Consider the following 55,556-nt stretch of genomic DNA (forward strand, 5'->3'; position numbering starts at 1 on the left):
CCTGGGTAACTGGATTGTTCGCAGCCGCCAGTTTTTTATCTCTGACAATGGCCAGACGCGAACCGAGCAGGTGGACGCCTACGCCCAGCGTGATATCGCGGCGTTGCAGTCGACTTTCCAGGCCGGGCAGATTTCCAGCAGAAACCCGATATTTGGCGGGGTGCAACTGGCTGGCTTGCAGTTTTTTCCGGATGGTCAACAACGCGTGGGTGGGGGCAGCAGCGAGGTAGTGGTTGAAGGGCTGGCCCAAAGCCAGTCACGGGTCGAGGTGCGTCAGTCGGGTGCATTGATCCATACCACGCTGGTGCCGGAGGGGCCGTTCAGGCTCACCGGATTACCGTTGCTCAACAGCACCAGCGACCTCGATGTGAGCGTGATTGACGTGCGGGGCGCAAAGCGCAGTTTTGTCGTACCCGCCGCGTCCTTTCGAGGTGGGGCTCCGGTTGCGCCGGGGTATTACTTTTCCGTCGGCAAGGTGCGTGACACGTCCTTCGACAGCCGGGAAGCGCCCGTTGTTGTCATGGGCAGCGGCACCTGGGGGCTGGGCCAGAACTCGTCACTGGGTTTCGGCTTGCTGAGTACCGACGAGTATCAGTCGGCAGGCGGCTCACTGAGCAGTGTGTTTTTCCATCAAATGACGGTGGGCATGCGCCACAACCTGTCCCGTGATGGCCAAGATGGCGTAGGGGGCGCACGCAGCACACTCTCTGTGGGCAGCCCGTTGTTCGCCAACCTCGACATGAACCTGAGCGCCTCTACGCAAAGCCGAGGCTACCGGGAGGTGCTGGACGCAGGCCAGGCGTCGCGTGGGTACGACTTCGATGCGCGTTTCAAGCGCCAGTACACGGCAGGGTTGAGCTGGGCGGACCCGTTTGTGGGTGGTTTTTCCATCAGTTTCACGCGTAGCTCGCAGTTTGACGGGCAGTCCGCCGATCACCTCTTTGCCTCATGGAACAATACGTTTAACGGTTTGGGTGTGGCGCTGATCGCCGACGCTCAGGTCGGTGGGGTCGCGCCTCGACGCCGTGACTCGGTTGCGGGTGGCCGACGCGACGGACGGCTGGACGAAGACGCCTCCCTCCGGCTGCAGGTGACCGTGCCCCTGGGCGGCAATCGCCGAGTCAGTTCTTACGTCAGTCGTCGAGGCGACCGACTGGATGCTGGCACTGCTCTCAGCGAGCGGGTCAACGACTATGTGAACTACGAGGTCGGTGTTGATAGAGACGTGAGCGAGCGTGAACAGAGCGTGCGCGGCCGTGTGGACGTACTGCCGCTTTATACCCGCGTGAGCTTGGGTGCCAGCCGTGATCCGTCGAGCACCAGTTATTCCGGGCAACTGCAAGGCGGCATTGTCGCCCATGAACACGGCGTGACGTTCTCGCCGTATGCAGTGCAGGACACGTTTGGCATCGTCTCGGTGGGCGATATTGCTACGGCCAAGGTCTCCACGGCCCAAGGGCCGGTATGGACGGATTTCAGCGGCCAGGCGGTGATCCCCGGGCTGCAGGCCTACGGCAATAACCATGTGCAAGTACAGACCCAGTCGCTGCCCAGGCGCGTCGATTTGAAGAACGGGACCAAGGTGCTCGCTGCCGGTCGTGGCTCAGTCAACATCCTCAACTTTGATGTGGTGAAAGTCCGTCGTCTGTTGCTTGAAGCCCTGGATGAACAGGGCCGGCCCTTGCCTCAAGGGGCCGCGGTGTTCGGCGAGGACAACAACTTTATGACCAGTGTGGTGGGTGACGGCATGATTTTTCTCAATAACATCAATGGGCCGCAAACGCTGAGGGTTTCATTGCCGGACTCGGCCGCCTGTGTGCTGCAAGTCAACCCTGAGCAAGAGTCTGGCGATGACCAACTTTTCGAAACCGCACCGGCGGTATGCCATGCTCGCTAAGCCGATGAGTGGCTCACATGTTCCCCGCCTCTGCCTGTTGTTGGTCGCCCTGATGGGCAGCCCTGCGCGTGCTGACGACTGCCGGATGACCTTGAGCGAGCCTCGGATCGACTACGGGGTGATGCGTCCTTCGCAAGCGTCGTCTGGCAGGGCGACATTGATGCTGGAGACGCAACGTACGCTGCACCTGAGCGTGCTCTGCGCGACTCCCACGGGGATGAGCCTGCGCTTCAGCGGTGCACCCGCTGATGCCCAAAGCTATCAGTTTGGCCGGCAAGGGCGTTTCACTTTGAGCCTGAGGCAGGCGCAGGTCGACGGCAGCCCGGTGTCGTGGCAACCCGATGAAACCGCCAGCGGGCGGCTGCTACCCGGTCGCACGTTGTTTGCCAATGCCGCCGGTGTGGCGGTGACGGGCCGCCGGTTGACGGCCCAGGTGGAGATTGAGGTTCAACTGCCGGCCGATGCCCTCGCGGTACGCCGGGAGATGCAACTGGAGGGCCATGGCCAATTCGAGCTGGTCAGTCCGGCTGCTCCGTAGAGCCGATGAAGTTGGCCAGTTCGGCGGTTTTCGGGTGCGCGAACAAGTGTTTGGGATCGCCGACTTCATGCACCTTGCCCTGGTGCATGAACACTAGCTTGTCGCCGACTTCGCGGGCAAAGCGCATCTCGTGAGTCACCATGATCAGGGTCATGCCGTCCTTGGCCAGTTGGCGCACCACGCTGAGCACTTCATTGACCAGTTCCGGGTCGAGGGCCGAGGTGATTTCATCGCACAGCAGCACCTTGGGCGACATCGCCAGTGCGCGGGCAATCGCCACGCGTTGCTGCTGGCCGCCGGACAAGCGATCGGGGAAGGCGTCGAATTTCTCCCCCAGCCCGACGCGCTCCAGCATTTGCTTGGCCAGCAGCGCAGCCTTGGCCTTGGGCACTTTTTGGACGACTTGCGGCGCGAGCATCACGTTTTCGCCGACGGTCAGGTGCGGGAACAGGTTGAACTGCTGAAACACCATGCCGACTTTCTGCCGCAGGCTGCGCAGGTCAGCGCGGGCGGCGTCGAGGTATTCGCCGTCGACTTCGATCACGCCGTCGTTGATCGATTCCAGGCCGTTGAGGGTGCGCAATAGTGTGGATTTACCCGAGCCGCTGCGCCCTATGATCGCCACCACCTGGCCTTCTTCAACGGTCAGGTCGATGCCCTTGAGTACGTGGTGATCGCCGTAATACTTATGCAGGGCGGAAATTCTAAGCAGAGGCATGCAGTCTCCTTTCCAGGTAGCGCGCACTGAGGGATAGGGGGTAGCAGAGCAGAAAGTAACCAAGCGCCACCAGGCCGTAGACCATGAAGGGCTCGAACGTGGCATTGGCGAGCATGCCGCCGGTCTTGGTCAGTTCGGTAAAGCCGATGATCGAGGTCACGGCGGTGCCTTTGACCACCTGCACTGAGAAGCCCACGGTGGGCGCCACGGCAATGCGCAGGGCCTGGGGCAGGATTACGTAGCGCAGTTGCTCAAGCGGGTTGAGCGCCAGGCTGGCCGACGCTTCCCATTGCCCGTGGGCGATGGAATCGACGCAGCCGCGCCAGATTTCAGCCAGGTAGGCGCTGGTAAACAAGGTCAGGGCGATTGCCGCCGCGAGCCAGGGCGAGATATCCACACCCAGCAGGGCAACGCCGAAAAACACCAGGAACAGCTGCATCAGCAGCGGCGTGCCCTGGAACAGTTCGATATAGGTGCGCGCAACGTTGCGCGGGAGCGCCTTACTGCTGATGCGCATCGTCATCACCAGCAAACCGATCACGCCGCCACCCACAAACGCCACCAGCGACAGCAACAGCGTCCATTGCAGGCCCGTGAGCAGGTTGCGCACGATGTCCCAGAAAGAGAAATCACTCATCGGCTGTTCCTCATCACCCACCTGCGGCCGATCCAGTTGAGCAACTGGCGAATCATCAACGCCATGCACAGGTACACCAAGGTGGTCAGGGCATAGGTTTCAAAAGCGCGGAAATTGCGCGACTGGATAAAGTTGGCGGCGAAGCTCAGCTCTTCAGTGGCGATCTGCGAGCAGACTGCCGAACCGAGCATCACGATGATGATCTGGCTGCTCAGGGCCGGCCACACCTTGCCCAGCGCCGGCAGCAGCACCACGTGGCGGAACGCTTCGAAGCGCGTCATCGCCAGCGCTGCGGCAGCTTCCAGCTGCCCGCGTGGAATCGCCTGGATGCCAGCGCGGATGATTTCCGTGGAGTAGGCGCCCAGGTTGATCACCATCGCCAGCACGGCGGCTTGCCACTCGGTGATCTTCAGTCCCAGGGACGGCAGGCCGAAGAAGATGAAGAACAACTGCACCAGGAACGGTGTGTTGCGGATCAACTCGACGTACACACCGAAGAACCACGCAAACGGCTGGAGCTTCCAGGCCCGCACCACCGCGCCGACTGTGCCCAACGCTACGCCGAGAATCGCGCCGATGGCTGTCAGTTCAAGAGTGAACAGCGCACCACGCAACAGCAGGTCGGTATTGGCCAGCACCGGCACAAAGTCGAATTGATAGGCCATGAATCAGCTCCGCTTTTAGAGATCGGCAGGCGATGGTTCTTTGAGCCACTGCATCGCGTTCTTTTCCAGGCTGCCATCGGCTTTGGCAGCGACCAGGATCTGGTTGACCTTCTCCAGCAGCGCCGGCTCGTTCTTGTTCACGCCCACGTACACTGGCGAGTCCTTGAGCTTCACTTTCAGTGCAGGCACGCGTTTCGGGTTGCGTTCGCTGATCGCCACCATCACCACGTTGCCGCTGGCGATCAGGTCTACCTGGCCGGCCAGGTAGGCGGCGATGGTCGAGTTGTTGTCTTCGAAGCGCTTGATGGTCGCCTCTTTGGGCGCGACGGCAGTCAGCTCGATGTCTTCGATAGCGCCACGGGTCACGCTGATGGTCTTGCCCTTGAGATCGTCCAGGGTACTGATGGCGGCATCAGGCGGGCCGAACACCGCCAGGTAGAACGGTGCGTAGGCCTTGGAGAAGTCGATGACCTTTTCGCGCTCGGCGTTTTTGCCCAGGCTGGAAATCACCAGGTCGACCTTGCCGGTGGTGAGGAACGGGATACGGTTGGTGCTGTTGACCGGGGTCAGTTCCAGCTTGACCTTGAGTTGATCGGCCAGCAGCTTGGCGGTGTCGATGTCCAGGCCGCGCGGCTTCATGTCGGGGCCGGCCGAGCCGAACGGCGGAAAGTCCTGGGGCACGGCGACCTTGAGGGTGCCACGGGCAACGATGTCGTCCAGACCGTTGGCATGGGCAGGTGCCTGGCTCAGTATCAGGCTGGCAAACAGTGCAGTAAGCAGGGCGCTGTAGCGCTTGGTCATGGCAACTCTCCGAGAAGGGCGAAGGAATTTTCTGGATTTGCTCAGTGCACAGCCCATGCCATTACCGCTGGAACTGTCTGCGAGGCCGGGATTTGTTGAGCTTCCGTGGTCTTACTGGTCTGAACAGTGAGCTGACGTTTCGCACCCTTTTCGAGCGCCGGTAAAACCCGGCGAGCCCCTTTGGGGCGTGGCTTGCCGCCCGACCCGAATAGCTTTACAACTAGCCGCTCAGTTGACTGGAACCTTGAGTTTTTTATGAATTCCATCGCCCAAGCCGTACCGGAAGCGGCCCTGCAGGCCATCCGCAAACTGATCAAGGAGCAAGGCTTCGGGCCGGGCGATGCTTTGCCGTCCCAGCGCGATCTTGCGCTGCAGTTGGGCGTAAGCCGGGCGTCGTTGCGCGAGGCGTTGTCGTCCCTGAGCGCCTTGGGCGTGGTGAGTGTGCAGCCGGGCAAGGGCGTGTTCGTACAGGCTGCCGACGAGTCGCCGGGGTTTGCCTGGCCGTTTGCGGCGCAGGCTACGCCGCTGGATATCTTCCAGTTGCGCTACGCTCTTGAAGGCTTTGCGGCGGGGTTGGCGGCGGTGACGCTGACCATCGATGAGCTGGATAGCCTGGAAGACAACGTCGAGGCCATGCGCAAGGTGCTCAAGGCCGGCGACTTCGAAGCGGCTGCCCGACTGGACTTCGAATTCCATCAGCGCATCCTGCTGGCCAGTGGTAATCAAGCGATGGTGAGTATTCTCAGCGCCAGTGCCGAAGTGTTCCTCGAGAGCCAGAAACTACCGTTCATCCGGCCGGAGCGGGCCATGGAAACCTGGCAGGAGCACCGCCGGATAGTGCGCGCCCTGGCCCGTCGCGGCAGTGCAGCGGCGCAGAAAACCATGCAGGAACACGTGCGCAATGCGGCGTTGCGCACGGGCATCGCTTTCGTGACTCCCGTAACACCCTGAGTGGGGCGATACCCAAACTCATGCGGCACCATAGCAAGACTCAATCAGAGGCGGCTTCCTGAACGCGGGAAGGGCGGCTATGATGGGCCACGTTTTTTTTGCTTACAATCCGGAGACATCCATGAGCAACGATCTTATCAAGCACGTCACCGACGCGACCTTTGAGGCCGAAGTACTCAAGGCTCAAGGCCCGGTGCTGGTTGACTACTGGGCTGAGTGGTGCGGCCCTTGCAAAATGATCGCTCCAGTCCTGGACGACATTGCAACCACTTACGAAGGCAAGCTGACCATTGCCAAGCTGAACATTGACGACAACCAGGAAACCCCGGCCAAGCACGGCGTGCGTGGTATTCCGACCCTGATGCTGTTCAAGAACGGCAACGTCGAAGCCACTAAAGTAGGCGCGCTGTCGAAGTCTCAGCTGCAAGCTTTCCTCGACGCGAACATCTAAGCGTCTTCAAAAAAGCCCCGCAAATCGCGGGGCTTTTTCGTGAAACAGGGCTAGACGCTCCGAAATTCAGGTGGTACATTCGGTCCCGCACTGGTTTCTCCACTGCCCCCTGCAAGCCGTCGCCGACGCATTCCTTTTCGATTAGTACGCGATCCTGTCGCCTTCTCTGCGGCGCGGCCTCATTAAGCCAAAAGCTTAATTTCCCCCCTCCATAAATGATTACGTCATTCCTATATGAATCTGACTGAACTCAAGCAAAAGCCGATTACCGACCTGCTCCAACTGGCCGAAGAAATGGGCATAGAAAATATGGCCCGTTCGCGCAAGCAGGACGTGATTTTCTCCCTGCTCAAGAAGCACGCGAAAAGCGGCGAGGAAATCTCCGGTGATGGCGTGCTGGAGATTCTCCAGGACGGCTTCGGCTTCCTCCGCTCTGCAGACGCCTCCTATCTTGCCGGCCCAGACGATATCTACGTCTCGCCGAGCCAGATCCGTCGTTTCAACTTGCGTACCGGTGACACCATCGTTGGCAAGATCCGCCCTCCTAAGGAAGGCGAGCGCTATTTCGCCCTGCTCAAGGTCGACACGATCAACTTCGATCGTCCAGAGAACGCGAAAAACAAGATTCTCTTCGAGAACCTGACCCCGCTGTTCCCGACCGTGCGTATGAAGATGGAAGCCGGTAACGGTTCCACCGAAGACTTGACCGGTCGTGTGATCGACCTGTGCGCCCCGATCGGCAAAGGCCAGCGTGGCCTGATCGTCGCGCCGCCGAAAGCCGGTAAGACCATCATGCTGCAGAACATCGCAGCGAACATCGCGCGTAACAATCCTGAAGTTCACCTGATCGTACTGTTGATCGATGAGCGTCCGGAAGAAGTGACCGAAATGCAGCGCACCGTGCGCGGCGAAGTGGTTGCCTCCACGTTCGATGAGCCGCCAACCCGCCACGTGCAGGTTGCCGAAATGGTGATCGAGAAGGCCAAGCGCCTGGTCGAACACAAGAAGGACGTGGTGATCCTGCTCGACTCCATCACCCGTCTGGCCCGTGCCTACAACACCGTGATCCCGAGCTCCGGCAAGGTATTGACCGGTGGTGTCGATGCCCACGCCCTGGAGAAACCGAAGCGTTTCTTCGGCGCTGCGCGCAATATCGAAGAAGGCGGCTCGCTGACCATTATCGCCACCGCGCTGGTTGAAACCGGTTCGAAGATGGACGAAGTGATCTACGAAGAGTTCAAGGGTACCGGCAACATGGAACTGCCCCTGGACCGTCGTATCGCGGAAAAACGCGTGTTCCCGGCGATCAACATCAACCGTTCCGGCACCCGCCGCGAAGAGTTGCTGACTGCCGACGACGAACTGCAGCGCATGTGGATCCTGCGCAAGCTGCTGCACCCGATGGACGAAGTCGCCGCCATCGAGTTCCTGATCGACAAGCTGAAAGCCACCAAGACCAACGACGAGTTCTTCTTGTCGATGAAGCGTAAGTAATACGACGTTTCAGGTCCGAAAGAATGGCGCCCTCAGGGGCGCCATTTCTTTTCGTCGGTTTTTTAAGCATTCTCTGTACCCAAATGCACCGCGATAAGCTGCCAGTCGCCGTCATAGCAGGTAGGATGTACGCCTATTTTACGGGTGGCATGGTTAATGAAATTCAAGGATCTTCGGGATTTCGTGCAGCAACTTGAGCAGCGCGGAGAGTTGAAACGTATCCAGATGCCGATTTCCCCGGTGCTGGAAATGACTGAGATTTGCGACCGTACCCTTCGCAACAAGGGCCCGGCACTGCTGTTCGAGAACCCGACCGGCTTTGATATCCCGGTGCTCGGCAACCTGTTCGGCACCCCCGAGCGCGTGGCTTTTGGCATGGGGGCCGAGGCGGTCAGCGAACTGCGCGAGATCGGCAAGCTGCTGGCCTTCCTCAAGGAGCCCGAGCCGCCCAAGGGGCTGAAGGATGCCTGGTCGAAGCTGCCAATCTTCCGCAAGATCATTGCCATGGCCCCCAAAGTGGTCAAGGACGCGGTGTGCCAGGAAGTGGTCATCGAAGGCGATGACGTCGACCTCGGCATGCTGCCCGTGCAGACCTGTTGGCCAGGCGACGTCGGCCCGCTGATCACCTGGGGCCTGACCGTCACCAAAGGCCCGAACAAGGACCGCCAGAACCTCGGTATCTACCGCCAGCAAGTGATCGGCCGCAACAAGGTGATCATGCGTTGGTTGAGCCACCGTGGCGGCGCCCTGGACTTCCGTGAGTGGTGTGAAAAGCACCCTGGCAAGCCGTTCCCGGTTTCCGTGGCCCTGGGTGCCGACCCGGCTACCATCCTCGGCGCCGTGACCCCGGTGCCGGACAGCCTGTCCGAATACGCGTTTGCCGGCCTGCTGCGCGGCAACCGCACCGAACTGGTGAAGTGCCGTGGTAATGACCTGCAAGTGCCGGCCACGGCCGAAATCATCCTCGAGGGCGTGATTCATCCGGGCGAGATGGCCGATGAAGGGCCGTACGGTGACCACACCGGCTATTACAATGAAGTCGACAGCTTCCCGGTGTTCACCGTCGAGCGCATCACCCATCGGATCAAGCCGATCTACCACAGCACCTACACCGGCCGCCCGCCGGATGAGCCGGCTATTTTGGGCGTGGCGCTGAACGAAGTGTTCGTGCCGATCCTCCAAAAGCAATTCCCGGAGATCACCGACTTCTACCTGCCGCCGGAAGGCTGCTCGTACCGCATGGCCATCGTGACCATGAAGAAGTCGTACCCAGGCCATGCCAAGCGGGTAATGCTCGGTGTGTGGTCGTTTTTGCGACAGTTCATGTACACCAAGTTCGTTATTGTCACCGACGACGACATCAATGCCCGAGATTGGAACGACGTGATCTGGGCCATCACCACGCGCATGGACCCCAAGCGCGATACGGTGATGATCGACAACACGCCGATTGACTACCTCGACTTCGCCTCCCCAGTGTCGGGCTTGGGTTCGAAGATGGGCCTGGACGCCACCCACAAATGGCCGGGTGAAACCACCCGCGAATGGGGTCGGGTGATCGTAAAGGATGAAGCCGTCACTGCCCGTGTCGATGCGATCTGGAAAGAATTGGGAATAGATTGATGCGTGTAACCCTGCAACCTTCCGGCGCCGTGCTGGAGCTGGTCCCTGGCGAGCGAATCCTCGAAGGCGCGCGCCGCTTGGGCTACGAATGCCCCGAGGCCTGTCGCAACGGCGTATGCCATGTGTGCGCCGCGCTGCTCGTGGAAGGCCGAGTGCGGCAAGCCGGTGAAGTGCGCGACCATGGTGAGTTCTACACGTGTATCGCTGAGCCGCTGGAAGATTGCATTGTGTTGTGGGATGGCGTGCTGGCGCCGGGAGAGTTGCCATTGCGTAAGTTGTCATGCCAATTGAGTGAATGCGTAGAAGTCGGTGGCGATGTATGGCGCGTGCGCCTGCGCGCGCCGGCCGGCAGGGCGGTGCGTTACCACGCCGGGCAATACTTGATGATCGAGCGCGACAATGGCGAGAAATCGGCATTCTCCCTGGCGTCGGCACCCCATGCTGGACGCGAGCTTGAGTTGCATGTGCTGGTCCGCGAGGACAGTGCGCGCACCCTGTTGGAGCAACTGCAGCGTAACCAGATGGCCCGGATCGAAATGCCCTTTGGTGATACCCACTTGGCCGAGCTGCCGGACGGGCCGCTGGTGTTGATCGCTGCCGGTACCGGCATGGCGCAGATGCACAGCCTGATCGAGCATTGCCGCGCCTCTGGCTTCAAGCACCCGGTGCACCTGTACTGGGGCGTACGTCGCCCGGAAGATTTCTACGACATTGAGCACTGGGACCAGTGGCGGCAACTGCCCAACCTGTTCCTGCACAAAGTTGTCAGCGACTTGTGTGGTTGGGAAGGGCGCTGTGGGTTGTTGCATGAAGCGGTGTGTGAAGACATCACCGACCTCAAGTCGGTGCACGTCTACGCCAGCGGTTCACCGGCGATGATCTACGGTACCCTGGATGCGCTGGTGGATGCCGGTATGGACGCGCACCAGATGCGTGCCGATGTGTTCGCCTACGCCCCACGGGCCTGACGCGATCACATACATCACGGGTGTACGCCGATCAAACTGTGGGAGCGGACTGCGTCGTGTCTGTGTCAGAAGCGCACGCCTGTGGTCACCATCGCCGCATTGAACCCCAGCAACACCATCTCTGCCGCCACCGGCCCGTAATGCGCGCCCACCGACGGAATGATCACCGGTGCCACGCCGTAACGATTCAGTGGGATCTTGTCGCGGTACTTGCCGCGATAACCCTGGATCGCTCCGCCGGTCAGCTTCAAATACACCGGATAGTTCGCCATGTCGTAGCGCTTGCCCGCGTACGCGTAATACGAGCGCTGCCTGAACGAATTGCGAAACGTTGCCCCGCCATACACGAAACCTGACGCTTCGTTGCGCTCCAGGCCGATCAGGTCCTGGTTGTTGTTGTGCTCCGGGTCGGGCGCGAAATGCCGAGTGTAGACGCTGGTCTGCGCGTACCAGAAGCCTTTGTCGTCCTCGCTCGCGAGTGTTTCGCCAGCCAGTGCGGTGGTGGCCTGGGCCAGGAACAACAGGCCAGGCATTCGGAATCTGTTCATGGGTGCGACCTCAAGAGTCGATTGGGTGGGCGGCTAAGTGGGTCGTGATGTGTACGCTATTTTGATGGGTTGGCGGGTTCCCAGGCTGAACCGGGGCTGAAAGCGACGGCATTGGCACGCGTAATGCTGACAAATGGCTGTGGTGCTTATATCCGTACTTATTCGCTTACGGTATTTAGTGTCTCAGGCAAATGTCCTTAAGCTATATCTGAGACGGGCGGCTTATTGCTGCGGGTTTTATTACGGTAAAGTTGCTTACAACTGGTAATACATAGGAGGCGTACCGCTTTTCGCCATGACCGCCATTGAAACTGATCTTTTGCAGTTGGCTTACCCTCCGCGTCTCGATCTTGGGCCGCAACTCACTCACGAACAATTGATGAGCTCGATGCAGGCCACCATGGCCCGGCATAAGGGTGGGCCGGTCTGGCTATTTGCGTATGGTTCGCTGATCTGGCGCCCTGAATGCTCGTCGACCGAGCGCATGCGGGCACGGGTCCATGGTTATCATCGGGGTCTTTACTTGTGGTCCCACGAGCACCGGGGTACGCCGGAATTACCAGGTTTGGTCTTTGGTCTGGATCGCGGCGGCTCTTGCAGCGGGTTTGCTTACCGCTTGCCGGAAGATCAACTGGAGGCCTCGCTCTACGCCTTGTGGCAGCGCGAGATGCCTTACCCCTCTTACCGGCCGCACTGGCTCAGCTGCCGTCTGGAAGATGGCAGTACGGTGCAGGCATTGGGATTTGTTTTGGAGCGGCACCTGCCCAGCTACGCCGGCAACTTGCCTGATATCGTGCTGAACCACGTGTTGCAAAGCGCTTGCGGGCGTTACGGCACTACGCGTGATTATGTCGAGCAGACCGTCAACGCCCTGCGTAGCCACGCCATGCCAGATAAAAACCTGGAGGCGCGGCTCAAGCGTTGTGCGAAGGATTGCTCAGGCGGTTAACGCCCCGAGCTGACGCTGTTGGTGTGCCACAACGTTGGGATCAGGAAGGCGATTGCCAACACGCACGCGCCGATCAGCAGCACGAAACCACCGTCCCAGCCGAAGTGGTCCACGGTGTAGCCCATGGCCGCACTCGCTGCCACCGAGCCCCCCAGGTAACCGAACAAACCGGTGAAGCCCGCCGCTGTGCCGGCGGCTTTTTTCGGTGCCAGCTCCAGCGCCTGCAGGCCGATCAGCATTACCGGGCCGTAGATCAGGAAGCCGATGGACACCAGCGCGATCATGTCGACCATCGGGTTACCCGGCGGGTTGAGCCAGTACACCAGGGTCGCCACGGTCACCAGGGCCATGAACACGATGCCGGTGAGGCCACGGTTGCCACGGAAGATCTTGTCCGACATCCAGCCGCACAGCAGCGTGCCCGGGATACCTGCCCACTCATAGAAGAAGTACGCCCAGGACGATTTGTCGACCGTGAAGTGCTTGGCTTCTTTCAAGTAGGTCGGCGCCCAGTCCAGTACGCCGTAGCGCAGCAGGTAGACGAACACGTTGGCGAAGGCGATGTACCAGAGCATTTTGTTGCGCAGCACGTACTTGACGAAGATTTCCTTGGCGCTGAATTCGTCTTCGTGGCTGGCGTCATAGCCTTCCGGGTAGTCGTTCTTGTACTTCTCGATCGACGGCAGGCCGACTGATTGCGGGGTGTCGCGCATGGTGATGAAGGCAAACGCCGCCACTGCCAATGCCACGGTCGCCGGTACATAGAACGCTGCGTGCCAGTCGTTGAACCAGGCCATGCCCAGCAGGAACAGCGGGCCGATCAGGCCGCCGCCGACGTTGTGCGCCACGTTCCATACCGACACCACGCCGCCGCGTTCTTTCTGCGACCACCAGTGCACCATGGTCCGTCCACTGGGCGGCCAGCCCATGCCTTGAGCCCAGCCGTTGATGAACAGCAAAATGAACATCATGGTCACGCTGGACGTCGCCCAAGGTGCGAAACCGAAAATGAACATGACCCCAGCTGAAACCAGCAGGCCGAAGGGCAGGAAATAGCGCGGGTTGGAGCGGTCGGACACCAGGCCCATGAGGAACTTGGACAGGCCGTAGGCAATCGCGATAGCCGACATCGCCAGGCCCAGTTCACCACGGGTGTAACCCTCGTCGATCAAGTAGGGCATGGCCAGGGAGAAGTTTTTACGCAGCAGGTAGTACCCGGCGTAACCGAAGAAAATACCCGCGAAGATCTGCCAGCGCAGGCGTCGGTAGGTACTGTCTATTTTTTCTTCAGGCAGGGGCGCCTGATGTGCGGCAGGACGAAAGAAAGCAAACATTCAAGAGCTCCAAATTTCTTGTTTTGACTGCGGATGCGAATGTTACAGTTTCGTTACCGAAAATAGCATCGCCTCTTATCTGCAAACACAGGAAATCAGAGCAATTGCATGTTCTCTTATGAACATGTCGCGAATAGATAAGTGCTGGTCGGGATTGAGTTCGTGAGGCGTTGGAGATCCCAATGTGGGAGCGGGCTTGCTCCCACATTGACCGAATTTCACATCGTTTAGCGAGTTTGGACGACGACCTTGCCCACCGCCTTGCGCTGCCCCAAATCATTGATCGCCTGGGCGGCCTGTTCCAGCGGGTACACCTGCGACACCAGCGGCTTCAACTTATCCTCGGAATACCATGTGAACAACTGCTGGAAATTCGCCGCATTATCCTGCGGCTGACGCTGCGCAAATGAACCCCAGAACACCCCGACCACTGCGGCGCCCTTGAGCAGCGCCAGGTTCACCGGCAGTTCCGGAATACGCCCACTGGCAAACCCCACCACCAGCAGGCGGCCGTTCCAGGCGATCGCGCGGATGGCCTGGTCAAACAGATCGCCACCCACCGGGTCGTAGATCACATCGGCACCGTTGCCGTCGGTGAGGCGCTTGATCTCGTCTTTCAGGCTGGCTTCGCTGTAGTTGATCAGCTCATCAGCGCCAGCCGCCTTGGCCACTGCGAGTTTGTCGGCACTGCTGGCGGCGGCGATCACGCGTGCGCCCATGGCTTTGCCGATCTCCACGGCGGCCAGACCCACGCCACCGGAGGCGCCGAGGACCAACAGCGTTTCGCCAGGTTGCAGGTTGGCCCGCTGTTTCAGCGCGTGCATCGAGGTGCCGTAGGTCATGCTGAAAGCCGCGGCGGTGTTGAAGTCCATGCTCGGCGGGATCGGCAGTACGTTATAGCCCGGCACCGCGACCTGTTCGGCAAAGCTGCCCCAGCCGGTCAGCGCCATGACCCGATCACCGACTTTCAGGTGGCCGACCTTTTCGCCCACTTCACTGACCACGCCCGACGCTTCGCCACCCGGCGAAAACGGGAAGGGCGGCTTGAACTGGTACTTGCCCTCAATGATCAAGGTATCCGGGAAGTTGACCCCGGCGGCATGCACGTCCAGCAGGATTTCGTTTTTCTTGATCGCCGGGCTGGCGATTTCTTCCAGCACCAGGGTTTCGGCGGGGCCGAAGGCTTTGCACAGCACAGCTTTCATCGGACTATTCCTTTTGGCATCGTGGCCGATAAGTGTAGGAGGGTACGCCCGTGGGTCAACGAGCATGCCCGGGCCTGATAAGTCGCCATAAGCTTGTGCTCAGCCTTGCTAGCGTTATGCTACTTGGCAACCGAATGTGAGGAATGAACTGTGAAAGCGTGGATCCTGTTGATGCTGGCCCTGACCTTGCCGATGGCAGCCCAGGCCGAAGAGGCCAAAGAAGGCGAGGCGCCGAAGGTCAGCTATATCAGCCTGAGCCCGCCGTTCGTGGGCAACTACGGCCTGGATGGCACGGCGAAACTCAAGGTGTTCAAGGCCGACATCGCCCTGCGCGTGACCGGCACCGAAGCTGCCGCTGCGGTCAAAGCCAATGACGCGTTGATCCGTAACCAACTGGTGGCACTGTTCACTCAGCAGACCAACGAGAGCATGAGCACCGTTGAAGGCAAGGAAAAACTGCGCCAGGAAGCTCTCAAGCAAACCCAGCAAGTGATGAACGACGAGACCGGCAAGCCGGTAGTGGAAGATTTGTTGTTCAACAACCTGATCATCCAGTAACACCCTCCCCCGAAGCCGCTGTCGAGCCCTGGCGAGGCAGCGGCTACGTAGGCTTCGTCACGAGGCCAGGCTCTTCCTGAACCGCGCCAGCGCCACCGCAAAAAACACCAACCCAATCCCCGCCAACGCCAGCAAGTCCGGCCACACCAAGCCCACCCCCGCATCCCGGAACAGAATCGCCGCACTCAAACTCACAAAATGTGTCGACGGCGACCCTTGCATCACCCACTGCAACCACTCGGGCATGCTGTCCAACGGCGTGCTGCCGCCTGAGAGCAACAGCATGGGGATAATCACTGGAATCGCCAGCAAGCCGAACTGCGGCGTCGAACGCGCAAGCGTCGCCAGGAAAATCCCCAGGGCCGTACTGGCAAACAGGTACAGCGCCGTCACAAACAGAAACAGCCCGAGCGACCCGGCCAGCGGCACGCCGAGCAGCCCTTTGACCACCACTTCCAGCGACAGCCAAGTGCACAACACCACCACCAGCATGTTGCTCCAGATTTTTGCCAGCATGATCTCCAGCGCGGTCAGCGGCAGCACCAATAGATGGTCGAGGGTGCCGTGCTCACGCTCGCGCAGCAGCGCGGTACCGGTCAGGATAATCGCGAGGATGGTGATGTTATTGACGATCTGGATCACCGCCAGGAACCAGCCACCTTCCAGGTTGGTATTGAACAATGCGCGGGTGGTCAGCAGGGCGGGCGCGTGGCGGGCGGCATCGGTCTGGCCGCTGTAATTGAGCAATTCCCTCTGGAAAATCCGCCCGATATAGCCCGCGCCCATGAATGCCTGGCTCATCGCCGTGGCATCGACGTTCACCTGTACGCCGGGCTGGCGACCGGCCAACAGGTCGGCCTGGAAATTCGCCGGCACATTGATCACGAAGGTGTACTCGCCGCTGTCCATGACCTTGTCCAGTTGGTCATAGGGCAATGGCATGGGGGCCTGGAACTCGGGCGGTTGCAGCGCCTCGGCCATCTGACGCGAAAGCGGACTGTGGTCTTCATCGACAAACGCCACGCTGGCGTTGTGCACGCCGATCACCGATCCAGCGGCGGGCATATAGATGGCGACGGTGAAGGCGTAGAACAGGAACAGCAGCAACACGCTGTCGTGGCGCAGGCTGGTCAGTTCCTTGATACCCAGGCGCAGGATGTGCGCAAACTTATGCATCAGGCCTCCTGCTTCTTGAGCATGATCAAGCTCAGCCCAGTAAACCCTATAAAGAACCCGAACAGTGCCAGGCACTGCGGCCACAACTGGCGCACGTCCAGGGCCTTGGTGAAAGTGCCCACGGCGATATCCAGAAAATGCCCCGCCGGAAAAAGCGTGCCCATCAACGCAGCCGCGCCTTCCAGGGACGAGCGCGGCACGATCAGCCCGGAGAACTGGATGGTCGGCAGGCTGGTGATGATCATGGTGCCGAGGATGGCGGCGATCTGCGTGCGGGTGAACGCCGAAATCAGCAGGCCCATGCTGGTGGTGGCCAGCACATACAGCAGGCCGCCGAACGCCAGCGTGAGCGCGCTGCCTTTGAACGGCACGCCGAACAGCCAGCGGTTCATCGCCACCAATATCGCCAGGTTGACCAGGCTCACCGCCAGGTAGGGCGCCTGTTTGCCGAGCAGGAATTCCAGGCGGGTCAGCGGCGTGGCGTAGAAGTTGGTGATCGAGCCCAGCTCCTTCTCGCGCACGATGCCGAGTGCCGTCAGCATCGCCGGGATAAACGCCAGGATCAGCGCCATCACCCCGGGGCCGATGGCATTCACACTGACCACGTCCTGGTTATAGCGGAAGCGGGTTTCCAGCTTGACGGCGGCTGAGTTGTTGCGAGGCAGGCTGCTCAGCTCGGCCAGTTGCCGGAGGTTCTCCTGGTGCACGGCTTCAACGTAGTTGCGGCTGGTTTCCGCGCGAAACGGCATGCCGCCATCAAGCCAGGCAGCCACGGTGGGCTGGCGACCGGCGTAGAGATCACGGCCAAAGCCAGGCGGTATCTCCAGCGCCAGTTTTATTTCCGAGCGTTGCAGGCGTCGGTGCAACTCATTCGAGTCGCTGATCAGCGGTTGCTCGGCGAAGTAGCGCGAGCTGCGAAAAGCCTCCAGGTAGGCGCGGCTTTGTGGCGTCTGGTCCTGGTCGTAGACAGCGAAGGCGAGGTTTTCCACATCCAGGGAGATGCCGTAGCCGAAGATCACCATCATGAACATTGCCCCCAGCAGCGCGAAGGCCATGCGCACTTTGTCGCGCAACAGTTCCTTGCCTTCGCGGCTGGCTACGGCAAGCAGGCGAGACAGACTGAAGCCGCGCTTGCTCACGGGTGGCGCACTGGTTTCGCTGACGGTTGCGGCGGGCGCAGTGGGTTCCGGCTCGCCTTGGGCTTGTTCCAGGCAGGTGACGAACGCCGCTTCCAGCGTCTCGCCGTGGAATTGTTGTTGCAGCGCATCCGGCGTATCGCAGGCCAGTACCTTGCCCGCGTGCATCAAGGAGATGCGGTCACAGCGCTGGGCTTCGTTCATAAAGTGGGTGGACAGGAAGATGGTCACGCCTTGTTCGCGGGACAGCTCGATCAGCAACCGCCAGAAGTCGTCGCGCGCGGCTGGGTCGACACCCGAAGTGGGCTCATCAAGGATCAGCACTTCAGGCCGATGCAGCACGGCCACCGCCAATGACAACCGCTGGCGCAAGCCGAGGGGCAGTTCGCCGGATGGTTGCTCGGCCACATCGCCGAGGTCGAAGCGCTGGATCAACTCATCAATACGCGGGCCACTGTCCGCCTTTGGCAAGTCGAACAATTGCGCATGCAGCATCAGGTTCTGGCGCGCGCTGAGTTCGCCGTACAGCGAGAAGCTTTGTGACATGAACCCCACGCGTTTGCGAGTGACCAGGTCCTTGGCGTTGACAGGATTGCCCAGCAGTGTCGCACTGCCCTCGGTGGCGGGCATCAGCCCGGTGAGGACTTTCATGGTGGTGGTCTTGCCGCAGCCGTTGGAGCCGAGAAAGCCGAATATTTCGCCTCGGCCGATGGCGAAGCTGACGGTGTTCACCGCCGTGAAATCACCAAAACGCAGTGTCAGATCGTGGGCTTCGATGGCGATATCGGTGTTGTCGCTTTCCCTCGGCGGAATCACCAGCGGCTTATTGTCGTGGGCGCTGTCGCCCTGGAAGTGGGTGAAAGCCTCGTCCAATTTGCCGCTGGATGTTGCGGCGGCCAGTTCACTGCTCAAGCCGACCGCGATCAGTTTGCCGCGATCAAGCATCAGGCAATGTTCGAACTGCTCGGCTTCTTCCATGTAGGCCGTGGCTACCAGCAGCGTCAGTTGTGGGCGCTCGCTGCGTACGCTTTCTACCAGTTCCCAGAAGCGCCGGCGTGACAGTGGGTCGACGCCGGTAGTGGGCTCGTCAAGGATCAACAGGTCCGGGTCGTGGATCAGCGCGCAGCACAGGCCGAGTTTCTGCTTCATGCCGCCAGACAGCTTGCCGGCCGGACGCTCGGCGAAGCGCGCAAGGTCGGTGGCCAGCAGCAGGTTGTGCATGCGCTGGTCGCAGTCGGCTCTGGACAGGCCAAACAGCGTGGCAAAGAAACGGATGTTTTCACTGATGGACAATTCGGGATACAAATTGCCGCCCAAACCCTGGGGCATAAACGCGATGCGTGGGTACAGGCTGTTGCGGTGGCGGCGGTCTTCGATGGCGCCGCCGAGCACTTCCAGCTGACCCTCCTGGAGTTTCTTAACCCCGGCGATCAAGCCCAGCAGGCTTGACTTGCCCGCGCCGTCCGGGCCAATCAACCCGCAGCGCGTACCCGCCGGCAGGCTGAAGGCGATGTCGACCAGTGCCTGCTGCTTACCGTAGCGGTGGTTGATCCCGCTGGCCTGCAGCGCCAGCGCGGTCATTGCAGGTTGGCCGGCCAGTCGATGTCAGCTGTGCGTACATAACCCGCGCCGGGCGTGCCCGGTTTGGCTTGGGGCGCAGCGCTGGGTTGAGTCAGGCGCAGTTTGACGCGGAAGACCAGTTTCTGGCGTTCGTCGCGGGTTTCCACTTCCTTGGGTGTGAACTGGGATTTTGCGGCGACAAAACTGATCGTGGCCGGCAGCGGTTGGTCGGGCAGGGCATCGAGCAGGATGCGTGCGTCACTGCCGACGGTGAGGCGCCCGGCGACGGAAGCAGGCAGGTAGAAATTCATGTATTGATCATTGGGATCAATCAGCAGCAAAACCCGCCCGCCCGCACCCAGCACTTCGCCGGGTTCTGCCAGGCGCAGTTGGATGATCCCGTCGATAGGTGCGCGCAGGCTGCTGTCGTCGATTTCGCTGGTGAGCTGTGCGACTTGGGCTTGGGCGGCGACGATGGCGGCTTTCACCGAGGCGACTTGGGCTTGTGCGGCAACGACTGCTGCATTGCCGGTGTTCTGCCGCGCTTGCTGCTGGTCGATCAACTGGCTGCTGGCGAAGCCGCGTTTGTACAGCTGTTGGGTACGCCTGAGTTCCTGGTTTGCCAGCAGTTGTTCGCTCTGGCGCAGTTGCACATTGGCTTCGGCAGCGGCGAAGTTTTCCTTGGCGCGCAGCACTTCAGCCTCGGCCTGGGCGCGTTGGGCTTCGAGGGTGCGGGTGTCCATGCGTGCGAGCAGTTGGCCCTTGAGTACCTTGTCGCCTTCGTCCACCCGCACGTCGGCCAGGCGCCCGGGGATCTTGGTGGCGATCTGCACTTCGGTGGATTCCAGGCGGCCGTTGCCCATGCCCAGCCCTTCGGGCAGGCGATCCTGGGTGGAGCGCCAGTAACCGAAGCCGCCGGCACCCAGCAGCAGCGCGATGAGTGCGACGGCGAAAAGGCGGGAGGTGTGGTGGTTCGTCGACATGGCTGCTTCCTGCGGCTTTAGCGTTCCAGTGTGACCGGTTTGCCCTGGGAGGGCCTTGATGTCGGTCAGTTAAAGCAAATTGATCACGGCGGCCCATTGCTCGGGCGTGACGGCCATCACCGAAAGCCGGCTGCCTTTTTGCACCAAGGGCAATTCGGCGAGGGCGACTTGTTGTTTCAGGTAGCCCAGGCCCAGCACGTTGGTAAAGGTCCGAACGTGCGCAACGTTGATCGCGCTCCACGGATTTTTTTCCGGGGTGGCCTTGGCGTCGAAATAGTGGCTTTCTGGTTCTAGCGCTGTGGGGTCCGGATAGGCCGCCTCGACGATTTTTCCGATGCCGGCAATGCCAGGTTCGGGGCAGCTGGAGTGGTAAAAGAAAAACGCGTCACCCACCGCCATCGCGCGCAAAAAGTTGCGCGCCTGGTAGTTGCGCACCCCGTCCCAGCGCGCTTCACCGAGCTTTTCCAAGCCTTTGATAGAGAGTTCATCGGGCTCGGATTTCATCAACCAATAGGCCATCTTTGGGCTCCTGAAAAAGACAGTGGGCAAGTTGTCAGGTAATTTGATGACAAACCGACAGTCGGTTGGCGCCAAGGTTTGCGTGTTGGTTCACGTTACCGCAGAATGCCGGCTTTTAAAGCTTGGCGCAGCTGCAACGGACTCCTTTGGAACGTTGTTGTCATCGTGTACGAGGTGCCTGCAGGGGGGCAATCGATGCAACGTAAACCGGATTTACTATGGATTTTGGTGATTTTGTTTGGTCTGGGCGTCGTGACCACCGGGTATGCCCAAAGCTTGTGGTCGAACAACACCGATGCTCCCGTTGAACTGGCTCAGCAGAAGTCGCAACCGTTCAAGCGTTAACACTTCTTCAAGGCGCCGCTGATTCCAGTGGCGTCTGTGCGATGTACCAATTCTTATCTGTTACGGTGCCCGCCAACGGCACGTCCCAGCTCGCTTGCGCCAACCGATCGACCTTCTGACATTCATGGGCCAGGCCCAGCAACGTCGGCTTGCGCCAGCTCTTGCGGCGCGCCAGATAAGCCAGGCTGCGATCGTAAAACCCGCCGCCCATGCCCAGTCGCCCACCCGCATCATCGAACCCCACCAACGGCAGCAGCACCAGGTCCAGCGCCCAGACCTTGCGCTGACGGCTGATATTCACCCGTGGCTCCAGAATGCGAAACCGATTGGGCATCAGCTTTTCCCCAAGCCTTACGCGCTGGAACACCATCTTGGTTCGCGGCCAGGCGCTGAGTACCGGCAGGTACGTGGCCTTGCCTCGGCGCTGGGCTGCGCGCAGCAGCAAGCGCGGATCGATTTCACCGTCCGTCGGTAGATACAAAGAGATATGTTTGGCCCGGCGAAACAGCGGGTGCTGTGCCAGTTGCCGATACAGGCCGTGGGCGGCCTTGCGCTGCTCGCTCGGCGTAAGGGCGCGGCGGGCCTGGCGCAACATGCGTCGAAGTTGCGGACGGGAAAGCGGCGCAGGTTCGGTCATGGTTTCGGCTCATAAAACAATGCCAGTCCGAGGACTGGCATTGAGTTTGGGAATTCAGGCTCCCCGACAGAGCCGCTGTCGACTTAGCCCTTGAACCCGAAAGTTCAAGGTGGAAGATGCAGTAGGCTTTAAGGCTTTCCGTCTAGCGGACATGCACACCAGCCCAACGTGCAACTTCCAGGGTAGTGCGAATCGGCTCAGGGACATCGCCGACTGGCAAACACGCCAGGGAGTGGGGCGAGTATACCTTAAACAGTCGCGGCAATCAGCCCTTGGGTGCTTCTGTGTCGCTCGAAAGCGCCAGATCAACACGTTCCAGCAGGTCACGCACCTGCTCACGGGTAGAGCCGCTGGCCTGCACATCAGGGCGTTCCTGCTTATGCAGTAAATCGTGAGTAATATTCAGCGCGGCCATCACGGCGATGCGGTCGGCGCCGATCACTTTGCCGCTGCTGCGGATTTCACGCATCTTGCCGTCCAGGTAGCGGGCGGCGCTCACCAGGTTGCTGCGCTCTTCCTGGGGGCAGATGATCGAATAGTCTTTGTCGAGGATCTGCACGGTGACGCTATTGCTTGAACTCATGAGTCTTGCTCCAGGGCCTTCAGGCGCGAAATCATCGATTCGACCTTACGCCGGGCGATTTCGTTTTTTTCAATGAGGTGAGCGCGTTCCTCGCGCCAGGTCTTTTCCTGAGCTAATAGGAGTCCGTTTTGAGTCTTTAGTTGCTCGACCCGGGTAATTAGCAATTCGAGTCTGGCCATCAGCGCTTGCAGGTCGGTGTCTTCCATTGGGTTCCACTGGATTTGTCTGATGAATGGCAACTGCAGGATAAACGATCTGACGCCCTTGATAGTCTTGGTACGCCTGCCGGTGCTAGGATACAACGCTCCATTCTAGACATTGCGCCGTCTGGCGCCTAGCTCACCATGCCTATTCAGAACTCCCCGTACGATGCTTTTTCCAAACTGCTGAGCACCAGCGGCCACCCCTGCTCGCCTGCCGAACTGCACGGCGTGCTCCTGGGCCGTAGTTGCACCGGCGTTGGCTTTGACGCTGATAACTGGCTGGCCGATGTGGCCGAGCTGCTCGAAACCGAGCCGACCGACAACGTGCGTAACGCGCTGATCGGCTTGCAAGAGATGGTCAAGGGCGAGCTGACCGGTGATGACGTCACCGTGGTCCTGCTGCTGCCGACTGACGACGCGCCGCTCACCGAACGCGCTGCAGCCTTGGGCCAATGGTGCCAAGGTTTCCTCCACGGCTTTGGCGTAAACGCCGGCGGCCTGGAATTGAGCACCGACGCCAAGGAAGTGTTGCAGGACCTGGCAGCCATCTCCCAGGTGCAAGACGCCCTGGAAGAATCCGAGGACGGTGAAGGCGACTACATGGAGGTGATGGAATACCTGCGCGTCGCGCCGCTGCTGCTATTCACAGAGACCAAGAAGTCTGCTGAGCCCGCTGCACCCAAGCCGTCGCTGCATTAAGAAAGGAAGCCCATCTGTCCATGACTCATATCCCCCGAGCGGAATACACGCGGCGCCGCAAGGCGCTCATGGCGCAGATGGAACCCAACAGCATCGCGATCCTGCCGGCCGCCGCCGTAGCGATCCGCAACCGTGATGTCGAACACGTGTACCGCCAGGACAGCGATTTTCAGTACCTGAGCGGTTTCCCCGAGCCGCAAGCGGTGATCGTGCTGATGCCCGGCCGCCAGCATGGCGAGTACGTGCTGTTCTGCCGCGAACGCAATGCCGAACGCGAACTGTGGGACGGCCTGCGCGCCGGCACCGAAGGCGCAATTCGCGACTTTGGCGCCGACGATGCCTTCCCCATCACCGATATCGACGACATCCTGCCCGGCCTGATCGAAGGCCGCGACCGGGTGTATTCGGCCATGGGCAGCAACGCCGAATTCGACCGGCACCTGATGGAGTGGATCAACGTGATCCGCTCTAAAGCGCACCTCGGCGCCCAGCCACCGAACGAATTCGTTGCCCTGGATCATCTGCTTCACGACATGCGTCTGTATAAATCGGCGGCAGAAGTGAAGGTGATGCGCGAGGCCGCACGCATCTCCTGCGCCGCCCATGTGCGGGCGATGCAGGCCAGCAGGGCTGGTTTGCACGAGTTCAGCCTGGAAGCCGAGCTGGACTACGAATTCCGCAAGGGCGGCGCGAAAATGCCGGCTTATGGTTCCATCGTCGCCGCCGGGCGCAACAGCTGCATCCTGCATTACCAGCAGAATGACGCGTTGCTCAAGGACGGCGACCTGGTGCTGATCGACGCAGGTTGCGAGATCGACTGCTACGCCAGCGACATCACCCGCACCTGGCCGGTCAACGGCAAGTTTTCGCCCGAGCAGAAGGCGATCTACGAAATTGTGCTGGCCTCCCAGGAAGCTGCCTTTGCCCAGATCGCCCCCAACAAGCATTGGAACCAGGCCCACGAGGCCACAGTGCACGTCATAACCGCCGGGCTGGTGAAGCTTGGGTTGTTGCAGGGTGACGTCGACGAGCTGATCGCCAGCGAAGCCTATAAAGCGTTCTACATGCACCGCGCCGGCCACTGGCTGGGTATGGATGTGCATGATGTGGGCGAGTACAAAGTGGGCGGTGAGTGGCGTGTGCTGGAAGTCGGTATGGCGTTGACCGTTGAGCCGGGGATCTACATCTCACCGGACAATCAGAATGTGGCAAAGAAATGGCGTGGCATTGGCGTACGCATTGAGGACGACGTGGTGGTAACCAAGCAAGGCTGTGAAATCCTGACCGGCGGCGTGCCCAAGACCGTCGCCGATATCGAAGCGCTGATGGCGGCTGCGCGATGAGCCGGGTCAACCTGGCGATCATCGGCGGTGGCCTGGTCGGTGCCAGCCTGGCGTTGGCGTTGCAGGCGGGGGCCAAGGCGCGCGGCTGGAAGATCGTGCTGATCGAACCGTTCGCGCCGGGCGACAGCTACCAGCCGAGCTACGACGCGCGCTCTTCGGCGCTGTCCTTCGGCGCCCGGCAGATCTATCAGCGTTTGGGCCTGTGGCAGGACATTTCCCGTCGCGCCGAGCCGATCAAGCAGATCCATGTGTCCGACCGTGGGCGCTTCTCCACGGCGCGTCTGTCGGCCATGGAAGAGGGCGTGCCCGCCCTTGGTTATGTGGTGGAAAACGCCTGGCTGGGCCAGTGCCTGTGGCAGGGCCTGGATAAAGACGTGGTCAGTTGGCGCTGTCCGGCGGAAGTCACGCGCATGGAGCCGCTGTCCGATGGCTACCGCCTTACCCTCAACGATGAAACCGTGCTGGAATGCGACCTCGCGGTGCTGGCCGACGGCGGCCGTTCCGGCTTGCGCGAGCAACTGGGCATCGGCGTTAAAACCCGCCCGTATAACCAGAGCGCGCTGATCGCCAACATCACGCCTAGCGAAGCCCACAACGGCGAAGCATTCGAGCGCTTCACCGATGAAGGCCCGATGGCCTTGCTGCCGCTGCCGGACAACCGTTGCGCGCTGGTGTGGACGCGCATCGGTTTGGATGCCCAGCGCCTGGCCAGCCTTGATGAACGTAGCTTCTTGAGTGAATTGCAGGACGTGTTCGGCTACCGCCTGGGCACCCTGAAGCAAGTCGGCGCACGTCATCTGTACCCGCTGACGTTGGTTGAGGCTGAGGAACAAGTGCGTTCGCACTTGGCAATCCTTGGCAATGCCGCCCACAGCCTGCACCCGATTGCCGGGCAGGGCTTCAACTTGTCCCTGCGCGATGCGAATGCCTTGGCTGAGGCCTTGCTGGCCGGGCCGCAAGTACCGGGCGACCTGGCAACCTTGCAGGGCTATCGCGAGCGTCAGCGCCTCGACCAGAAACTTACCGTGGGCTTCTCCGACCAAGTCACGCGCCTGTTTGGCAGCGCCCAACCGCTGGTCGCGCTGGGCCGCAACATGGGCCTGCTGGGTCTGGACCTGTTACCGCCGGCCAAGCGCTGGTTCGCCCGTCAGGCCATGGGCCTGGGCACGCGTCCCGATGCGTAAGTGGTTGATCGAGCGCCTGGGCAAGGCGCGGTTGTTGCGTTGGATCATGACCCTGTATCCGCCTTACTTGGGGGCGGGGGTCCGCGTCCGGTATATGAGCGCCGATTTCCGTCAGGTCAAAGTGAGCATGGGCCTGGGCTGGTACAACCGCAACTATGTCGGCACGCAATTCGGTGGCAGCCTGTATTCGATGGTGGATCCGTTCTACATGCTGATGCTGATGGAGAACCTGGGGCGCGGCTACATAGTGTGGGACAAGGCCGCGAGCATCGATTTCATCTCGCCGGGCAAAGGCCCGGTGTACGCCGAGTTTTCCATCGACGACGCCTTGCTTGATGAGGTGCGTCGACACACCGAAGGTGGCGAGAAGTACTTGCCCCACCTCAAGGTCGAGATACATGACGGCTCCGGCACCCTGGTGGCGCGGGTCGACAAAACCCTTTACGTGCGGCGCAAGCCGCCAGCGAGACAGGCTTAAAGCATGGACATGCGCGCAGATGTGCTGATTGTCGGGGCCGGAATGGTCGGAAGCGCCCTGGCGCTGGCGTTGCAAGGCAGTGGCCTGCAGGTGCTGCTGCTCGACGGCAGCCCGCTGAGCGTCAAGCCTTTCGACCGCGAGGCCGCATTCGAGCCCCGCGTGAGCGCCTTGTCGGCCGCCAGCCAGCGCATCCTCGAGCGCCTGGGGGTGTGGGACGGCATCGTGTCGCGCCGTGTCAGCCCTTATGGCGAGATGCAAGTGTGGGACGGCAGCGGCACCGGGCAGATCCACTTCTCGGCGGCCAGCGTGCATGCCGAGTTGCTGGGGCATATTGTTGAGAACCGCGTGGTTCAGGATGCCTTGCTCGACCGTCTGCACGACTGCGACCTGGGCCTGTTGGCCAACGCGCGTCTGGAGCAGATGCGCCGCTCCGGCGATGACTGGTTGCTGACCCTGGCCGATGGGCGCAAGTTGCGTGCGCCGTTGGTGGTTGCCGCCGATGGCGCCAACTCCGCCGTGCGCCGCCTGACCGGCACGGCGACCCGTGAATGGGATTACCTGCATAACGCCATCGTCACCAGCGTGCGTAGCCGCGAGCCGCACCAGCGTACAGCGTGGCAACGCTTTACCGATACCGGCCCGCTGGCGTTCCTGCCGCTTGTGCGGGGTGGGCAGGAGGATTGGTGCTCGATTGTCTGGTCGACCACGCCCGCTGAGTCTGAACGCCTGATGGCGCTGGATGATCAAAGCTTCTGCCGTGAACTGGAGCGGGCTTTTGAAGGCCGGCTGGGTGTGGTGCTGAGCGCCGACCCGCGCGTTTGTGTGCCGTTGCGCCAGCGTCACGCCAAACGCTACGTGGCCGAAGGTCTGGCGTTGATCGGCGACGCGGCCCACGTCATCCATCCATTGGCGGGGCAGGGCGTGAACCTGGGCTTTCTTGACGCAGCGACACTGGCCGAAGTGCTGCTGTCGGCGACCGAGCGCGGTGAGCGCCTGGCGGATGTGAAGGTACTGAGCCGCTACGAACGCCGACGCATGCCGCATAACCTAGCGTTGATGGCGGCGATGGAAGGCTTCGAGCGGCTGTTCCAGGCTGACCAACTACCGCTGCGCTGGTTGCGTAATGCCGGGTTGAAACTGGTCGACCAGATGCCAGAAGCCAAGGCCGTGTTTGTGCGCCAGGCGCTGGGCCTGACCGGCGATCTTCCTGACCTGGCAAAACCCTGACATCGAAGCCCGGTCCCCTGTGGGATCGGACTTGCCCGCGAAGAGGCCATTAGCGCCACCGCAAAAAGCTGGCTATGCAACATCTGGTAACGCCTGCGGCAAGCACCACCAAATGTGAGTCCTTATCATTTGCCCTCTTTTCGCAAATGAGAGACCGCCCCCATGCTGGCAACCAAGCGCCTCCTGACTGCCCTGGCACTCACCCTGATCGGCAGCACCACCGTGCAGGCCGCCGACGAAGTGGTGGTCTACTCCTCGCGCATCGACGAACTGATCAAGCCAGTGTTCGACGCCTACACCCAGAAGACCGGCGTGCAGGTGAAGTTCATCACCGACAAGGAAGCCCCGCTGATGCAGCGCATCAAGGCCGAGGGCGAGAATGCCACCGCCGACCTGCTGCTCACCGTGGATGCCGGCAACCTCTGGCAGGCCGAGCAGATGGGCATCCTGCAACCGTTCACCTCAACGGTGATCGATAAGAATATTCCGCTGCAGTATCGCTCGTCGGCCCACGCCTGGACTGGATTGAGCTTGCGCGCGCGGACCGTCGCCTATTCCACCGACCGGGTAAAACCGGGTGACCTCACCACTTACGAAGCCCTGGCCGACAAACAGTGGGAAGGCCGTCTGTGCCTGCGTACGGCGAAAAAGGTCTACAACCAGTCGCTGACTGCCACCCTTATCGAAACCCATGGCGCGGCCAAGACCGAAGAAATCGTCAAGGGGTGGGTCAACAACCTGTCCACCGACGTATTCTCCGATGACATCGCGGTGCTCGAAGCCATCAACGCCGGGCAGTGCGACGTAGGGATCGTCAACACCTACTACTACGGCCGCCTGCACAAGCAGAAGCCGGACCTGGCGGTAAAGCTGTTCTGGCCGAACCAGGGCGACCGTGGCGTGCATGTGAACCTGTCGGGTATTGGCCTGACCAAGCACGCGCCGCACCCGGAAGCCGCGAAGGCGCTGGTGGAGTGGATGACCACGCCTGAGGCGCAGAAGATCTTTGCCGACGTGAACCAGGAGTTCCCGGCGAACCCGGCGGTAGCGCCGTCGGCCGAAGTGGCATCCTGGGGTAAATTCGTGGCGGACACCTTGCCGGTGGAAGTGGCGGGCAAGCGTCAGGCTGAGGCGATTCGGTTGATGGATAGGGCTGGCTGGAACTAAATTTGTAAAACGCCGTAGATCGAAATGTGGGAGCGGGCTTGCTCGCGAAAGCGTCGTGTCAGTCGATGCATGTGTGACTGATACACTGCATTCGCGAGCAAGCCCGCTCCCACATTGGTTAGCGGCGCCTTGAAAGTCTTTAATATTCTGAGAGTTTCTCATTGGCCCACCCCGCCCAACGCCGTTGGTACCTGCCAGTCTTCACCGTCGCTGCCCTGGTGCTGCTGCCGCTGAGCGTGATGTTGCTGTCCTGGCAGAGCATCGATGCGCAGATCTGGTCCCACCTCTGGGAAACCCAGATGCCGCGCCTGCTGGGCAACACCCTCACCCTGGTGTTGGGCGTCGGTGTCGGTGTGACCTTGCTGGGCGTCAGTCTGGCCTGGTTGACCAGCCTCTGCGAATTCCCCGGACGGCGCTGGCTCGATTGGGCGCTGATGTTGCCCTTCGCCATTCCCGCGTACGTGCTGGCTTTCGTGTTTGTGGGCCTGCTGGATTTTGCCGGCCCGGTGCAAACCCTGCTGCGCGAATGGTTCGGCAGCGGCCTGCGCCTGCCGCGCGTGCGCTCGACCAGTGGTGTGATCATCGTGCTGGTGCTGGTCTTTTACCCGTATGTGTATTTGCTGGCGCGCACGGCGTTCCTGGCCCAGGGCAAAGGCCTCATGGAAGCGGCGCGGGTGCTGGGGCAATCGCCATGGCGAGCGTTCTGGCACGTGGCCCTGCCCATGGCGCGGCCGGCGATTGGTGCCGGGGTGGCGTTGGCATTGATGGAGACGCTTGCGGATTTCGGTGCGGTCTCGGTGTTCAACTTCGATACATTCACCACCGCCATCTACAAGACCTGGTATGGCTTCTTCAGCCTTTCCAGCGCGGCACAGTTGGCCAGCCTGTTGCTGCTGGTGGTGATGTTGGTGCTGTACGGTGAACGTCGCGCACGCGGTGCCAGCCGGCCTAGTAATGAGCGGCCGCGGGGCAAGGCGCTGTATCACTTGCGTGGGCTCAAGGCAGCAGCGGCCAGCGGCTGGTGCGGGCTGGTGTTCGCCTGTGCGTTTGTCATCCCGATGCTGCAACTGGTCGTCTGGTTCTGGCAGCGCGGCCGCTTCGACTTGGATGAGCGCTATTCGGGCCTGATCGTCCACACGCTCTACTTGGGCGGCATCGCAGCGTTGATCACCGTAAGCGTGGCGTTGGTGCTGGCATTTGCCAACCGCCTGGCGCCGACCCGGGCGATCCGCTCCGGCATCAGCCTGGCCAATGTTGGCTATGCTTTGCCGGGCTCGGTGCTGGCGGTATCGCTCATGTTGGCGTTCAGTTATCTGGATCGTGAGCTGGTGGTGCCGCTGTCTGGTTGGCTCGGTGGTGCGGGCAAGCCGTTGCTGCTGGGCAGCCTGTCGGCATTGGTGCTGGCTTACTTGGTGCGTTTCCTGGCGGTGGCCTATGGGCCGCTGGAAAACAGCCTGGCGCGCATCCGCCCGTCCTTGCCGGAAGCAGCACGCAGTCTGGGCGTCAGTGGCCCGCGACTGTTTTGCAAAGTGTATCTGCCGTTGTTGCTGCCGGGTACCTTGAGTGCAGCGCTGCTGGTGTTTGTCGACGTGCTCAAGGAAATGCCCGCCACCTTGCTGATGCGCCCGTTCGGCTGGGACACCCTGGCGGTTCGGATTTTCGAAATGACCAGCGAAGGCGAGTGGGCACGGGCCTCTTTGCCGGCGTTGACCCTGGTGCTGGTGGGCCTGTTACCGGTAATCGGGCTGATCCGACGCTCTGCCCGGCAAATCGGTTAGGTGCCAGTCCTACAGCTTGCAGCTACAATGCGCGGCATTCGGTGCGGCCCGTCTTTCGGGTCGAGTCGCTGGGCGTGGCTGCGGGCCTTGTAATTCAAGGTGTTTGGCACGAACGGCAACGCTGCGCACCTTCGCCACGCCCGGAAGGAGAAACCCATGGGACAGCGTACGCCTCTGTACGACCTGCATCTCGCCCTCGGCGCGAAAATGGTCGATTTTGGCGGTTGGGATATGCCTCTGCACTACGGCTCGCAGGTTGAAGAACACCACCAGGTGCGACGCGACTGCGGGGTGTTCGATGTATCTCATATGACCGTGATCGATGTCAGCGGCCCCCAGGCCAAGGAATGGCTGCAGTATTTGCTGGCCAATGATGTCGAACGTCTGCATGGCTGCGGCCGTGCGTTGTACAGCGCCATGCTCAACGAAAAGGGCGGCGTGGTGGACGATATGATTGTCTACCGCACCGAGGACGCTTATCGGCTGGTGGTCAACGCAGCCACCCGCGATCAGGACATGGCGTGGATGCACGCGCAACTGGGCAATTACCAGGTGCAGCTGCATGAGCGCCCTGAGTTGGCCATGCTCGCCATCCAAGGCCCCCATGCCCGGCAGAAGATTGCCGAGCTGGTCACCCAGTCTCGCAGCATGCTGATTCACCAGCTCAAGCCCTTCGAAGGCCACGCCGATGGCGATTGGTTTATCGCGCGCACGGGCTACACCGGCGAAGATGGCCTGGAGATTGTCCTGCCTGCTGATCAGGCGCCAGGCTTTTTCAACGATCTGGTGGGCGCGGGGATTTCACCCATCGGTCTCGGCGCCCGGGATACCCTTCGCCTGGAGGCTGGCATGAACCTGTATGGTCAGGACATCCACCAGGACGTTTCGCCCCTGGCATCGAACATGGCCTGGAGTATTGCCTGGGAACCTGCCGAGCGAAATTTCATTGGTCGCACCGCGCTGGAAGCGGAAAAAGCGGCGGGTGTGCAGTTCAAACTGGTCGGGCTGGTACTGGAGGAACGCGGGGTTCTGCGTGCTCACCAGGTGGTTCGTATCGCCAATATTGGCGAAGGGGAGATCACCAGTGGTAGTTTCTCTCCTACGCTGAGCAAATCCATTGCCCTGGCGCGTGTACCGACGGCCACCGCCGATCGGGCCGAAGTGGAAATCCGCGGCAAGTGGTACCCGGTTCGAGTGGTCAAACCGACCTTCGTGCGCCATGGCAAGACCTTGATCTAACCTATTCCCGGCAGGCCGAAGGCCGCTGACATTACTTCTTGAGGACACAGACTATGAGCGATATCCCTGCCGACCTGCGTTTTGCCGAAAGCCACGAATGGGCACGCCTGGAAGCTGACGGCACCGTGACCGTCGGGATCTCCGACCATGCCCAGGAAGCGTTGGGTGATGTGGTGTTTGTTGAACTGGCTGAAGTTGGCGCTACGTTTGAAGCCGAAGGCCAGGCGGGGGTGGTTGAGTCGGTGAAGGCTGCTTCGGATATCTACGCCCCGGTTGCAGGCGAAGTGATTGCAGTCAATGAGGAGCTGAGCGGTAGCCCTGAACTGCTGAACTCCGACCCGTACGGCGCGTGGATCTTCAAGCTCAAGCCAAGCAACCCGACTGATCTGGAAAAACTGCTGGATGCGGCCGGTTACAAAGCCGCCATCGGCGAGTAAACGCAAAGAGTTACAACAATGCAAATCAGTGTGGGAGCTGGCTTGCCTGCGATTGCATCACCTGGGTATCACTGATACACCGAGGTGCCGGCATCGCAGGCAAGCCAGCTCCCACATTTGGTTGTGGTGAGCCAGATTTTTCAGCTCGCTTTCAAGACGGCCTTCACGGCTGCCACCGACCGCTCCACATCCGCCTCTGTCATCGCCGTAAACATCGGCAATGACACGATCAAACGCCCTACCTTTTCCGCCACCGGAAACATGCCTTCCTTGAACCCCTGCGCCCGATAAAGGCTTAGCAGATGGATCGGCGGGTAGTGATAGCCAATGCCGACGCCGCGGGCCTGCATCTGCTCCATGAATGTGGCGCGTGCCGGCAGACCGTCCTGACGCTCCGGCAGCACCAGTTGGAACAGGTGCCAGTTGCTGTTTTCGAAATCAGCCGGCGGCAGTTGCGCGCCGTATTGCGCTTCAAAGTCATCGCCAAAGCATTTGAAGTAGTGCCGCGCCAGGTTCTGGCGGTGAGCGGTGATCTTTTCGATATGGGCAAATTGCCCCAAGCCGATGGCTGCGGCGATGTCGGTCATGTTGAACTTGCCACCCAGCACATCCACATCCAGGCCGTCGAAGCCAGTGCGGGTAACGCCTTGCAGGCGGTATTTTTCTGCCAGCCGCGCTTCTTCGGCATTGTTCAACACAAGGCAGCCGCCTTCGGAAGAGGTGATGTTCTTGTTGGCCTGGAAGCTGAACGACACAAAATCCCCGGTGGCGCCGATACGCTCGCCATCCCAGCTTGATCCCAGCGCCTGGGCAGCATCCTCGACGATACGCAGGTTGTACTTGTTGGCCAGTGCATACAGCATCGGCATGTCCAGGGGTAGGCCAGCGAGGTACACCGGGATGATAGCCTTGGTGCGCGGGGTAATCGCAGCCTCCACCTGGGCCAGGTCGATATTGCGGGTAATCGGGTCAATATCGGCAAACACTGGCTTAGCGCCGACTTCCAGGATCACGTTGGCCGTGGCAACCCAGGAGATCGGCGTGGTGATGACTTCATCGCCCGGCCCGATACCGGCAATGCGCAAGGCAATCTCCATGGTGCAGGTGCCCGAGTTGAAGGTACGCACCGGGCGGCCGCCAAAGTATTCAGATAACTGAGCCTCAAATGCCTGCACTTTCGGCCCGCTGGTGATCCAGCCCGAGCGCAATACATCGCCAACCGCCGAGATGGTGGCTTCGTCAATGGTAGGTTTGGAAAACGGCAGGAAGGGCTGTTGGCTCATGACGACGAAGGCATCCGTTTCAGATTGGCGATGAGTAGGCGAGGTATCAGTACCGGCATGGTTGCACGGGCTGACTGAATATAGCCTGTCGTCCGTGAATGAATTGTCATACTGCGGGTTAAAACGCGGGCAATAAAATGCCGCTTCAGCAGCGGCATTTTTCAGAGCGATGAAATCACTCGGTAACGGCGTTTTTCGCGAGGATGGCGTTGGCCAGTTCCATATCCGTGGCCTGCAGGCCAGGGTTATCGGCGCGGACTTTCTGCATTGCGGCTTCCAGGTATGGACCACGGATGCCGCCGTCGCTGGCAACAAAGCTGCCGGCGTCGTCTTGCGCGGCAACCACCAGCTTGTGGTCCTTGAACGTCAGGTACGTCGAGCCGGTAGTGGCGCCCGACGAGATGATATTGCGCCAGAAACTGTCGGCCATGGCTGAACCGACAGGGAGGGAAAGCACAGCAAGGGTAGCGACAGCATATTTGAGACGCATGATGGGTGACTCCGGTGGGTTATCTGTGAATTATGATTGTAGATAGCCCAGCCGAGTTCCATCACTGACTAAACAGTTTCAACCTTTAACACCACGCCCTCCTGGTTGACCACCCGGACTTGGGCGCCTATAGGGCTGTCCGGGCCGGTCACCATCCACACGCCATCGCCGACCTTCACTTTGCCCCGGCCGTCCACGATCGCCTGATGCACGATAAACGTGCGGCCGATAAGCGCCGAGCCGCGTTCGTTCAGCCCGGGCTGGTCACTCGCCTTGGCGCTGCTGCGCTGACGCTTCCACCAATACACCGCGGTCAGGATCGACAACACGGCAAACAGTAGCAACTGCCACTCCAGCCCCAGGGGCGGCACCAGGAATTTGATCACGCCCACGGCAGCCGCTGCGATACCCATCCACAACAGATACCCACCGGCGCCAAATACTTCAAGGATCAACAGCACCGTACCCAGTGCCAGCCAATCCCAGAACGACAAATGCTGCAGGAAATCCCACATTGTGCTGGCCTCAGCCTTTCTTGTTGTCGAACGTTGCCTTGACGATCTCGCCGATACCGCCGACCGCACCGATCACCTGGCTGGCTTCCAGCGGCATCAGGATGACCTTGCTGTTGTTGGCCGACGCCAGCTTGCCCAGGGCGTCGATGTATTTTTGCGCGACGAAGTAGTTGATGGCTTGAACGTTACCGGTGGCGATCGCCTCGGAAACGACTTGAGTCGCACGAGCCTCAGCTTCAGCCTGACGCTCACGGGCTTCAGACTCCAGGAACGCAGCTTGGCGCCCACCTTCGGCCTCAAGAATTTGTGCCTGCTTCTTGCCTTCTGCTGTCAGGATCGCCGACGCCCGCAGGCCTTCGGCCTCCAGGATCTGCGCACGCTTGATCCGCTCGGCTTTCATCTGGCCCGACATTGCTGCCATCAGGTCGGCGGGTGGGCTGATGTCCTTGATCTCGATACGGGTGATCTTGATGCCCCATGGCGCGGTAGCTTCATCAACGGTGCGCAACAGTTTTTCGTTGATACCGTCACGCTGGCTGAGCATGGCGTCCAGCTCCATGGAGCCGAGCACAGTACGGATATTGGTTTGCAGCAGGTTGCGGATGGCGTGTTCGAGGTTATTGACCTCATAAGCCGCCTGGGCGGTGTTGACCACCTGGAAGAAGCACACGGCGTCGATCTGCACGGCGGCGTTGTCGGCTGTGATCACTTCCTGGGGCGGGATGTCCAGCACGCTTTCCATCACGTTGATCTTGCGACCAATGCGGTCCATGACCGGGATGATGATGTTCAGGCCAGGTTTGAGGGTGTTGGTGTAGCGGCCAAAACGCTCGACCGTCCACTGGTACCCTTGGGGTACGACCTTGAAGCCCATGAGCAGGATGGCGATGGCCAAGCCCACAAAAAGAAGCAGTACGGTTCCGATCTGCATAGCGATTCCCTATCTGATGGTGTCAGTGAAACGACGTTCGGCCGATTGTAACGGTGTTGTCACCGATAAGAACGGTTTCACCGCGTAACAAACAAAGGATTTGTTACCGAATCCCCAGGGGTCACCCGCAATACTTCCGCCATGGTGGTCAGCCCCGCTTCGACTTTTTGCATACCAGCGCTGCGCAGGCTGCACATGCCTTGTGCAACCGCTGCCTGGCGCAGGCCCTGCACGTCGGCGCCGGGCGTGATCAGCGCCTTGAGTTCTTCGTTCAATACCATGATTTCGTAAACGCCGGCTCGCCCCCGAAAACCACTGTTTCGGCATTCAACGCACCCGACGGCCTCATGAACCTCACCCAGCGCACGTTTGCAGTGAGGGCACAAAACCCGCACCAACCGCTGCGCCATTACGCCGAGCAAGGTGGCCTTGATCAAATAGTGAGCAATGCCTAGCTCCTGCAAGCGGCTGATAGCGCTGGGTGCATCGTTGGTATGCAGTGTGGATAGCACCAAATGCCCGGTCAGCGCGGCCTGGATCGCCATTTCAGCGGTTTCCTGGTCGCGGATTTCACCGATCATGATGATGTCCGGGTCCTGGCGCAGCAGGGCGCGGATGGCGCTGGCAAAGGTCAGGTCGATGTTGTGTTGCACCTGCATCTGGTTGAACGCGGGTTCGACCATCTCGATCGGGTCTTCCACGGTGCACAGGTTAACCTCCCGGGTCGCCAGTTGCCTGAGCGTGGTGTACAGGGTGCTGGTCTTGCCCGAACCCGTAGGGCCGGTGACCAGGATGATGCCGTTGGCCTGGCCAGTCATGGCGAGCCAGCGTTGTTGGTCCTCACTGGACAGGCCTAACTGGTCAAAGCCCTTGAGCAGCACCTGAGGGTCGAAAATCCGCATCACCAGTTTCTCGCCAAATACTGTCGGCAGGGTGGAAAGACGCAGCTCGACTTCCGCCCCCGCCGGGCTTTTGGTTTTGACCCGGCCATCCTGTGGCCTGCGTTTTTCCGCCACGTTCATGCGGCCCAGGCTCTTCAGGCGGCTGACCACGGCCATCGTGACCTGGGGCGGAAACTGATAGACGTCATGCAGCAGCCCATCGATGCGAAAGCGCACACGGCCCTGTTCACGGCACGGTTCAATATGGATATCACTGGCGCGCTGGGCAAAGGCGTACTGCAGCAGCCAGTCGACGATATTGACGATATGCGCGTCGTTGGCATCAGGCTCCTGGTCGCTGGCGCCAAGGTTGAGCAGGTCCACATGGCCAGGCGCCGCGACCTTTTGATCGGCGCCGCTGACGGACTTCGCCAGTCGGTAAAACTCGCCGATACAGCGGGCGATGTCCTGGGGGTTGGCGACCACTCGCTTGATCGAGCGCTTGAGCACCTGGGCGAGCCCAGCTTCCCAACTGATGACGTGGGGCTGGGCGCTGGCGACGGTGACGGTCTGTGCGTCCACCGCCACCGCCAGTATGGCGTGGCGTTGAGCGAAGGCGTGGGACATCAGCGGCACGACCGTCCCCACGTCGATCTTCAGCGGGTCGATACGCAAGTAAGGTTGCCCTGCATGCTGGGCAAGCCATTCGGTCAGGGTTTCCAGGTTGGGGCCAAGGGCTGCGATGCTTTCCAAGGGATGCTGGGTGTTACTGGCCGGTAGCGCCGACAAGCGTTGCGCAACCTCGGGTGTGATCAGTTTTCCGTCGACCAAAGCCGGCAACAGCTGATGCAACTCCAAACGTTGGTCAACGGGCATGAAGATTTTCCTGGGGGCAGTGGGCGTAAATCCCAGGCTAGCCAGCCCCTGAATATTTGCCTCCCAGGGTGTATTGCAGCTTTTTACCGAGCGCCCGCCACCATCGTTTGAAGCCCCGTAGAGTCTGCCGACCACACATCCAACTCGCACACGTTGATCAGGTTTCGAATCTTTTCACCGATCACCTGGGCGCGGTGCCAGCTCAGGCCGTCGATCACGATGCCGATGTTCAGCACGTCATCCTCCCTATTCACTGTGACGTATCGCGGTGTCAAAAACTGCATCGCGAAATAGTTGAGCACTCGGCACAGCGCATCCGGCTCCGCCTCGGCGACGATCTGGTAATGCGCCTGGCAATGGGCGTTGTTGGTGGACCACGCATCGGTGCGAGTGACAGGGTGAGTGGTTTCGACGGCGTGCATGGGAAATCTCCGGATTTGACTGGAGAAATTTTTACATTTGCCCTGGGAGATTTTTTATCTAAGATGCGCCTGTTTTGCGAATAATCGAATCAATCAATTCAAGATAAGCACCTTATAAGGTATTTCTATGCACAGCGAGCTGGACGCCTACGACCGCCGTATCCTGGCCCTGCTGCAAGAAGACGCCTCGCTCTCCAGTGCGCAAATTGCCGAGCAGGTGGGCCTGTCCCAGTCGCCGTGCTGGCGGCGCATCCAGCGGCTCAAGGAAGAGGGGGTGATCCGCGGCCAGGTCACCTTGCTCGATCGCAAGAAGATCGGTCTCAACACGCAGATATTCGCCGAGGTCAAACTCAACGCCCACGGCCGTTCCAACTTCACTGAGTTCACCGAAGCGATTCGCGGCTTTCCGCAAGTGCTGGAATGTTATGTGCTGATGGGGGCGGTGGATTTTCTGTTGCGAATTGTCACTTCGGACATTGAAGCGTATGAGCGGTTTTTCTTCGAGAAGCTGTCGATGGTGCCGGGGATTCAGGAGGTCAATTCGATTGTGGCGCTATCCGAGATCAAGTCCACGACCAGCCTGCCAGTATTGCGCTGACCTTGTGGGAACGGGCTTGCTCGCGAAAGCAGCGTGTCAGTCACCGAATGTGTTTCTGATCCACCGCTTTCGCGAGCCAGCCCGCTCCCACACTTTGACCGAGGCGTCCTTTAAATTACAGACGCAGCAAAGTCTTCCAGGCACGGTTCTGATACACCGCAATCGCCTGATGCATCCGCGCATCCAGCGACTCATCGGTGATCGGCTGGTTGGCCAGTTGCGCCAACTTGTTCAGCTCGCCATACAGGCGGTCCAGTTCCAGAATGTCGACCACGTTACGCGCATGGTGCAGCCAGGCCTGGATGCGTTCGATACGCGGCAGTTGCTCAGCCAGGTCTTCCGGTTGCTGCTGGTAGCGCGGCAATTGCAGGGCGACTGCATCGTCGGCCAGCAGGCGTGGCAGCCAGTTGGTGATTTGCGCAGCGCCCTGGCGGTTGCCACGCACATTGCGGTCGGCGGTCCAGGTGCGAGCCAGCAGCCAGCGCGAGGCGCTCAGTGAGAACTGGCCCCAGCGCACGTCTTCCAACTCTTCGACGAACTGCTCAGGCGCTGCTTTGCGGATGTCTTCATCGTCGTCACCGGCTTGTACCAGTGGGCGCCAGTCTTCCAGCAGGGCATCGAGTGCGCTGCGCAGTTCGCTGGTGGATTGACGCGGCGCGGCCTGGCCGAGGCTGCCGATCAGGGCGCGCAGTTCGCCGAGGGTGTCGACCCAGTCTTGCAACAGGCGCCAGTGGCCATTGAAACGGTATTGCTCGGCCAGGCGTTGGCTGCTGCCGAGCAGGTGCCACATGATCGCAGCGAAGGCATCGTCCAACGGCATTTCGGCGTGGATCTGCGGCGCTGGCAGGCTCAACGAGTAGCTGCTGGCGTCATACAAGCGGTAGCCACGCTCGGCCTTGCTGATGTCGCAAGGCATCAGCGCCAGGGTCGCGGCCAGCTCGGCGGCGAGTTCCAGCAGGGCAGCCGGTTCGCCTTCGCGCAGTTCCAGTTCCAGCTCGCAGATTTCTTCTTTCTGCTTCCCAACCACCACGTGTCCCAGGTCCAAAGCGGCTTCGATCACCACCTTGGCTTTGCCACGGCCCCAGGCGATTTCGGCGCGTTCACGCACGAAGTCGGTGGTGAAGATCGGCTTGAGGGTCTTTTTGTCCAGCTCGGCCAGTTGCTCGGGCCAGCATTCGCCGTCGAGTTTCTTCACGTCGAGCTTGGCTTTGGGCAGGTCCCAGTTGTATTCGTTACGTTCCGACAAGCCGGCGACGCTCTGACCGCGGGTCTTGAGGGTCTGGATGATGTCGTCACCGTCCTTGCGCAGGCGCAGGGCGACTTTGGCCTGGGCCAGGTCGCGTTCGGGGGTGTCGAAATACTGGTTCATCAACTCACGGCGTTCCCAGCCACTTTTGTTGCGTTTTTTCAGTAACGGGTGCTCACGCAGCGCGGCGAGTGTTTCGCGGCTGACGCGGAGCTTGATTTCGGTTTCTTTCTGCATGGCCGGAAAATCCAGGATCGGGAGCGCAGCCGGGAAAAAGAGTGGCTGCCAAGGTCGTGCAGTGTACAGGACTGAGCCCGGCAACGTGCCGCAACGGTTTATTGTGTCGTGCAGATGCCTTTATAGTGGGACTCATCCGGGAAGTTGGGAGACCGCGAATGCCATTACCGTCCATGAAAGAGCAATTCGCCGCATTGGTTGCCGCGCCGTCGGTCAGTTGCACCCAAGCGTCTCTCGACCAGACCAACCGCCCGGTGATCGACCTGCTTGCCACCTGGCTGGGCGATTTGGGTTTCGCCATTGACATCCAGCAGGTCAGCCCTGGCAAATTCAACCTGCTCGCCAGTTTCGGCAGCGGCCCCGGTGGCCTGGTGTTGGCCGGCCATAGCGATACCGTTCCTTATGACGCCGCGCTGTGGAAGACTGATCCGCTCAAACTGACGGAAGTCGACGGCCGCTGGGTAGGACTGGGCAGTTGTGACATGAAGGGCTTTTTTGCTCTGGCGATTGAGGCGGTGCTGCCGCTACTGGATCAACCGTTCAAGCAACCGCTGCTGATTCTCGCCACCTGCGATGAAGAAAGTTCCATGTCCGGCGCCCGCGCGCTGGCCGAGGCAGGGCGCCCGTTGGGCCGCGCGGCGGTGATCGGTGAACCGACCGGGCTCAAGCCGATCCGCCTGCACAAAGGCGTGATGATGGAGCGCATCGACATTCTCGGCCAGAGTGGCCATTCGTCGGACCCAAGCCTGGGCCACAGCGCCCTCGAAGCCATGCATGACGCCATGGGCGAACTGCGCGGGCTGCGCCTGGCCTGGCAACGTGAGTACCGCAATCCGCAATTCAGCGTGCCACAGCCGACCCTGAATTTTGGCTGCATCCATGGCGGGGACAACCCTAACCGCATCTGCGGCCAGTGTTCCCTGGAGTTCGACCTGCGGCCCTTGCCGGGCATGGACCCGCAGGTGTTGCGCGCGGCTATCCGGCACAAGCTTGAACCCTTGGCCGAGCGGCACAAGGTCAAGATCGACTATGCGCCGTTGTTCCCCGAAGTGCCGCCGTTTGAGCAAGCCGAAGACGCCGAGCTGGTGCGGGTTGCGCAACGATTGACCGGTCATCGTGCTGAAGCAGTGGCGTTCGGCACCGAAGCGCCTTATCTTCAGCGCCTTGGTTGTGAAACCCTGGTACTTGGCCCTGGCGACATCGCTTGCGCCCATCAGCCGGGCGAGTACCTCGAAATGTCACGCTTGACGCCTACAGTGCGTCTATTGCGGGAACTGATCGAACATTACTGCCTGAAGCCTGCATAAATTAACCTCTGCCCATTCGTACATAAGGAGAGTGAGCGTGTCGCCAAGCCTGTTCCGACGATAACCATCAGCCCGCTGTGCGCTTTCACGATTCATCCTTTTTCGGCTGCTTTTTATTACAGGCCCAGGTTCTATGCCCGACTACGTTAATTGGCTTCGTCACGCGTCCCCTTACATCAACGCCCACCGCGACTGCACTTTTGTAGTCATGCTGCCTGGCGATGGTGTGGAGCATCCGAACTTCGGCAATATCGTCCACGACCTGGTGCTGCTTCACAGCCTGGGGGTGCGACTGGTGCTGGTGCACGGTTCGCGCCCGCAGATCGAAGTGCGCCTCGAAGCGCGTGGCCTGACCCCTACTTACCACGAAGGCATGCGCATCACCGATGCGGCGACGCTGGAGTGTGTGATCGACGCGGTCGGCCACCTGCGTATCGCCATTGAAGCGCGCCTGTCGATGGACATGGCCTCGTCGCCGATGCAGGGCTCGCGCCTGCGCGTGACCAGCGGCAACTTCGTGACCGCGCGCCCTATCGGCGTATTGGATGGCGTGGACTATCACCACACCGGCGAAGTGCGCCGGGTCGACCGCAAGGGTATTAATCGCCTGCTGGACGAGCGCTCCATCGTGCTGTTGTCGCCGCTGGGGTATTCGCCCACTGGTGAGATCTTCAACCTGGCCTGCGAAGACGTCGCTACTCGCGCCGCCATCGACTTGGGTGCCGACAAGCTGCTGCTGTTCGGCGCCGACTTGGGCCTGATCGATGAAAATGGTCGCCTGGTGCGCGAACTGCGCCCGCAACAAGTGCCGGCCCACCTGCAGCGCCTGGGCAACAACTACCAGGCCGAATTACTCGACGCCGCCGCAGAAGCTTGCCGGGGTGGAGTAGGGCGCAGCCATATCGTCAGCTACGCCGAAGACGGCGCTTTGCTCACCGAGCTGTTTACCCGTGACGGCGGCGGTACGCTGGTGGCCCAGGAGCAATTTGAACTGGTGCGCGAAGCGGCGATTGAAGACGTGGGCGGCTTGCTCGACCTGATCAGCCCGTTGGAAGAGCAGGGCATCCTGGTGCGCCGTTCGCGGGAAGTGCTGGAGCGTGAGATCGAGCAGTTCAGCGTGGTGGAGCGCGAGGGCATGATTATCGCTTGTGCAGCGCTGTATCAGATCGCAGATTCGGATGCAGGTGAGCTGGCGTGCCTGGCAGTGAACCCGGAATATCGCCACGGCGCGCGGGGTGATGTGTTGTTGGAACGCATCGAAACCCGAGCGCGGGCGCAAGGGTTGAAGACGTTATTTGTCCTCACCACCCGCACCGCCCACTGGTTCCGTGAGCGCGGTTTTGTGCCGAGCAGCGTGGACCGTCTGCCCTCGGCGCGGGCTTCGCTGTACAACTATCAGCGTAATTCGAAGATTTTTGAGAAGGCTTTGTAGGCCCGATTTCGGCGGTCAAGCAGGTCAAAGTGTGAGAGGGGGGCTTGCTCCCGATGGCGGAGTGTCAGTCGATAGTACTTGACTGGCTCACCGCTATCGGGAGCAAGCCCCTTCTCATTTCTATCACTTCAGAAGTATTGATCAGAGCCGATACGATGGCAGGCACACCGTTAAATCAGCGGCTTTGACATCAAAAGAAAGTATTAGAGATACAAAAACTGTAACAAATTGACGGGAGGATGTGCGTTTCGCCATCATGGCGTCGCTTTTTTGATCGTGAGTGACGTATGAAAACGTACAGTCAGACTAAACGGTCTAAAAGTGCGCTGGTAAATACCCTTTAGGAATAGCTTTTGTAACGTTCAGCCAACGTAGGCTGGCTCGTACCACGAAAACTTTTATTCCTTAATCGTATAAAAAAGAATGAAGCAATTCTTTTTGGGTGTATGGAAAGCTCATTACCCTGCAGGGACCAAATCAACTGCGGTTAGACGAAGGTAGTAGACACACAAGGTTACGATTGACTTGTCAGTCACTATGCGGTGCTAATCGCGCATCTGTGGATCGAGGGCGTCAGACCCGAGACCAAAGAACTACAAAAATTAGAAACGAGAGGAGCGGTACATGAAGAAGTCCACCTTGGCTTTGGCTGTAGCTTTGGGCGCCATCGCCCAGCACGCAGGCGCTGCCGGTTTTATCGAAGACAGCAAGGCAAGCGTCAGTTCCCGAACGTTGTATTTCAATAACGACCAGCGTGACGCGCTCAGCGCGAACCAGCGCAGTGCTCGTGGTGTGGACCAGCGCGAAACAGCCACAGGCTTGAAGTTCAACTACCAGTCTGGTTTCACTCAAGGCGTGGTTGGGTTTGGGATTGATGCACAGGCGCTGGTGGGTTTCCACCTGGACGGCGGTCGTGGCCATCACCCAGATAGCAACTCTTTCGTTCCAAGCGATACCGACGGCTCTGCCGTAAGCAGCTGGAGCAGCGCGAGCGCCAACGTCAAGGCCCGCTTCTCCAAGACTGAAGCGCATTTGGGGGGCGCACTGGCTCCAAACCTGCCGATCCTGATTGCAAGCGACGGCCGTCTGCTTCCGCAAACCTTTGAAGGCGGCACCATCACCTCCAAAGAAATCGACAATGTGACCTTCAACGCCGGTCAACTTGAGCACGCCACTGGCCGTGCTTCGAGCAACAGCACCGGTTTGGCTGTCAACGGCGGTACGAAGGAAAGCAACCAGTTCCGTTTTGGTGGCGCTGACTGGAAGGTCACTAAAGACCTGACCCTGCAGTACTACTATTCGAATCTGGAAGACTACTACAAGCAGCAGTTCCTCGGTCTGGTGCACGTTTACCCGATCAGCGAAGGTCAATCGTTCAAGACCGATTTGCGCTACTTCGACAGCAGCTCCGATGGCAAGAATGGTCAAGCTGGGTACCGCTTCAACAACAACGGTGGCTACGCTAAGAACACTGGCGAGGTTGATAACAAAACCTGGAGTGCCATGTTCACCTACGCCTTGGGTGGCAGTGCTTTCATGGTCGGCCATCAGCGCGTCAACGATGACGGCGGTTTTGTTTGGCTGAACCAAGGTAGCGTTGTTGACGGTAACGGCCGTAACGAGGGTGCTGGTGGTTCAAGCTTCTATCTGTTCACCGACAGCATGATCAACTCCTTCGTTCGCGCGGGTGAAAACACTACCTTCGGTCAATACTCGTATGACTTCGCTGCGCTGGGTGTTCCAGGTCTGAAAACCTCGATTGCCTATCTGCACGGTGACAACATCAAAGCCAGCAACGGCGGCGGTGATCAATCCGAGTGGGAACGCGACATGCGTATCGACTACACCGTTCAGCAAGGCGCGCTTAAGGGCTTCGGTACTACGCTGCGTCATGGTGCTTATCGTGGTAGCGGTACAGGTATCCATGACCAGGATCAGACCCGTCTGATCTTCAACTACACTTATAGCTTCCTGTAAGACTAAGTGAAGTAGTTGAAAAAAAACCTCGCGCTCGCGCGAGGTTTTTTGCTTTTTCACAAGTCGGGCTCACCCCCGTAAGCCCTTCCTGAATTCCCTCTTTAGTACAACGTCTCAAGGCCTTCTCGAACCTTGAAATCGATGTTGCTCCTCGCTCGTCACGACGTCCAATGAACAGATTTTTAATATTCTTTTATGATCTATATAGATCGGTATTTATTCTTTTAAAGTAATCCGTAACCCATGCACAGTGGGCTCCATATGCACTCGCTAGGAGCCACACCATGAGCCTAAGACTGGGCGACTCGCCCCCGACTTCGAACAGGACTCCAGCGCCGGCATGCCCAGCGCGGCGTCAAGGCGATTGCCCTGTCGGTCGACCCGGTGGACTCGCTGCAGCTGACCGACAACCACAAGGTCGCCACCCCGGCCAACTGGCAGGACGGTGATGAGGTGGTGATCGTGACGTCGCTAAAGGACAAGGAAGAGATCAAGAAGCGCTTTGCGAAGGGGTATCGCGCGGTGAAGCCGTATCTGCGGCTTGCCCCTCAGCCGAATCGTTAACGCAGGCCCAATGTGGGAGCGGGCTGCATTTCAAGTCTCACATAGCAGGGGTTTACAGGCCGTTTTTACGGCCTTTTTTTCGCCCGGAGATTCATAATCTGTATATGCATTTAAAGAATAAACAAATGAAAAAATAAGATTTAAAGATATATAAATCTGCTGATAAGGTCTGTTCCATCTTGGCGCCATCGCCACACAGCGAACCGCTGACACCTGCTCAAGGAAATCCTGCATGTTGGTCGTAACACTTGGAGGCAGTCCCAGCCAGCGTTCCCGCTCCGGGGTGTTGCTGGATAAAACCCGTCAGTGGTTGCAAGACAAAGGCGTGGAAGTGGTGAGTTACCAGATACGGGACTTCCCGGCTGAAGACTTGCTGCACGCTCGCTTCGACAGCCCCAAGGTCATCGACCTGCTGCAACAGGTGGCGAATGCGGATGGCCTTGTGATTGCCACGCCGGTCTACAAGGCTTCGTTTTCCGGCGCGCTGAAAACCGTGCTCGACCTGCTGCCCGAACGCGCCCTGGCCCACAAGATCGTATTGCCGATGGCGACTGGCGGCAGCATCGCCCACATGCTGGCGGTGGACTACGCCTTGAAGCCGGTGTTGTCGGCGCTGAAAGCCCAGGAATTGCTCCACGGCATTTTTGCCGAGGACAGCCAGATCGCTTATGCCGAAGGCAGCGTCCAGGCACAGTTGGTGCCGGCGGTAGAACACCGTTTACACGAAGCCCTGGAGCAGCTTTACAGCGCCATGGCCCGTCGCCCGAAACCGCTGGACCCGCATGTATTGAATGAACGTTTGCTGAGTGCTCGCTGGAGCATTTAAGCGGTACCCGACATCAAGTCACACTCACCTTACTCAGCCGCCAACGGCCAAGCAGGTGCAGCCAAAATCCTATTCGCACATTTGGAGAGAGCGCCATGCGCACTGTCATCTTGCGTCGTGGTCTGGTCGCACTGTTTGCTGCGGCTGTTTCCTTCGGCGCCATTGTTCAAGCTCAAGCCGCCGAGACCTTGCGTATCGGTTACCAGAAGTACGGCACGTTGGTGCTGCTCAAAGCCAAGGGCACCCTGGAAAAACGCCTGGCCTCCCAAGGCGTGAACGTGCAATGGACCGAGTTTCCCGGTGGACCGCAATTGCTCGAGGGCCTGAACGTCGGCTCCATCGACTTCGGCGTGACCGGCGAAACCCCACCGGTGTTCGCCCAGGCGGCCGGTGCCGACTTGCTCTACGTGGCCTACGAGCCACCCGCGCCGACCAGCGAAGCGATCCTGGTGCCGAAAGACTCGCCGATCAAATCCGTGGCCGAGCTCAAGGGCAAGAAAATCGTGCTCAACAAAGGCTCCAACGTGCACTACCTGCTGGTACGTGCGCTGGAAGACGCCGGCCTGAAATACACCGACGTGCAGACCGTGTTCCTGCCGCCCGCCGATGCACGTGCCGCCTTTGAGCGTGGCAGCCTGGATGCGTGGGTGATCTGGGACCCGTACCAGGCCGCCGCCGAGAAACAACTGCAAGCGCGCACCCTGCGTGACGGTACCGGCATCGCCGACAACCATCAGTTCTATCTGGCGACCAAGCCGTACGCTGAAAAAAATCCGGAAGTGATCAAGGCTTTGATCGAAGAAGTGCGCGCCGTGGGCGAATGGTCCAAGGCCAACCCGCAGGAAGTGACTGAACAAGTCGCTCCGCTGCTCGGCCTGCCGGCTGACATCACCCTGACCTCGATGAAACGCCAAGGCTACGGTGCGCTGTTCCTGACCCCGCAAGTGGTCGCTGCCCAGCAGAAAATCGCCGACACCTTCTACCAACTCAAATTGATTCCCAAGCCCTTGAGCATCAAGGACGTGATCTGGACGCCACCCGCCGCCGTTGCCAAAGCGCCGTAATCCGATTTTTCAGGAGACAACTCCATGAGCCTCACTATTTTCTGGTTCCTGCCTACCCACGGTGACGGCCATTACCTTGGCACCGCCGAAGGCGCTCGCGCCGTCGACCACGGTTACCTGCAGCAAGTGGCCCAGGCTGCTGACCGCCTGGGGTTCGGTGGGGTGCTGATCCCTACCGGTCGCTCCTGCGAAGACTCGTGGCTGGTGGCTGCCTCGCTGATCCCGGTGACCCAGCGTCTGAAATTCCTTGTCGCGTTGCGCCCCGGGATCATTTCCCCGACGGTGGCCGCGCGTCAGGCCGCGACCCTGGACCGCCTCTCTGGCGGCCGTGCGTTGTTCAATCTTGTCACCGGTGGTGACCCGGAGGAATTGGCCGGCGACGGGCTGTTCCTCAGCCATGAAGAGCGCTACCAGGCCTCGGTGGAATTCACCCGCATCTGGCGCCGCGTGCTGGAAGGCGAAACCGTGGATTACGACGGCGAGCACATCAGCGTCAAAGGCGCCAGGCTGCTTTACCCGCCGATCCAGCAACCACGCCCGCCGCTGTACTTCGGCGGTTCCTCCGAAGCCGCCCAGGACCTGGCTGCCGAACAAGTGGAAATGGTGCTGACTTGGGGCGAGCCACCGGCTGCCGTCGCTGAAAAGATCGAACAGGTACGGGCCAAGGCCGCGAAGCTCGGGCGCACTGTGCGCTTTGGTATTCGCTTGCATGTGATTGTGCGTGAAACCAACGATGAGGCGTGGAAAGCCGCCGACAAACTGATCGCTCATCTGGACGACGACACCATTGCTCGTGCCCAGGCCTCCTTGGCGCGTTTCGATTCCGTCGGCCAGCAACGCATGGCTGCCTTGCATGGCGGCAACCGCGACGACCTCGAAGTCAGCCCCAATCTGTGGGCCGGCGTCGGCCTGGTCAGAGGCGGCGCGGGTACGGCACTGGTGGGCGATGGCCCAACGGTTGCGGAACGTGTGAAGGAATACGCAGCACTCGGCATCGACACGTTTATCTTCTCTGGTTACCCACACCTGGAAGAGTCGTATCGCGTCGCCGAGCTGCTGTTCCCACACCTGGATATCGAGCGTCCCGAGCTGCCGAAAAGCGCTGGGTACGTCAGCCCGTTCGGCGAGATGGTCGCCAACGACATCCTTCCCAACGCTGCGTCACAGAGCTGAGACAGCACCATGAACTGTGAAAAACTAAGCCATCGTCTGGCGCCCTGGGTACTGCCGATTCTCTTGCTGGCGGTGTGGCAGTGGTCGGTGTCGGCGGGCGGGTTGTCGACGCGCATCCTGCCGGCCCCCAGCGCAGTGATTGCCGCCGGCGTCCACCTGGTGGCCAGCGGCGAAATCTGGACACACCTGGCCATCAGCGGCTGGCGTGCAGGCCTGGGTTTTGTGATCGGCGGCAGCATCGGTCTGGCCCTGGGCTTTATCACCGGCCTGTCGAAGTGGGGCGAACGCCTGCTGGACAGCTCGGTGCAGATGATCCGCAATGTGCCGCACCTGGCGCTGATCCCGTTGGTAATCCTGTGGTTCGGCATCGACGAGACGGCGAAGATTTTCCTGGTTGCCCTTGGCACGCTGTTCCCGATCTACCTCAACACGTATCACGGCATCCGCAATGTCGACCCGGCGCTGGTGGAAATGTCGCGCAGCTACGGCTTGTCCGGGTTCAGCCTGTTCCGTCAGGTGATCCTGCCCGGCGCGCTGCCGTCGATCCTGGTGGGGGTGCGGTTTGCCCTGGGCTTCATGTGGCTGACGCTGATCGTGGCGGAAACCATCTCGGCCAGTTCCGGTATCGGTTACCTGGCGATGAACGCCCGTGAATTCCTGCAAACCGACGTGGTGGTACTCGCGATTGTGATGTACGCGATCCTCGGCAAGCTCGCCGACCTGGCCGCGCGTGGCCTGGAGCGTGTGTGGCTGCGCTGGCACCCGGCGTATCAAGTGAATAAAGGAGGTGCGGCATGACAGCTCAACAACCCCCGCGCCTGCTGAAGGGGACTCCCGTGGCGGTGCGCAAACTGCGAAAGGCTTTTGGTGCGCGCGAAGTGCTCAAGGAAATCGACCTGCACATTCCTGCCGGCCAGTTCGTAGCGGTAGTCGGTCGCAGCGGTTGCGGCAAAAGTACTCTATTGCGCTTGCTGGCTGGCCTGGACAAAGCCAGCGGCGGCGAACTGCTGGCCGGCTCTGCGCCGCTGAGCGAAGCGATTGAAGACACGCGGTTAATGTTCCAGGAAGCACGCCTGCTGCCATGGAAAAAGATCATCGACAACGTCGGCTTGGGTCTTAAAGGCAACTGGCGCCACAAAGCGTTAGACGCCCTGGAAGCAGTCGGCCTGGCCGAACGTGCCAATGAGTGGCCGGCGGCGCTGTCCGGCGGGCAGAAGCAACGCGTGGCCCTGGCGCGCGCCTTGATCCATCAACCGCGCCTGCTGTTGCTTGACGAGCCCTTGGGTGCGTTGGATGCCCTGACTCGTATCGAGATGCAGCAACTGATCGAAAACCTCTGGCACAAGCACGGCTTTACCGTGTTGCTGGTGACCCACGACGTCAACGAAGCCGTGGCCATTGCCGACCGGGTGATCCTGATCGAAGACGGCGAAATCGGCCTCGATCTGATCGTCGACCTGCCACGCCCACGGGCCCGCGGCTCGCATCGCCTGGCGGCGCTGGAAGCCGAAGTGCTCAACCGTGTGTTGTCGTTACCCGGCACGCCGCCGGAACCTGAACCTGTTTCACCGCTGCCTACGCAATTGCGTTGGGCTCAATAGAAAGAAGCAGCGGCAAGCTGCAAGGGAAAGCACGGTGCTTTTGCTTGCAGCTTGTAGCTGGCAACTTGCAGCTAAATTCCACCCCAGGAGAAATCGTATGACTATTAAAGCCATCAACGTGCGTAACCAGTTCAAAGGCACGATCAAGGAAATCGTCGAAGGCGACGTGCTGTCGGAAATCGATGTGCAGACGGCGTCCGGCATCGTCACTTCGGTGATTACTACTCGCTCGGTCAAAGAGCTGGAGCTGGTGATTGGCAGCGAAGTGATTGCCTTTGTTAAGTCCACCGAGGTGTCGATTGCCAAGTTGTAATTGGCGTTTTTCTTGAGGCCGCTATCGCAGGCAAGCCCCCACATTTGACCGAGTTCCAGGGTTGGAATGCATTCAAATGTGGGCGCTGGCTTGCCTGCGATAGGGCCGGCCCAGTCAACCCAAGACTTGGCGCTTAGGCAAATACGCCGGCAAATAAAGCCCCACATACGCATCAAACACCCGCATCCCTTCCTCCGCCATGCGCGGCGTGATCAGCCCATGCTGATGCACCGAGCGCGCATACACGCGGTCGCTCAGTTCCAACGCCAACGCAAACACATCAACATCGCTGGGCAACGTCGGCACTTCAAAGTGACGGTTGAACACGGCAAGCATCAGGTCGCCCAATTCCAGATCATGCTGACGGTCGGCCTGGGTCACTTCGGTGAGCCCGTGCTGCGCCAGGATCAACTGTCGCGCGGCGGCGTCATGATCATAGATGGTGAGCATGCGCTGTTCGACGATGCAGGACAGGTCGCGCCAGTGCTTGAGTGAATCGTGCTCAATGGGCGCCTGGATGGCTGCCCGAAAAGCGGCGTGCACGTCAGCGGTCAACGCTTCCAGCAATGCCGGCACGCTGGCGAAGAAGTGATAGACCGACGAAGGGGGAATCTGCGCGCGTTCGGCCACGTTGTAGATCGACAAACCGGCCACGCCTTCAGCGGCCAGCAAGGTGCGGGCGGCGTCGAGGATCGCATCTATCCGGGCCTGGCTACGGGCGCGGGGTTTGCGAGGGGCGGCGGGGCGGGTGGTCATGGAAGTCTCCTACAAGGCAGCAGGCATTGTATGAGCAGGAACCGGTGTTGTCTGCCTGGCCGCCTTCGCGAGCGAGCCCGCACACACAGTTGATTGCATTCCAAACCTGGAACTCGGTCAAATGTGGGAGCGGCGGTGCGACGATTCGACTTGCTCGCGAAGAGGCCAACTCGGTCTCCCGGAATAAACCCATAAAAAAACGCCGCAAACCCCTAAGGCCTGCGGCGTTTTTTATTGCAGCAACCGTTTAAACGGTATGCAGGTACCAGTTGTACTCAAGGTCGGAGATGGAGTGTTCGAACTCCTCCAGCTCACTTTCCTTACAGGCGACGAAGATATCGATGTATTTAGGATCGATGTACTTGGCCATCACCTCGCTGTCATCCAACTCGCGCAGAGCATCACGCAGGTTGTTCGGCAGGCTTTGCTCGTTCTGCTCGTAGCTGTTGCCTTCCACTGGTGCATTCGGCTCGATCTTGTTGGTCAGGCCGTGGTGCACGCCTGCCAAAACAGAAGCCATCAGCAGGTAAGGGTTGGCATCGGCGCCAGCCACGCGGTGTTCGATCCGCACGGAATCGGCTGCGCCGGTCGGTACGCGGATCGCCACGGTGCGGTTATCCAGGCCCCAGCACGGCGAGTTCGGCACGTAGAACTGTGCGCCGAAACGTCGGTAGGAGTTGACGTTAGGGCATAGGAACGCCATTTGAGCGGGTAGGGTCTCCAGCACACCGCCGATCGCGTGACGCAATGCGGCGTTCTGCTCGGGATCCTCGCTGGCAAAGATGTTCTTGCCGTCTTTATCCAGGATCGAAATATGTACGTGCAAACCGTTGCCTGCCTGGCCTGGGTAAGGCTTGGCCATGAAGGTGGTGTCCATCTCATGGTCGTAGGCGATGTTCTTGATCAGGCGCTTGAGCAATACGGCGTAGTCACACGCTTTGATCGGGTCGGCGACGTGGTGCAGGTTCACTTCGAACTGCGCCGGGGCACTTTCCTTGACGATGGCGTCGGCCGGGATGCCTTGCTCTTTGGCACCTTCCAGGATGTCCTGGAGGCAGTCGACGTATTCGTCTAGGTCGTCGATCAGGTAGACCTGTGTCGAATGCGGGCGTTTACCGGAGATTGGCGAGCGGGGCGGTTGTGGGCGGCCGTTCACGTTTTCCTGGTCGATCAGGTAGAACTCAAGCTCGAAGGCAGCGCAGATGGTCAGACCGAGGTCGTCAAATTTGCTGACAACTTGCCGGAGCACTTCGCGCGGATCGGCGAAGAACGGCTCACCTTCCAGTTCGTGCATGGTCATCAGCAGTTGCGCGGTAGGGCGCTTTTGCCACGGCTCATTGCACAGGGTGTCGGGGATTGGATAACAGATTCGGTCAGCATCACCGATGTCCAGGCCCAGGCCGGTGCTTTCTACCGTAGAGCCATTGATATCCAGAGCAAATAAAGAGGCAGGCAGGTTAATGCCCTTCTCGTAAACCTTGTGGAGGCTGGTGCGTTCGATGCGCTTGCCGCGCACCACACCATTCATATCCGCAATTAGAAGGTCTACGTACAGAACCTCAGGATGATCCTTAAGGAACGCGTTCGCTTCATTAAGCTGAACGGCACGCGGGGGTACCGACATGATGCAACACCTTTGTTGTTAAAAATATCAATCATTGATCTTTTCTGGTTTCAGTCAACCCGAACGGCATGCCGAAGTCAAGCGAGGCCTTTTTTGCCCTAAAAAAGCGCCCTGAGGGCTTTTTTGAGGCTTTTTGGGGCGGCTTTTTGGGTTTGAAAGGCTTGGGACTCGCAGGCTTGAGCGGGCCGTGTTGTATTTTTTACGGGGGAGTTGTGTAAAAAAATGAACAAGGCTAAGCTCGATTCAAACCCATAACAGCAATAATACCGGGGTGCTTCATGTTTCGCCTGCCTCCACTTGGCGTCTCTGCCTGCTTCAGACAGGCTTTGTCATCATTCAATTCTTCCTCTGTAAACACCCGCAGCCCGGTCAATATTCTTGACGCCTCGGCTGACCTCGTCTTTGCCCACTCGCTTTCCTCTTGCCTGCTTCTGAGCGGCTCCCGCGCAGGGTGCTGCTCATGATTCTGCACGAGTTTGGCCTGAGGAATGCAACGCTGCAGCAAATGGCAGGTAAGCTCCTACCCTGAATGAAAAAACGACGCGGATGCTGCGTCAAACAACGCCTGGCCTTTAACGGATGCCAGGAAACCCAGCCCAGAGGCATTTATGAGTAACAACCTCGACCAGCTCACCGATTGGTTGAAAGACCACAAGATCACAGAAGTCGAATGCATGATTGGCGACCTTACGGGTATCACCCGTGGCAAGATCTCGCCAACCAACAAGTTCATCGCTGAAAAAGGCATGCGCCTGCCCGAGAGCGTTCTGTTGCAGACCGTGACTGGCGACTATGTCGAAGACGACATCTATTACGAATTGCTCGACCCGGCCGACATCGACATGATCTGCCGCCCCGACCAGAACGCGGTATTCCTGGTGCCCTGGGCCATCGAGCCCACCGCCCAGGTGATCCACGACACCTACGACAAGCAAGGCAACCCGATCGAGCTGTCGCCGCGCAACGTGCTCAAGAAAGTCCTCAAGCTTTACTCCGACAAAGGTTGGCAGCCCATCGTGGCACCGGAGATGGAGTTTTACCTGACCAAACGTTGCGAGGACCCGGACTTTCCGCTGCAACCGCCGATTGGCCGTTCCGGTCGCCCGGAGACCGGTCGGCAATCCTTCTCTATAGAAGCCGCCAACGAATTCGACCCTTTGTTCGAAGACGTCTACGACTGGTGCGAGCTGCAGGAACTGGACCTCGACACGCTGATTCATGAAGACGGCACGGCGCAGATGGAAATCAACTTCCGTCACGGCGATGCCCTGTCTCTGGCCGACCAGATCCTGGTGTTCAAGCGCACCATGCGTGAGGCCGCACTCAAGCACAACGTGGCCGCCACCTTTATGGCCAAGCCGATGACCGGCGAGCCTGGCAGTGCGATGCACTTGCACCAGAGCATCATCGACCTCGCCACCGGCAAGAACGTCTTCTCCAATGAAGACGGGAGCATGAGCCAGCTGTTCCTCAACCACATTGGCGGTCTGCAGAAATTCATTCCTGAATTGCTGCCGCTGTTTGCCCCCAACGTGAACTCGTTCCGTCGCTTCCTGCCCGATACGTCGGCGCCGGTGAACGTGGAGTGGGGCGAAGAAAACCGCACGGTCGGCCTGCGCGTACCGGATGCCGGCCCGCAGAGCCGTCGTGTGGAAAACCGCCTGCCGGGCGCCGACGCCAACCCTTACCTGGCGATTGCCGCCAGCCTGCTGTGTGGCTACATCGGCATGGTCGAAGGCCATGAGCCGAGCGCGCCGGTGGTGGGGCGTGGTTACGAACGACGCAACCTGCGCCTGCCGTTGACCATCGAGGACGCCCTTGAGCGCATGGAAAACAGCAAGACCATCGAGAAATACCTGGGTCAGAAATTCATCACAGGCTACGTCGCGGTCAAGCGGGCCGAGCATGAAAACTTCAAGCGCGTGATCAGTTCGTGGGAGCGGGAATTCCTGCTCTTTGCCGTCTGATGCGCCGGGCGCGTCCTGGAAAAGGCGCGTCCTCACCTGAAAAGTCTAGGAGAGTGGTATGTCCAGCAACAACCCGCAAACCCGTGAATGGCAAGCTTTGAGCAGCGACCACCACCTGGCGCCGTTCAGCGACTTCAAGCAATTGAAAGAGAAAGGCCCACGGATCATCACCAAAGCCCACGGTGTTTACCTGTGGGACAGCGAAGGCAACAAGATCCTCGACGGCATGGCCGGCCTGTGGTGCGTGGCGATCGGTTACGGTCGCGATGAACTGGCTGACGCCGCCGCCAAGCAGATGAAAGAACTGCCGTACTACAACCTGTTCTTCCAGACCGCTCACCCACCGGTGCTGGAGCTGGCCAAGGCCATTTCCGACATCGCGCCTGCCGGCATGAACCATGTGTTCTTTACCGGTTCCGGTTCCGAAGGCAACGACACCATGTTGCGCATGGTCCGCCACTACTGGGCGATCAAAGGCCAGCCAAACAAGAAAACCATCATCAGCCGCAAGAATGGCTACCACGGCTCTACCGTAGCCGGCGCCAGCCTGGGCGGCATGACGTATATGCATGAACAGGGCGACTTGCCGATCCCGGGCATCACCCACATTGCCCAGCCGTACTGGTTTGGCGAAGGCGGCGACATGAGCCCGGAAGAATTCGGCGTGTGGGCGGCCAATCAGTTGGAAGAGAAGATCCTTGAGCTGGGCGTGGACAACGTCGGTGCCTTTATTGCCGAGCCGATCCAGGGTGCCGGTGGCGTGATCGTACCGCCCGCCAGCTACTGGCCGCGCATCAAGGAAATCCTCGCCAAGTACGACATTCTGTTTGTGGCCGACGAAGTGATCTGCGGTTTCGGCCGTACCGGCGAGTGGTTCGGCAGCGATTTCTACGACCTCAAGCCGCACATGATGACCATCGCCAAGGGCCTGACCTCGGGTTACATCCCCATGGGTGGCCTGATCGTGCGCGATGACGTGGTGGAAGTACTCAACGAAGGCGGTGATTTCAACCACGGCTTCACTTACTCCGGTCACCCGGTCGCCGCTGCGGTGGCGCTGGAAAACATCCGCATCATGCGCGATGAGAAAATCGTCAGTCGCGTTCATGACGAAACGGCACCGTATTTGCAGAAACGTCTGAGGGAGCTTGCTGATCATCCGCTGGTGGGTGAAGTGCGCGGCGTGGGCATGCTCGGTGCGATTGAGCTGGTGCAGGACAAGGCCACGCGCAAACGTTACGAAGGCAAGGGCGCAGGCATGATCTGCCGCACGTTCTGCTTCGAGAATGGCCTGATCATGCGCGCCGTGGGCGACACCATGATCATTTCGCCGCCGCTGGTGATCAGTAAGGCCGAAATTGACGAGCTGGTGACCAAGGCTCGCCACTGCCTGGACCTGACTTTGGCGGCATTGCAGGGCTAAGTGCTAGGCTCAGTGCGCG

The 55,556-nt window shown here is 60.1% G+C and carries 54 protein-coding genes, 1 other RNA gene and 1 pseudogene (1 of these 56 only partly in view); 32 read left to right on the plus strand and 24 right to left on the minus strand.

What is annotated here, in order from left to right; translation table 11 throughout:
- Together AACY30_RS10050 and AACY30_RS10055 are read left to right on the plus strand one after the other, a co-directional pair.
- A protein-coding gene (locus AACY30_RS10050) for a fimbria/pilus outer membrane usher protein (RefSeq protein ID WP_339540239.1) crosses the window boundary here: on the plus strand, window positions 1-1,897 show its 3' portion. It extends 620 nt beyond the left edge of the window; only the last 1,897 of its 2,517 coding nucleotides appear in the window; the start codon falls outside the window, past its left edge; its stop codon occupies window positions 1,895-1,897.
- Between the two features lie 4 nt (window positions 1,898-1,901).
- Complete coding sequence (locus AACY30_RS10055) at window positions 1,902-2,435, plus strand: hypothetical protein (protein WP_339540298.1); 534 nt, start codon at window positions 1,902-1,904, stop codon at window positions 2,433-2,435.
- Here the strand turns inward: AACY30_RS10055 and AACY30_RS10060 are convergent.
- The 4 genes from AACY30_RS10060 to AACY30_RS10075 are packed head-to-tail and all read right to left on the minus strand — an operon-like array spanning window position 2,416 to window position 5,256.
- Window positions 2,416-3,153 (minus strand): amino acid ABC transporter ATP-binding protein, encoded by a 738-nt coding sequence (locus AACY30_RS10060; RefSeq protein ID WP_339471000.1) that lies wholly within the window; start codon window positions 3,151-3,153, stop codon window positions 2,416-2,418. The two genes, AACY30_RS10055 and AACY30_RS10060, sit on opposite strands and share 20 nt — an antisense overlap.
- The gene (locus AACY30_RS10065; RefSeq protein WP_339415157.1) at window positions 3,140-3,790 is read right to left on the minus strand and encodes an amino acid ABC transporter permease; all 651 of its coding nucleotides are present in this window, start codon (window positions 3,788-3,790) and stop codon (window positions 3,140-3,142) included. Before AACY30_RS10065 ends, AACY30_RS10060 begins: the two co-directional genes overlap by 14 nt.
- Window positions 3,787-4,455 carry an amino acid ABC transporter permease gene (locus AACY30_RS10070; RefSeq protein ID WP_339470999.1) on the minus strand — a complete coding sequence of 223 codons (669 nt, stop codon included), beginning with the start codon at window positions 4,453-4,455 and terminating at the stop codon, window positions 3,787-3,789. Before AACY30_RS10070 ends, AACY30_RS10065 begins: the two co-directional genes overlap by 4 nt.
- Before the next feature lie 15 nt (window positions 4,456-4,470).
- The gene (locus tag AACY30_RS10075) at window positions 4,471-5,256 is read right to left on the minus strand and encodes a transporter substrate-binding domain-containing protein (protein WP_339540240.1); all 786 of its coding nucleotides are present in this window, start codon (window positions 5,254-5,256) and stop codon (window positions 4,471-4,473) included.
- A 255-nt stretch (window positions 5,257-5,511) separates the two neighbouring features.
- On the opposite strand from AACY30_RS10075, the gene AACY30_RS10080 reads away from it, so the two are divergent.
- The 5 genes from AACY30_RS10080 (at window position 5,512) to AACY30_RS10100 (ending at window position 10,743) form a co-directional block, all read left to right on the plus strand.
- Window positions 5,512-6,207: a FadR/GntR family transcriptional regulator gene (locus tag AACY30_RS10080; RefSeq protein ID WP_339427620.1), complete on the plus strand. Its 696-nt coding sequence runs from the start codon at window positions 5,512-5,514 to the stop codon at window positions 6,205-6,207.
- Between the two features lie 121 nt (window positions 6,208-6,328).
- On the plus strand, window positions 6,329-6,658 hold the full coding sequence (gene trxA / locus AACY30_RS10085; RefSeq protein ID WP_003213989.1) for a thioredoxin TrxA: 330 nt from the start codon (window positions 6,329-6,331) through the stop codon (window positions 6,656-6,658).
- Between the two features lie 234 nt (window positions 6,659-6,892).
- Window positions 6,893-8,152: a transcription termination factor Rho gene (gene rho / locus AACY30_RS10090; RefSeq protein ID WP_048729328.1), complete on the plus strand. Its 1,260-nt coding sequence runs from the start codon at window positions 6,893-6,895 to the stop codon at window positions 8,150-8,152.
- A 156-nt stretch (window positions 8,153-8,308) separates the two neighbouring features.
- The gene (gene ubiD, locus AACY30_RS10095) at window positions 8,309-9,775 is read left to right on the plus strand and encodes a 4-hydroxy-3-polyprenylbenzoate decarboxylase (protein WP_049711003.1); all 1,467 of its coding nucleotides are present in this window, start codon (window positions 8,309-8,311) and stop codon (window positions 9,773-9,775) included.
- Window positions 9,775-10,743: a CDP-6-deoxy-delta-3,4-glucoseen reductase gene (locus AACY30_RS10100; RefSeq protein WP_339540241.1), complete on the plus strand. Its 969-nt coding sequence runs from the start codon at window positions 9,775-9,777 to the stop codon at window positions 10,741-10,743. The genes ubiD and AACY30_RS10100 overlap by 1 nt, the downstream gene beginning before the upstream one ends.
- A gap of 65 nt (window positions 10,744-10,808) precedes the next feature.
- On the opposite strand, the gene AACY30_RS10105 is transcribed toward AACY30_RS10100, so the two are convergent.
- The gene (locus AACY30_RS10105; protein ID WP_339470995.1) at window positions 10,809-11,291 is read right to left on the minus strand and encodes a sn-glycerol-3-phosphate transporter; all 483 of its coding nucleotides are present in this window, start codon (window positions 11,289-11,291) and stop codon (window positions 10,809-10,811) included.
- Window positions 11,292-11,586: 295 nt separating this feature from the next.
- On the opposite strand from AACY30_RS10105, the gene AACY30_RS10110 reads away from it, so the two are divergent.
- A complete protein-coding gene (locus AACY30_RS10110) occupies window positions 11,587-12,240 on the plus strand; it encodes a gamma-glutamylcyclotransferase (RefSeq protein WP_049711006.1) in 654 nt (217 codons plus the stop codon).
- On the opposite strand, the gene glpT is transcribed toward AACY30_RS10110, so the two are convergent.
- Together glpT and AACY30_RS10120 are read right to left on the minus strand one after the other, a co-directional pair.
- Window positions 12,237-13,574 (minus strand): glycerol-3-phosphate transporter, encoded by a 1,338-nt coding sequence (gene glpT / locus AACY30_RS10115; protein WP_339540242.1) that lies wholly within the window; start codon window positions 13,572-13,574, stop codon window positions 12,237-12,239. The genes AACY30_RS10110 and glpT overlap by 4 nt on opposite strands.
- Before the next feature lie 227 nt (window positions 13,575-13,801).
- The gene (locus AACY30_RS10120; protein ID WP_339415164.1) at window positions 13,802-14,779 is read right to left on the minus strand and encodes an NADPH:quinone oxidoreductase family protein; all 978 of its coding nucleotides are present in this window, start codon (window positions 14,777-14,779) and stop codon (window positions 13,802-13,804) included.
- 150 nt (window positions 14,780-14,929) lie between these two features.
- Here AACY30_RS10120 and AACY30_RS10125 point away from each other — a divergent pair, with 150 nt between their 5' ends.
- The gene (locus AACY30_RS10125) at window positions 14,930-15,337 is read left to right on the plus strand and encodes a flagellar basal body-associated protein FliL (RefSeq protein WP_049711009.1); all 408 of its coding nucleotides are present in this window, start codon (window positions 14,930-14,932) and stop codon (window positions 15,335-15,337) included.
- A gap of 57 nt (window positions 15,338-15,394) precedes the next feature.
- Here the strand turns inward: AACY30_RS10125 and AACY30_RS10130 are convergent, their stop codons facing one another.
- From AACY30_RS10130 to AACY30_RS10145, 4 genes are all read right to left on the minus strand, one after another.
- Window positions 15,395-16,513, minus strand: coding sequence for an ABC transporter permease (locus tag AACY30_RS10130; protein WP_339415165.1), 1,119 nt, complete (start codon window positions 16,511-16,513; stop codon window positions 15,395-15,397).
- Entirely contained in the window at window positions 16,513-19,230 is a 2,718-nt protein-coding gene (gene rbbA / locus AACY30_RS10135; RefSeq protein ID WP_339540243.1) for a ribosome-associated ATPase/putative transporter RbbA, read from the minus strand. The genes AACY30_RS10130 and rbbA overlap by 1 nt, the downstream gene beginning before the upstream one ends.
- The gene (locus AACY30_RS10140) at window positions 19,227-20,192 is read right to left on the minus strand and encodes an HlyD family secretion protein (RefSeq protein WP_339540244.1); all 966 of its coding nucleotides are present in this window, start codon (window positions 20,190-20,192) and stop codon (window positions 19,227-19,229) included. Before AACY30_RS10140 ends, rbbA begins: the two co-directional genes overlap by 4 nt.
- A gap of 69 nt (window positions 20,193-20,261) precedes the next feature.
- Complete coding sequence (locus AACY30_RS10145) at window positions 20,262-20,711, minus strand: EVE domain-containing protein (RefSeq protein ID WP_339540245.1); 450 nt, start codon at window positions 20,709-20,711, stop codon at window positions 20,262-20,264.
- A gap of 195 nt (window positions 20,712-20,906) precedes the next feature.
- Here AACY30_RS10145 and AACY30_RS10150 point away from each other — a divergent pair, with 195 nt between their 5' ends.
- On the plus strand, window positions 20,907-21,056 hold the full coding sequence (locus AACY30_RS10150; RefSeq protein WP_339540246.1) for a hypothetical protein: 150 nt from the start codon (window positions 20,907-20,909) through the stop codon (window positions 21,054-21,056).
- Window positions 21,057-21,063: 7 nt separating this feature from the next.
- Here AACY30_RS10150 and AACY30_RS10155 read toward each other — a convergent pair whose 3' ends face one another.
- The 4 genes from AACY30_RS10155 to AACY30_RS10170 form a co-directional block, all read right to left on the minus strand.
- Window positions 21,064-21,693: a 5-formyltetrahydrofolate cyclo-ligase gene (locus AACY30_RS10155; protein WP_339470988.1), complete on the minus strand. Its 630-nt coding sequence runs from the start codon at window positions 21,691-21,693 to the stop codon at window positions 21,064-21,066.
- Between the two features lie 56 nt (window positions 21,694-21,749).
- A non-coding RNA gene (gene ssrS, locus AACY30_RS10160) (6S RNA) lies at window positions 21,750-21,928 on the minus strand.
- A gap of 30 nt (window positions 21,929-21,958) precedes the next feature.
- Entirely contained in the window at window positions 21,959-22,276 is a 318-nt protein-coding gene (locus tag AACY30_RS10165) for a cell division protein ZapA (RefSeq protein ID WP_339540247.1), read from the minus strand.
- Complete coding sequence (locus AACY30_RS10170; protein WP_339415172.1) at window positions 22,273-22,482, minus strand: TIGR02449 family protein; 210 nt, start codon at window positions 22,480-22,482, stop codon at window positions 22,273-22,275. The genes AACY30_RS10165 and AACY30_RS10170 overlap by 4 nt, the downstream gene beginning before the upstream one ends.
- A gap of 138 nt (window positions 22,483-22,620) precedes the next feature.
- Here AACY30_RS10170 and AACY30_RS10175 point away from each other — a divergent pair, with 138 nt between their 5' ends.
- The 9 genes from AACY30_RS10175 (at window position 22,621) to gcvH (ending at window position 32,031) form a co-directional block, all read left to right on the plus strand.
- The gene (locus AACY30_RS10175; protein ID WP_015886444.1) at window positions 22,621-23,178 is read left to right on the plus strand and encodes a YecA/YgfB family protein; all 558 of its coding nucleotides are present in this window, start codon (window positions 22,621-22,623) and stop codon (window positions 23,176-23,178) included.
- A gap of 20 nt (window positions 23,179-23,198) precedes the next feature.
- Window positions 23,199-24,521 carry a Xaa-Pro aminopeptidase gene (pepP, locus tag AACY30_RS10180; RefSeq protein WP_339470984.1) on the plus strand — a complete coding sequence of 441 codons (1,323 nt, stop codon included), beginning with the start codon at window positions 23,199-23,201 and terminating at the stop codon, window positions 24,519-24,521.
- Window positions 24,518-25,705 (plus strand): 2-octaprenyl-6-methoxyphenyl hydroxylase, encoded by a 1,188-nt coding sequence (ubiH, locus tag AACY30_RS10185; RefSeq protein ID WP_339470983.1) that lies wholly within the window; start codon window positions 24,518-24,520, stop codon window positions 25,703-25,705. The genes pepP and ubiH overlap by 4 nt, the downstream gene beginning before the upstream one ends.
- Window positions 25,698-26,183 (plus strand): DUF4442 domain-containing protein, encoded by a 486-nt coding sequence (locus AACY30_RS10190; RefSeq protein ID WP_339470982.1) that lies wholly within the window; start codon window positions 25,698-25,700, stop codon window positions 26,181-26,183. Before ubiH ends, AACY30_RS10190 begins: the two co-directional genes overlap by 8 nt.
- A 9-nt stretch (window positions 26,184-26,192) precedes the next feature.
- Complete coding sequence (locus tag AACY30_RS10195; RefSeq protein ID WP_339540299.1) at window positions 26,193-27,410, plus strand: 2-octaprenyl-3-methyl-6-methoxy-1,4-benzoquinol hydroxylase; 1,218 nt, start codon at window positions 26,193-26,195, stop codon at window positions 27,408-27,410.
- Window positions 27,411-27,572: 162 nt separating this feature from the next.
- Window positions 27,573-28,577 (plus strand): extracellular solute-binding protein, encoded by a 1,005-nt coding sequence (locus tag AACY30_RS10200; protein ID WP_339470980.1) that lies wholly within the window; start codon window positions 27,573-27,575, stop codon window positions 28,575-28,577.
- A gap of 161 nt (window positions 28,578-28,738) precedes the next feature.
- Window positions 28,739-30,355, plus strand: coding sequence for an ABC transporter permease (locus tag AACY30_RS10205; protein WP_339540248.1), 1,617 nt, complete (start codon window positions 28,739-28,741; stop codon window positions 30,353-30,355).
- 156 nt (window positions 30,356-30,511) lie between these two features.
- Complete coding sequence (gcvT, locus tag AACY30_RS10210) at window positions 30,512-31,594, plus strand: glycine cleavage system aminomethyltransferase GcvT (RefSeq protein WP_339540249.1); 1,083 nt, start codon at window positions 30,512-30,514, stop codon at window positions 31,592-31,594.
- Window positions 31,595-31,647: 53 nt separating this feature from the next.
- Complete coding sequence (gene gcvH / locus AACY30_RS10215; protein ID WP_065874433.1) at window positions 31,648-32,031, plus strand: glycine cleavage system protein GcvH; 384 nt, start codon at window positions 31,648-31,650, stop codon at window positions 32,029-32,031.
- Between the two features lie 140 nt (window positions 32,032-32,171).
- Here gcvH and AACY30_RS10220 read toward each other — a convergent pair whose 3' ends face one another.
- The 6 genes from AACY30_RS10220 to AACY30_RS10245 form a co-directional block, all read right to left on the minus strand.
- Window positions 32,172-33,314: a DegT/DnrJ/EryC1/StrS family aminotransferase gene (locus AACY30_RS10220; RefSeq protein WP_339540250.1), complete on the minus strand. Its 1,143-nt coding sequence runs from the start codon at window positions 33,312-33,314 to the stop codon at window positions 32,172-32,174.
- Between the two features lie 175 nt (window positions 33,315-33,489).
- On the minus strand, window positions 33,490-33,804 hold the full coding sequence (locus tag AACY30_RS10225; RefSeq protein WP_339415183.1) for a DUF2388 domain-containing protein: 315 nt from the start codon (window positions 33,802-33,804) through the stop codon (window positions 33,490-33,492).
- A 68-nt stretch (window positions 33,805-33,872) separates the two neighbouring features.
- Window positions 33,873-34,319 (minus strand): NfeD family protein, encoded by a 447-nt coding sequence (locus AACY30_RS10230; protein WP_339540251.1) that lies wholly within the window; start codon window positions 34,317-34,319, stop codon window positions 33,873-33,875.
- Window positions 34,320-34,329: 10 nt separating this feature from the next.
- Window positions 34,330-35,250 carry an SPFH domain-containing protein gene (locus tag AACY30_RS10235; protein ID WP_339436175.1) on the minus strand — a complete coding sequence of 307 codons (921 nt, stop codon included), beginning with the start codon at window positions 35,248-35,250 and terminating at the stop codon, window positions 34,330-34,332.
- A 77-nt stretch (window positions 35,251-35,327) separates the two neighbouring features.
- On the minus strand, window positions 35,328-37,007 hold the full coding sequence (locus AACY30_RS10240) for a GspE/PulE family protein (RefSeq protein ID WP_339540252.1): 1,680 nt from the start codon (window positions 37,005-37,007) through the stop codon (window positions 35,328-35,330).
- Window positions 37,008-37,090: 83 nt separating this feature from the next.
- Complete coding sequence (locus AACY30_RS10245; RefSeq protein WP_339540253.1) at window positions 37,091-37,429, minus strand: hypothetical protein; 339 nt, start codon at window positions 37,427-37,429, stop codon at window positions 37,091-37,093.
- A gap of 127 nt (window positions 37,430-37,556) precedes the next feature.
- Here AACY30_RS10245 and AACY30_RS10250 point away from each other — a divergent pair, with 127 nt between their 5' ends.
- On the plus strand, window positions 37,557-38,027 hold the full coding sequence (locus tag AACY30_RS10250; protein WP_305456475.1) for an Lrp/AsnC family transcriptional regulator: 471 nt from the start codon (window positions 37,557-37,559) through the stop codon (window positions 38,025-38,027).
- A 115-nt stretch (window positions 38,028-38,142) separates the two neighbouring features.
- On the opposite strand, the gene AACY30_RS10255 is transcribed toward AACY30_RS10250, so the two are convergent.
- The gene (locus tag AACY30_RS10255; protein WP_339470965.1) at window positions 38,143-39,510 is read right to left on the minus strand and encodes a CYTH domain-containing protein; all 1,368 of its coding nucleotides are present in this window, start codon (window positions 39,508-39,510) and stop codon (window positions 38,143-38,145) included.
- 158 nt (window positions 39,511-39,668) lie between these two features.
- Between AACY30_RS10255 and argE the strand changes: the two genes are divergently transcribed.
- From argE to AACY30_RS10305, 10 genes and pseudogenes are all read left to right on the plus strand, one after another.
- Window positions 39,669-40,817, plus strand: a complete 1,149-nt coding sequence (argE, locus tag AACY30_RS10260; protein WP_339415190.1) for an acetylornithine deacetylase — start codon at window positions 39,669-39,671, stop codon at window positions 40,815-40,817.
- Window positions 40,818-40,950: 133 nt separating this feature from the next.
- On the plus strand, window positions 40,951-42,249 hold the full coding sequence (gene argA / locus AACY30_RS10265) for an amino-acid N-acetyltransferase (protein WP_339540254.1): 1,299 nt from the start codon (window positions 40,951-40,953) through the stop codon (window positions 42,247-42,249).
- 624 nt (window positions 42,250-42,873) lie between these two features.
- Window positions 42,874-44,226 (plus strand): OprD family outer membrane porin, encoded by a 1,353-nt coding sequence (locus AACY30_RS10270; protein ID WP_339540255.1) that lies wholly within the window; start codon window positions 42,874-42,876, stop codon window positions 44,224-44,226.
- Between the two features lie 384 nt (window positions 44,227-44,610).
- Window positions 44,611-44,790, plus strand: a pseudogene (locus AACY30_RS10275) (peroxidase); the annotation flags it as partial.
- A 232-nt stretch (window positions 44,791-45,022) separates the two neighbouring features.
- A complete protein-coding gene (gene ssuE / locus AACY30_RS10280) occupies window positions 45,023-45,616 on the plus strand; it encodes an NADPH-dependent FMN reductase (RefSeq protein ID WP_339470963.1) in 594 nt (197 codons plus the stop codon).
- 95 nt (window positions 45,617-45,711) lie between these two features.
- The gene (locus AACY30_RS10285; RefSeq protein WP_339540256.1) at window positions 45,712-46,680 is read left to right on the plus strand and encodes a sulfonate ABC transporter substrate-binding protein; all 969 of its coding nucleotides are present in this window, start codon (window positions 45,712-45,714) and stop codon (window positions 46,678-46,680) included.
- A 24-nt stretch (window positions 46,681-46,704) separates the two neighbouring features.
- On the plus strand, window positions 46,705-47,853 hold the full coding sequence (gene ssuD, locus AACY30_RS10290) for an FMNH2-dependent alkanesulfonate monooxygenase (RefSeq protein ID WP_339470960.1): 1,149 nt from the start codon (window positions 46,705-46,707) through the stop codon (window positions 47,851-47,853).
- Between the two features lie 9 nt (window positions 47,854-47,862).
- Window positions 47,863-48,651, plus strand: a complete 789-nt coding sequence (gene ssuC, locus AACY30_RS10295; protein ID WP_339540257.1) for an aliphatic sulfonate ABC transporter permease SsuC — start codon at window positions 47,863-47,865, stop codon at window positions 48,649-48,651.
- Entirely contained in the window at window positions 48,648-49,454 is an 807-nt protein-coding gene (gene ssuB, locus AACY30_RS10300) for an aliphatic sulfonates ABC transporter ATP-binding protein (protein WP_339540258.1), read from the plus strand. Before ssuC ends, ssuB begins: the two co-directional genes overlap by 4 nt.
- A 97-nt stretch (window positions 49,455-49,551) precedes the next feature.
- Entirely contained in the window at window positions 49,552-49,767 is a 216-nt protein-coding gene (locus tag AACY30_RS10305) for a TOBE domain-containing protein (protein ID WP_003213899.1), read from the plus strand.
- A gap of 114 nt (window positions 49,768-49,881) precedes the next feature.
- Here the strand turns inward: AACY30_RS10305 and AACY30_RS10310 are convergent, their stop codons facing one another.
- Both AACY30_RS10310 and AACY30_RS10315 read right to left on the minus strand, forming a co-directional pair.
- A complete protein-coding gene (locus tag AACY30_RS10310) occupies window positions 49,882-50,523 on the minus strand; it encodes a TetR/AcrR family transcriptional regulator (RefSeq protein WP_339469596.1) in 642 nt (213 codons plus the stop codon).
- Window positions 50,524-50,770: 247 nt separating this feature from the next.
- Window positions 50,771-52,147: a glutamine synthetase family protein gene (locus tag AACY30_RS10315; RefSeq protein ID WP_065874419.1), complete on the minus strand. Its 1,377-nt coding sequence runs from the start codon at window positions 52,145-52,147 to the stop codon at window positions 50,771-50,773.
- Between the two features lie 608 nt (window positions 52,148-52,755).
- On the opposite strand from AACY30_RS10315, the gene AACY30_RS10320 reads away from it, so the two are divergent.
- Both AACY30_RS10320 and AACY30_RS10325 read left to right on the plus strand, forming a co-directional pair.
- Complete coding sequence (locus tag AACY30_RS10320) at window positions 52,756-54,114, plus strand: glutamine synthetase family protein (protein WP_339469599.1); 1,359 nt, start codon at window positions 52,756-52,758, stop codon at window positions 54,112-54,114.
- A gap of 58 nt (window positions 54,115-54,172) precedes the next feature.
- A complete protein-coding gene (locus AACY30_RS10325) occupies window positions 54,173-55,537 on the plus strand; it encodes an aspartate aminotransferase family protein (protein WP_065880216.1) in 1,365 nt (454 codons plus the stop codon).
- Window positions 55,538-55,556: the final 19 nt, after the last annotated feature.

The sequence above is a fragment of the Pseudomonas sp. RA_5y_Pfl1_P24 genome, assembly GCF_963970945.1.
GTDB lineage: Bacteria > Pseudomonadota > Gammaproteobacteria > Pseudomonadales > Pseudomonadaceae > Aquipseudomonas > Aquipseudomonas tritici.

Excerpts from the sequence above, each read along its gene's own strand:
- AACY30_RS10195 (WP_339540299.1), top strand. The coding sequence starts at position 26,193 with ATGCGCGCAGATGTGCTGATTGTCGGGGCCGGAATGGTCGGAAGCGCC.
- AACY30_RS10170 (WP_339415172.1), bottom strand. The coding sequence starts at position 22,482 with ATGGAAGACACCGACCTGCAAGCGCTGATGGCCAGACTCGAATTGCTA.
- AACY30_RS10055 (WP_339540298.1), top strand. The coding sequence starts at position 1,902 with ATGAGTGGCTCACATGTTCCCCGCCTCTGCCTGTTGTTGGTCGCCCTG.
- ssuD (WP_339470960.1), top strand. The coding sequence starts at position 46,705 with ATGAGCCTCACTATTTTCTGGTTCCTGCCTACCCACGGTGACGGCCAT.
- AACY30_RS10190 (WP_339470982.1), top strand. The coding sequence starts at position 25,698 with ATGCGTAAGTGGTTGATCGAGCGCCTGGGCAAGGCGCGGTTGTTGCGT.
- AACY30_RS10310 (WP_339469596.1), bottom strand. The coding sequence starts at position 50,523 with ATGACCACCCGCCCCGCCGCCCCTCGCAAACCCCGCGCCCGTAGCCAG.
- AACY30_RS10315 (WP_065874419.1), bottom strand. The coding sequence starts at position 52,147 with ATGTCGGTACCCCCGCGTGCCGTTCAGCTTAATGAAGCGAACGCGTTC.
- AACY30_RS10110 (WP_049711006.1), top strand. The coding sequence starts at position 11,587 with ATGACCGCCATTGAAACTGATCTTTTGCAGTTGGCTTACCCTCCGCGT.
- glpT (WP_339540242.1), bottom strand. The coding sequence starts at position 13,574 with ATGTTTGCTTTCTTTCGTCCTGCCGCACATCAGGCGCCCCTGCCTGAA.
- AACY30_RS10220 (WP_339540250.1), bottom strand. The coding sequence starts at position 33,314 with ATGAGCCAACAGCCCTTCCTGCCGTTTTCCAAACCTACCATTGACGAA.
- ubiH (WP_339470983.1), top strand. The coding sequence starts at position 24,518 with ATGAGCCGGGTCAACCTGGCGATCATCGGCGGTGGCCTGGTCGGTGCC.
- AACY30_RS10075 (WP_339540240.1), bottom strand. The coding sequence starts at position 5,256 with ATGACCAAGCGCTACAGCGCCCTGCTTACTGCACTGTTTGCCAGCCTG.
- ssuC (WP_339540257.1), top strand. The coding sequence starts at position 47,863 with ATGAACTGTGAAAAACTAAGCCATCGTCTGGCGCCCTGGGTACTGCCG.
- AACY30_RS10320 (WP_339469599.1), top strand. The coding sequence starts at position 52,756 with ATGAGTAACAACCTCGACCAGCTCACCGATTGGTTGAAAGACCACAAG.
- pepP (WP_339470984.1), top strand. The coding sequence starts at position 23,199 with ATGACTCATATCCCCCGAGCGGAATACACGCGGCGCCGCAAGGCGCTC.
- AACY30_RS10245 (WP_339540253.1), bottom strand. The coding sequence starts at position 37,429 with ATGCACGCCGTCGAAACCACTCACCCTGTCACTCGCACCGATGCGTGG.
- AACY30_RS10175 (WP_015886444.1), top strand. The coding sequence starts at position 22,621 with ATGCCTATTCAGAACTCCCCGTACGATGCTTTTTCCAAACTGCTGAGC.
- AACY30_RS10230 (WP_339540251.1), bottom strand. The coding sequence starts at position 34,319 with ATGTGGGATTTCCTGCAGCATTTGTCGTTCTGGGATTGGCTGGCACTG.
- AACY30_RS10250 (WP_305456475.1), top strand. The coding sequence starts at position 37,557 with ATGCACAGCGAGCTGGACGCCTACGACCGCCGTATCCTGGCCCTGCTG.
- AACY30_RS10200 (WP_339470980.1), top strand. The coding sequence starts at position 27,573 with ATGCTGGCAACCAAGCGCCTCCTGACTGCCCTGGCACTCACCCTGATC.
- AACY30_RS10100 (WP_339540241.1), top strand. The coding sequence starts at position 9,775 with ATGCGTGTAACCCTGCAACCTTCCGGCGCCGTGCTGGAGCTGGTCCCT.
- AACY30_RS10235 (WP_339436175.1), bottom strand. The coding sequence starts at position 35,250 with ATGCAGATCGGAACCGTACTGCTTCTTTTTGTGGGCTTGGCCATCGCC.
- AACY30_RS10155 (WP_339470988.1), bottom strand. The coding sequence starts at position 21,693 with ATGACCGAACCTGCGCCGCTTTCCCGTCCGCAACTTCGACGCATGTTG.
- AACY30_RS10130 (WP_339415165.1), bottom strand. The coding sequence starts at position 16,513 with ATGCATAAGTTTGCGCACATCCTGCGCCTGGGTATCAAGGAACTGACC.
- AACY30_RS10225 (WP_339415183.1), bottom strand. The coding sequence starts at position 33,804 with ATGCGTCTCAAATATGCTGTCGCTACCCTTGCTGTGCTTTCCCTCCCT.
- AACY30_RS10070 (WP_339470999.1), bottom strand. The coding sequence starts at position 4,455 with ATGGCCTATCAATTCGACTTTGTGCCGGTGCTGGCCAATACCGACCTG.
- AACY30_RS10255 (WP_339470965.1), bottom strand. The coding sequence starts at position 39,510 with ATGCAGAAAGAAACCGAAATCAAGCTCCGCGTCAGCCGCGAAACACTC.
- AACY30_RS10060 (WP_339471000.1), bottom strand. The coding sequence starts at position 3,153 with ATGCCTCTGCTTAGAATTTCCGCCCTGCATAAGTATTACGGCGATCAC.
- AACY30_RS10080 (WP_339427620.1), top strand. The coding sequence starts at position 5,512 with ATGAATTCCATCGCCCAAGCCGTACCGGAAGCGGCCCTGCAGGCCATC.
- AACY30_RS10150 (WP_339540246.1), top strand. The coding sequence starts at position 20,907 with ATGCAACGTAAACCGGATTTACTATGGATTTTGGTGATTTTGTTTGGT.
- AACY30_RS10140 (WP_339540244.1), bottom strand. The coding sequence starts at position 20,192 with ATGTCGACGAACCACCACACCTCCCGCCTTTTCGCCGTCGCACTCATC.
- AACY30_RS10145 (WP_339540245.1), bottom strand. The coding sequence starts at position 20,711 with ATGGCCTATTGGTTGATGAAATCCGAGCCCGATGAACTCTCTATCAAA.
- AACY30_RS10120 (WP_339415164.1), bottom strand. The coding sequence starts at position 14,779 with ATGAAAGCTGTGCTGTGCAAAGCCTTCGGCCCCGCCGAAACCCTGGTG.
- rbbA (WP_339540243.1), bottom strand. The coding sequence starts at position 19,230 with ATGACCGCGCTGGCGCTGCAGGCCAGCGGGATCAACCACCGCTACGGT.
- AACY30_RS10240 (WP_339540252.1), bottom strand. The coding sequence starts at position 37,007 with ATGCCCGTTGACCAACGTTTGGAGTTGCATCAGCTGTTGCCGGCTTTG.
- AACY30_RS10165 (WP_339540247.1), bottom strand. The coding sequence starts at position 22,276 with ATGAGTTCAAGCAATAGCGTCACCGTGCAGATCCTCGACAAAGACTAT.
- gcvH (WP_065874433.1), top strand. The coding sequence starts at position 31,648 with ATGAGCGATATCCCTGCCGACCTGCGTTTTGCCGAAAGCCACGAATGG.
- argA (WP_339540254.1), top strand. The coding sequence starts at position 40,951 with ATGCCCGACTACGTTAATTGGCTTCGTCACGCGTCCCCTTACATCAAC.
- ssuE (WP_339470963.1), top strand. The coding sequence starts at position 45,023 with ATGTTGGTCGTAACACTTGGAGGCAGTCCCAGCCAGCGTTCCCGCTCC.
- ubiD (WP_049711003.1), top strand. The coding sequence starts at position 8,309 with ATGAAATTCAAGGATCTTCGGGATTTCGTGCAGCAACTTGAGCAGCGC.
- AACY30_RS10325 (WP_065880216.1), top strand. The coding sequence starts at position 54,173 with ATGTCCAGCAACAACCCGCAAACCCGTGAATGGCAAGCTTTGAGCAGC.
- AACY30_RS10065 (WP_339415157.1), bottom strand. The coding sequence starts at position 3,790 with ATGAGTGATTTCTCTTTCTGGGACATCGTGCGCAACCTGCTCACGGGC.
- AACY30_RS10270 (WP_339540255.1), top strand. The coding sequence starts at position 42,874 with ATGAAGAAGTCCACCTTGGCTTTGGCTGTAGCTTTGGGCGCCATCGCC.
- trxA (WP_003213989.1), top strand. The coding sequence starts at position 6,329 with ATGAGCAACGATCTTATCAAGCACGTCACCGACGCGACCTTTGAGGCC.
- gcvT (WP_339540249.1), top strand. The coding sequence starts at position 30,512 with ATGGGACAGCGTACGCCTCTGTACGACCTGCATCTCGCCCTCGGCGCG.
- AACY30_RS10285 (WP_339540256.1), top strand. The coding sequence starts at position 45,712 with ATGCGCACTGTCATCTTGCGTCGTGGTCTGGTCGCACTGTTTGCTGCG.
- AACY30_RS10305 (WP_003213899.1), top strand. The coding sequence starts at position 49,552 with ATGACTATTAAAGCCATCAACGTGCGTAACCAGTTCAAAGGCACGATC.
- rho (WP_048729328.1), top strand. The coding sequence starts at position 6,893 with ATGAATCTGACTGAACTCAAGCAAAAGCCGATTACCGACCTGCTCCAA.
- argE (WP_339415190.1), top strand. The coding sequence starts at position 39,669 with ATGCCATTACCGTCCATGAAAGAGCAATTCGCCGCATTGGTTGCCGCG.
- AACY30_RS10105 (WP_339470995.1), bottom strand. The coding sequence starts at position 11,291 with ATGAACAGATTCCGAATGCCTGGCCTGTTGTTCCTGGCCCAGGCCACC.
- ssuB (WP_339540258.1), top strand. The coding sequence starts at position 48,648 with ATGACAGCTCAACAACCCCCGCGCCTGCTGAAGGGGACTCCCGTGGCG.